Origin of the sequence: Candidatus Stoquefichus sp. SB1 (assembly GCF_001244545.1) — a bacterium.
GTDB lineage: Bacteria > Bacillota_I > Bacilli_A > Erysipelotrichales > Coprobacillaceae > Stoquefichus.
The window spans coordinates 403699-461369 of the sequence record NZ_LN852693.1 but is presented as its reverse complement, the minus strand read 5'-3'; the positions used below and the strand labels follow the sequence as shown (position 1 = coordinate 461369).

Annotated in this window: 55 protein-coding genes and 1 other annotated feature (2 of these 56 only partly in view); of the genes, 45 read left to right on the top strand and 10 right to left on the bottom strand. The window is 31.5% G+C overall.

Features of this window, described 5'->3' with window-relative positions:
• The 3 genes in view from BN1865_RS03390 to BN1865_RS03380 are tightly spaced (each overlapping or abutting the next) and all read left to right on the top strand, a layout consistent with a single transcriptional unit that may run on beyond the window.
• A protein-coding gene (locus tag BN1865_RS03390; RefSeq protein ID WP_050635855.1) for an AAA family ATPase crosses the window boundary here: on the top strand, nucleotides 1–326 show its 3' end. Its footprint begins 607 nt before the window's first position; the window shows 326 of its 933 coding nt (coding positions 608–933); its start codon lies beyond the left edge, outside the window; its stop codon occupies nucleotides 324–326.
• Nucleotides 323–1294, top strand: coding sequence for a DUF58 domain-containing protein (locus BN1865_RS03385; RefSeq protein ID WP_050635854.1), 972 nt, complete (start codon nucleotides 323–325; stop codon nucleotides 1292–1294). Before BN1865_RS03390 ends, BN1865_RS03385 begins: the two co-directional genes overlap by 4 nt.
• Nucleotides 1291–3417, top strand: coding sequence for a transglutaminase-like domain-containing protein (locus tag BN1865_RS03380; protein ID WP_050635853.1), 2127 nt, complete (start codon nucleotides 1291–1293; stop codon nucleotides 3415–3417). The genes BN1865_RS03385 and BN1865_RS03380 overlap by 4 nt, the downstream gene beginning before the upstream one ends.
• A gap of 718 nt (nucleotides 3418–4135) precedes the next feature.
• On the opposite strand, the gene BN1865_RS03375 is transcribed toward BN1865_RS03380, so the two are convergent.
• Entirely contained in the window at nucleotides 4136–5377 is a 1242-nt protein-coding gene (locus BN1865_RS03375) for a 6-phosphofructokinase (RefSeq protein ID WP_050635852.1), read from the bottom strand.
• Nucleotides 5378–5584: 207 nt separating this feature from the next.
• Between BN1865_RS03375 and nifJ the strand changes: the two genes are divergently transcribed.
• From nifJ to BN1865_RS03305, 14 genes are all read left to right on the top strand, one after another.
• Nucleotides 5585–9103, top strand: a complete 3519-nt coding sequence (nifJ, locus tag BN1865_RS03370) for a pyruvate:ferredoxin (flavodoxin) oxidoreductase (RefSeq protein ID WP_050635851.1) — start codon at nucleotides 5585–5587, stop codon at nucleotides 9101–9103.
• A 171-nt stretch (nucleotides 9104–9274) separates the two neighbouring features.
• Nucleotides 9275–9943: a hypothetical protein gene (locus BN1865_RS03365; protein ID WP_050635850.1), complete on the top strand. Its 669-nt coding sequence runs from the start codon at nucleotides 9275–9277 to the stop codon at nucleotides 9941–9943.
• Between the two features lie 93 nt (nucleotides 9944–10036).
• Nucleotides 10037–10474 (top strand): hypothetical protein, encoded by a 438-nt coding sequence (locus tag BN1865_RS03360; RefSeq protein ID WP_050635849.1) that lies wholly within the window; start codon nucleotides 10037–10039, stop codon nucleotides 10472–10474.
• Complete coding sequence (locus tag BN1865_RS03355; protein ID WP_050635848.1) at nucleotides 10471–10719, top strand: helix-hairpin-helix domain-containing protein; 249 nt, start codon at nucleotides 10471–10473, stop codon at nucleotides 10717–10719. Before BN1865_RS03360 ends, BN1865_RS03355 begins: the two co-directional genes overlap by 4 nt.
• Nucleotides 10720–10843: 124 nt before the next feature.
• Nucleotides 10844–11566: a hypothetical protein gene (locus BN1865_RS03350; protein WP_050635847.1), complete on the top strand. Its 723-nt coding sequence runs from the start codon at nucleotides 10844–10846 to the stop codon at nucleotides 11564–11566.
• The gene (sigK, locus tag BN1865_RS03345; protein WP_050635846.1) at nucleotides 11563–12255 is read left to right on the top strand and encodes an RNA polymerase sporulation sigma factor SigK; all 693 of its coding nucleotides are present in this window, start codon (nucleotides 11563–11565) and stop codon (nucleotides 12253–12255) included. Before BN1865_RS03350 ends, sigK begins: the two co-directional genes overlap by 4 nt.
• A 43-nt stretch (nucleotides 12256–12298) precedes the next feature.
• The gene (locus tag BN1865_RS03340; RefSeq protein WP_050635845.1) at nucleotides 12299–13078 is read left to right on the top strand and encodes a sigma-70 family RNA polymerase sigma factor; all 780 of its coding nucleotides are present in this window, start codon (nucleotides 12299–12301) and stop codon (nucleotides 13076–13078) included.
• Nucleotides 13079–13105: 27 nt separating this feature from the next.
• Nucleotides 13106–13351: a YlmC/YmxH family sporulation protein gene (locus BN1865_RS03335; RefSeq protein WP_050635844.1), complete on the top strand. Its 246-nt coding sequence runs from the start codon at nucleotides 13106–13108 to the stop codon at nucleotides 13349–13351.
• Nucleotides 13352–13485: 134 nt separating this feature from the next.
• Nucleotides 13486–13929 (top strand): cell division protein SepF, encoded by a 444-nt coding sequence (locus BN1865_RS03330; protein ID WP_050635843.1) that lies wholly within the window; start codon nucleotides 13486–13488, stop codon nucleotides 13927–13929.
• A 39-nt stretch (nucleotides 13930–13968) separates the two neighbouring features.
• Nucleotides 13969–14721, top strand: coding sequence for a YlmH family RNA-binding protein (locus tag BN1865_RS03325; protein ID WP_050635842.1), 753 nt, complete (start codon nucleotides 13969–13971; stop codon nucleotides 14719–14721).
• A gap of 10 nt (nucleotides 14722–14731) precedes the next feature.
• Nucleotides 14732–15184 carry a DivIVA domain-containing protein gene (locus tag BN1865_RS03320; RefSeq protein WP_050635841.1) on the top strand — a complete coding sequence of 151 codons (453 nt, stop codon included), beginning with the start codon at nucleotides 14732–14734 and terminating at the stop codon, nucleotides 15182–15184.
• Nucleotides 15156–15358: a binding site (T-box leader), on the top strand. (Overlaps the previous gene by 29 nt.)
• 36 nt (nucleotides 15359–15394) lie before the next feature.
• Entirely contained in the window at nucleotides 15395–18127 is a 2733-nt protein-coding gene (gene ileS / locus BN1865_RS03315; protein ID WP_050635840.1) for an isoleucine--tRNA ligase, read from the top strand.
• Nucleotides 18128–18172: 45 nt separating this feature from the next.
• A complete protein-coding gene (locus BN1865_RS03310; protein ID WP_050635839.1) occupies nucleotides 18173–19069 on the top strand; it encodes a DMT family transporter in 897 nt (298 codons plus the stop codon).
• The gene (locus BN1865_RS03305; protein WP_050635838.1) at nucleotides 19053–20267 is read left to right on the top strand and encodes a D-alanyl-D-alanine carboxypeptidase family protein; all 1215 of its coding nucleotides are present in this window, start codon (nucleotides 19053–19055) and stop codon (nucleotides 20265–20267) included. Before BN1865_RS03310 ends, BN1865_RS03305 begins: the two co-directional genes overlap by 17 nt.
• 117 nt (nucleotides 20268–20384) lie before the next feature.
• Here the strand turns inward: BN1865_RS03305 and BN1865_RS03300 are convergent, their stop codons facing one another.
• Complete coding sequence (locus tag BN1865_RS03300; RefSeq protein ID WP_232780305.1) at nucleotides 20385–20597, bottom strand: hypothetical protein; 213 nt, start codon at nucleotides 20595–20597, stop codon at nucleotides 20385–20387.
• A gap of 83 nt (nucleotides 20598–20680) precedes the next feature.
• Between BN1865_RS03300 and BN1865_RS03295 the strand changes: the two genes are divergently transcribed.
• The 5 genes from BN1865_RS03295 (at nucleotide 20681) to BN1865_RS03275 (ending at nucleotide 25103) form a co-directional block, all read left to right on the top strand.
• Nucleotides 20681–21334, top strand: a complete 654-nt coding sequence (locus tag BN1865_RS03295; protein WP_050635836.1) for an HAD family hydrolase — start codon at nucleotides 20681–20683, stop codon at nucleotides 21332–21334.
• Nucleotides 21321–21812, top strand: coding sequence for a 2-thiouracil desulfurase family protein (locus BN1865_RS03290; protein ID WP_050635835.1), 492 nt, complete (start codon nucleotides 21321–21323; stop codon nucleotides 21810–21812). The genes BN1865_RS03295 and BN1865_RS03290 overlap by 14 nt, the downstream gene beginning before the upstream one ends.
• Nucleotides 21778–22713, top strand: coding sequence for a type I phosphomannose isomerase catalytic subunit (locus BN1865_RS03285; RefSeq protein ID WP_050635834.1), 936 nt, complete (start codon nucleotides 21778–21780; stop codon nucleotides 22711–22713). The genes BN1865_RS03290 and BN1865_RS03285 overlap by 35 nt, the downstream gene beginning before the upstream one ends.
• A gap of 44 nt (nucleotides 22714–22757) precedes the next feature.
• Nucleotides 22758–23843, top strand: a complete 1086-nt coding sequence (locus tag BN1865_RS03280; RefSeq protein WP_050635833.1) for a DUF4261 domain-containing protein — start codon at nucleotides 22758–22760, stop codon at nucleotides 23841–23843.
• Nucleotides 23844–23927: 84 nt separating this feature from the next.
• Nucleotides 23928–25103, top strand: coding sequence for an NAD(P)-dependent malic enzyme (locus tag BN1865_RS03275; RefSeq protein WP_050635832.1), 1176 nt, complete (start codon nucleotides 23928–23930; stop codon nucleotides 25101–25103).
• Between the two features lie 27 nt (nucleotides 25104–25130).
• Here the strand turns inward: BN1865_RS03275 and groL are convergent, their stop codons facing one another.
• Both groL and BN1865_RS03265 read right to left on the bottom strand, forming a co-directional pair.
• On the bottom strand, nucleotides 25131–26750 hold the full coding sequence (groL, locus tag BN1865_RS03270; RefSeq protein WP_050635831.1) for a chaperonin GroEL: 1620 nt from the start codon (nucleotides 26748–26750) through the stop codon (nucleotides 25131–25133).
• Between the two features lie 12 nt (nucleotides 26751–26762).
• Nucleotides 26763–27023: a GroES family chaperonin gene (locus tag BN1865_RS03265; RefSeq protein WP_050635830.1), complete on the bottom strand. Its 261-nt coding sequence runs from the start codon at nucleotides 27021–27023 to the stop codon at nucleotides 26763–26765.
• A gap of 172 nt (nucleotides 27024–27195) precedes the next feature.
• On the opposite strand from BN1865_RS03265, the gene BN1865_RS03260 reads away from it, so the two are divergent.
• The 5 genes from BN1865_RS03260 to BN1865_RS03240 all read left to right on the top strand — a co-directional run bounded on the left by BN1865_RS03260 (nucleotide 27196) and on the right by BN1865_RS03240 (nucleotide 30746).
• Entirely contained in the window at nucleotides 27196–27552 is a 357-nt protein-coding gene (locus BN1865_RS03260) for an MmcQ/YjbR family DNA-binding protein (protein ID WP_050635887.1), read from the top strand.
• A 106-nt stretch (nucleotides 27553–27658) separates the two neighbouring features.
• On the top strand, nucleotides 27659–28030 hold the full coding sequence (locus tag BN1865_RS03255) for a VOC family protein (protein ID WP_050635829.1): 372 nt from the start codon (nucleotides 27659–27661) through the stop codon (nucleotides 28028–28030).
• A 96-nt stretch (nucleotides 28031–28126) separates the two neighbouring features.
• On the top strand, nucleotides 28127–28450 hold the full coding sequence (locus tag BN1865_RS03250) for a PadR family transcriptional regulator (RefSeq protein ID WP_050635828.1): 324 nt from the start codon (nucleotides 28127–28129) through the stop codon (nucleotides 28448–28450).
• Nucleotides 28440–29567 carry a DUF2812 domain-containing protein gene (locus BN1865_RS03245; RefSeq protein ID WP_050635827.1) on the top strand — a complete coding sequence of 376 codons (1128 nt, stop codon included), beginning with the start codon at nucleotides 28440–28442 and terminating at the stop codon, nucleotides 29565–29567. The genes BN1865_RS03250 and BN1865_RS03245 overlap by 11 nt, the downstream gene beginning before the upstream one ends.
• Before the next feature lie 42 nt (nucleotides 29568–29609).
• Nucleotides 29610–30746, top strand: a complete 1137-nt coding sequence (locus BN1865_RS03240) for a DUF2812 domain-containing protein (protein WP_050635826.1) — start codon at nucleotides 29610–29612, stop codon at nucleotides 30744–30746.
• A 13-nt stretch (nucleotides 30747–30759) separates the two neighbouring features.
• Here BN1865_RS03240 and BN1865_RS03235 read toward each other — a convergent pair whose 3' ends face one another.
• On the bottom strand, nucleotides 30760–31431 hold the full coding sequence (locus BN1865_RS03235; protein WP_050635825.1) for an MBL fold metallo-hydrolase: 672 nt from the start codon (nucleotides 31429–31431) through the stop codon (nucleotides 30760–30762).
• A gap of 26 nt (nucleotides 31432–31457) precedes the next feature.
• Nucleotides 31458–32198: a YebC/PmpR family DNA-binding transcriptional regulator gene (locus BN1865_RS03230; protein WP_050635824.1), complete on the bottom strand. Its 741-nt coding sequence runs from the start codon at nucleotides 32196–32198 to the stop codon at nucleotides 31458–31460.
• A gap of 115 nt (nucleotides 32199–32313) precedes the next feature.
• Here BN1865_RS03230 and BN1865_RS03225 point away from each other — a divergent pair, with 115 nt between their 5' ends.
• From BN1865_RS03225 to BN1865_RS03210, 4 genes are read left to right on the top strand one after another with little or no spacing between them, the layout of a single operon-like run.
• Nucleotides 32314–33480 carry an aminoacetone oxidase family FAD-binding enzyme gene (locus BN1865_RS03225; RefSeq protein ID WP_050635823.1) on the top strand — a complete coding sequence of 389 codons (1167 nt, stop codon included), beginning with the start codon at nucleotides 32314–32316 and terminating at the stop codon, nucleotides 33478–33480.
• Nucleotides 33464–35044, top strand: coding sequence for an NAD(P)/FAD-dependent oxidoreductase (locus BN1865_RS03220; protein WP_050635822.1), 1581 nt, complete (start codon nucleotides 33464–33466; stop codon nucleotides 35042–35044). The genes BN1865_RS03225 and BN1865_RS03220 overlap by 17 nt, the downstream gene beginning before the upstream one ends.
• Nucleotides 35031–36431, top strand: a complete 1401-nt coding sequence (locus BN1865_RS03215; protein ID WP_050635821.1) for a TrkH family potassium uptake protein — start codon at nucleotides 35031–35033, stop codon at nucleotides 36429–36431. The genes BN1865_RS03220 and BN1865_RS03215 overlap by 14 nt, the downstream gene beginning before the upstream one ends.
• Nucleotides 36432–36435: 4 nt before the next feature.
• The gene (locus tag BN1865_RS03210; RefSeq protein ID WP_050635820.1) at nucleotides 36436–37104 is read left to right on the top strand and encodes a potassium channel family protein; all 669 of its coding nucleotides are present in this window, start codon (nucleotides 36436–36438) and stop codon (nucleotides 37102–37104) included.
• A gap of 15 nt (nucleotides 37105–37119) precedes the next feature.
• Here the strand turns inward: BN1865_RS03210 and BN1865_RS03205 are convergent, their stop codons facing one another.
• On the bottom strand, nucleotides 37120–37632 hold the full coding sequence (locus BN1865_RS03205; RefSeq protein WP_050635819.1) for a metallophosphoesterase family protein: 513 nt from the start codon (nucleotides 37630–37632) through the stop codon (nucleotides 37120–37122).
• Nucleotides 37633–37714: 82 nt separating this feature from the next.
• On the opposite strand from BN1865_RS03205, the gene BN1865_RS03200 reads away from it, so the two are divergent.
• The 7 genes from BN1865_RS03200 (at nucleotide 37715) to BN1865_RS03170 (ending at nucleotide 46225) form a co-directional block, all read left to right on the top strand.
• The gene (locus tag BN1865_RS03200) at nucleotides 37715–38419 is read left to right on the top strand and encodes an ABC transporter ATP-binding protein (RefSeq protein ID WP_050635818.1); all 705 of its coding nucleotides are present in this window, start codon (nucleotides 37715–37717) and stop codon (nucleotides 38417–38419) included.
• Nucleotides 38413–41466: an ABC transporter permease gene (locus BN1865_RS03195; RefSeq protein WP_050635817.1), complete on the top strand. Its 3054-nt coding sequence runs from the start codon at nucleotides 38413–38415 to the stop codon at nucleotides 41464–41466. The genes BN1865_RS03200 and BN1865_RS03195 overlap by 7 nt, the downstream gene beginning before the upstream one ends.
• 245 nt (nucleotides 41467–41711) lie before the next feature.
• Nucleotides 41712–42863 (top strand): ABC transporter substrate-binding protein, encoded by a 1152-nt coding sequence (locus tag BN1865_RS03190; protein WP_050635816.1) that lies wholly within the window; start codon nucleotides 41712–41714, stop codon nucleotides 42861–42863.
• Between the two features lie 57 nt (nucleotides 42864–42920).
• Nucleotides 42921–43796, top strand: a complete 876-nt coding sequence (locus BN1865_RS03185; protein ID WP_050635815.1) for a branched-chain amino acid ABC transporter permease — start codon at nucleotides 42921–42923, stop codon at nucleotides 43794–43796.
• 9 nt (nucleotides 43797–43805) lie between these two features.
• Nucleotides 43806–44750 carry a branched-chain amino acid ABC transporter permease gene (locus tag BN1865_RS03180; RefSeq protein WP_050635814.1) on the top strand — a complete coding sequence of 315 codons (945 nt, stop codon included), beginning with the start codon at nucleotides 43806–43808 and terminating at the stop codon, nucleotides 44748–44750.
• A complete protein-coding gene (locus tag BN1865_RS03175; protein ID WP_050635813.1) occupies nucleotides 44747–45511 on the top strand; it encodes an ABC transporter ATP-binding protein in 765 nt (254 codons plus the stop codon). Before BN1865_RS03180 ends, BN1865_RS03175 begins: the two co-directional genes overlap by 4 nt.
• Nucleotides 45512–45523: 12 nt before the next feature.
• Nucleotides 45524–46225, top strand: a complete 702-nt coding sequence (locus tag BN1865_RS03170; protein WP_050635812.1) for an ABC transporter ATP-binding protein — start codon at nucleotides 45524–45526, stop codon at nucleotides 46223–46225.
• A 14-nt stretch (nucleotides 46226–46239) separates the two neighbouring features.
• Here BN1865_RS03170 and BN1865_RS03165 read toward each other — a convergent pair whose 3' ends face one another.
• Nucleotides 46240–46740, bottom strand: a complete 501-nt coding sequence (locus BN1865_RS03165; protein WP_050635811.1) for a putative ABC transporter permease — start codon at nucleotides 46738–46740, stop codon at nucleotides 46240–46242.
• Between the two features lie 257 nt (nucleotides 46741–46997).
• Between BN1865_RS03165 and BN1865_RS03160 the strand changes: the two genes are divergently transcribed.
• Nucleotides 46998–48458, top strand: a complete 1461-nt coding sequence (locus BN1865_RS03160; protein WP_050635810.1) for a C40 family peptidase — start codon at nucleotides 46998–47000, stop codon at nucleotides 48456–48458.
• A 96-nt stretch (nucleotides 48459–48554) separates the two neighbouring features.
• On the top strand, nucleotides 48555–50036 hold the full coding sequence (locus BN1865_RS03155) for a bifunctional ADP-dependent NAD(P)H-hydrate dehydratase/NAD(P)H-hydrate epimerase (RefSeq protein ID WP_050635809.1): 1482 nt from the start codon (nucleotides 48555–48557) through the stop codon (nucleotides 50034–50036).
• 41 nt (nucleotides 50037–50077) lie between these two features.
• On the opposite strand, the gene pgeF is transcribed toward BN1865_RS03155, so the two are convergent.
• On the bottom strand, nucleotides 50078–50851 hold the full coding sequence (gene pgeF, locus BN1865_RS03150) for a peptidoglycan editing factor PgeF (RefSeq protein ID WP_050635808.1): 774 nt from the start codon (nucleotides 50849–50851) through the stop codon (nucleotides 50078–50080).
• A gap of 70 nt (nucleotides 50852–50921) precedes the next feature.
• On the opposite strand from pgeF, the gene BN1865_RS03145 reads away from it, so the two are divergent.
• Nucleotides 50922–51236: a hypothetical protein gene (locus tag BN1865_RS03145; protein WP_050635807.1), complete on the top strand. Its 315-nt coding sequence runs from the start codon at nucleotides 50922–50924 to the stop codon at nucleotides 51234–51236.
• On the opposite strand, the gene BN1865_RS03140 is transcribed toward BN1865_RS03145, so the two are convergent.
• Nucleotides 51220–52857, bottom strand: coding sequence for an Rqc2 family fibronectin-binding protein (locus BN1865_RS03140; RefSeq protein ID WP_050635806.1), 1638 nt, complete (start codon nucleotides 52855–52857; stop codon nucleotides 51220–51222). The two genes, BN1865_RS03145 and BN1865_RS03140, sit on opposite strands and share 17 nt — an antisense overlap.
• 95 nt (nucleotides 52858–52952) lie before the next feature.
• On the opposite strand from BN1865_RS03140, the gene gmk reads away from it, so the two are divergent.
• The 4 genes from gmk to rlmN all read left to right on the top strand — a co-directional run.
• Nucleotides 52953–53513 carry a guanylate kinase gene (gene gmk / locus BN1865_RS03135; RefSeq protein ID WP_050635805.1) on the top strand — a complete coding sequence of 187 codons (561 nt, stop codon included), beginning with the start codon at nucleotides 52953–52955 and terminating at the stop codon, nucleotides 53511–53513.
• A 72-nt stretch (nucleotides 53514–53585) separates the two neighbouring features.
• Nucleotides 53586–55775 (top strand): replication restart helicase PriA, encoded by a 2190-nt coding sequence (priA, locus tag BN1865_RS03130; protein ID WP_050635804.1) that lies wholly within the window; start codon nucleotides 53586–53588, stop codon nucleotides 55773–55775.
• Nucleotides 55776–55779: 4 nt separating this feature from the next.
• Nucleotides 55780–57027 carry a 16S rRNA (cytosine(967)-C(5))-methyltransferase RsmB gene (gene rsmB, locus BN1865_RS03125; protein ID WP_050635886.1) on the top strand — a complete coding sequence of 416 codons (1248 nt, stop codon included), beginning with the start codon at nucleotides 55780–55782 and terminating at the stop codon, nucleotides 57025–57027.
• Nucleotides 57028–57031: 4 nt separating this feature from the next.
• Nucleotides 57032–57671, top strand: partial view of a dual-specificity RNA methyltransferase RlmN gene (gene rlmN / locus BN1865_RS03120; protein WP_050635803.1) — the 5' portion only. The gene runs 392 nt beyond the window's last position; 640 of the gene's 1032 nt are visible here — the first part of the coding sequence; it begins with the start codon at nucleotides 57032–57034; its stop codon lies off the right edge, out of view.

Sequence of the window (57671 nt, the reverse complement as noted above, 5' to 3'; positions counted from 1 at the left end):
AGTTTCAAAAAGAAATTGATCAAATATTTATAAGTGATGAAATATATTATTATATAGCTGCTTTGATAGATGCAACACGTCATCATGAACTGATTGCTCAAGGTGCTTCACCACGTGGTTCACTGGCTTTAATGAAATTGTCCAAAGCCAATGCTTTTATGCATGGAAGAGATTATGTTATTCCTGATGATGTCAAGGCTGTGGCAATCATGACCCTAGCTCATCGCCTTATCTTAAATTATGATGCCAAGATAAAAGAAACTTCTGCTGAAGCGATAATTACAGATATTTTAGAACGTATTCCTACCCCAGGTATCCATTTATGATGAAAACAATTTTCAAGTTATGTTTTGTTTCTTTATTTTTATTTGGTTTATGGAATTTGATGTTAGGATATTTTCCTTTTCTATTATTTTTCTTATTTGTTTTTCTTACCATCTTTTTGTCGTTAATGAGTTTAAAAGCAATGCGGCATACAGACGTGCTCGTCAGCACTGATAAACACTTTGTAGAACGACAAGATAATATCTATTTGACTTTTCAAAGACGGGATTCTTTATCTATTCATTGTGGACAAATTATAATTGAATATAAAGTCATTGATGTTTTTGAACAGTGTATTTCTCGTCGACAAGTGACAATCCTTGATGAGGTTGCAATGGATGTGATTACATTGCCACATTGTGGATTCTATACAATTCAAATTGAACAAATTCGTTGTTATGATCTTTTACAGTGTTTTTTTCATCGATGCGTATCACATCAAAATATTTCTCTTTATGTCTTACCTAAGTATAAAAAAACGAATTTACAGCTTCTTGATACTTTTCAGGAACATCCTGATGCTATTGATTATGCAACTCATCACGGAGGTGATGATTATTCAGAGATTTATGAAGTCCGTAAATATCATGAAAATGATTCATTAAGGCATATTCATTGGAAAGCTTCTTTGAAGAAAAATGAACTTCTTGTTAAAGTTGGAAGTCAACCTATTGTTAAAAGAATCGTTTTAGCAATGTTATATCATCAAAATGATGATTATTCTGATAAGCAATTTGATGTTTTCTTTTCGTTATGTAGCGATTTATTAAGAAAGCAAATTCCTTTTGAAATTCTGGTTCCACAGTGTCATGATGTTTTAAGTCATAATGAATATATTGAAAGTGTTGAACATTTACGAGAAGTATTACAGAAAATAATGAAAACACCGATTGAACGTTTTGATAATATTCCTAAAAATCAGATGATTTATATGATTAAGGGAGAAAATATAGAGGTGTATCAGTCATGAAAATAAGTCTTTCAGATAAAATGCAAGAAGTGATATTAAAATGTTTGGATTGTTTAATGATTATTTTAGGTATAGTAGGGGTTATGGGTGGATTTATTCATTCGCTTTTTTTCCCGACTCAATCACTTTTTGCTTTGGTGTTTTTAGCATTATTAGGTATATTTTTATATTTGAATTATACTAGAAAACAATTGATTTTAAAAAGTTTATTATTGGTATTGATTATAGCAATTATTATTTTATTTTTATTGTTTCCTATACAAATGGAGGGACTTTTCCATCAATTGGAAGTCATTGTTAGAAATGATTATTTCTTAGATTTTCAATATGTTTTTGAGAGCATCAATGAAGCTGTTGGTCTTTTACCTATTGTTCTTGTTATAATAGTAGGAATACCTATTGTTTATTTGATAGTTTCTCTGATTTGTCAGCATCGCCATTCATTATTAAAAATGATTCTATTAATTCTTCTGTTTTTTAGTCCTGTCTTTATTCGACATTCTTTAGAAAGCTATACAAGCTATTGTTTTGTTCTTTTTGCTCTTTATCAGTTTGTTTTTTCATGGTTATTACAATATCAGCATAATCAATTGCTTTTAAGATCAGTATTGATTATTTCATTAAGTCTATTGTTGGTTTTTTCAAGTATCTTTTTAGAACCAAATCCACTTTTTAATCAGAATACATCCTCAATATTAATGGAAGTTAAAAACTGGATAAATGGTGGAAGTTTAGATTCTTTATTCAATAGTCAAAATGTCACAGGGACAAGTTCTTATATTGATGGAAAGTTACCAACGAATGATGTGGAAACAAGCAGAGGAATTGCAATGAAAGTTCATGCTAAGGAACCATTTGATTCTTATTTGAGAGGATATTCATTAGCTCACTATAAAGATAATCAATGGCAACTTGGAGATGATTCATATGAATTATCAACTTCAACAACACAATATAGTCGTTATTTAAAAGCAAATCATACATATGAAGTTCAATCTGTTGAAATTGAAACAACAAAGCAAACAGAATATCAGTTTGTTCCTTATTTCCCTAATTTTGAAAGAGAAATCATAAATGACTCCTATTATCAAAAATTTGATCAGCCAATGGATATTTTAATGGCTTATCCACAAGAATATACATTTGCTCAATATTCTGCAAATCTAGATGTCAATTATCAAGAATATGTATATCAACAATATTTAGATGTTCCTTCATCATTAAAGGAGCGTTTAAATGAATTTTTGAGTCAGCATCAAATATATAATGATAATATCCAGTCACATGGTGATCTTATTAATCGATTAAAGAAAGTCTTATTTCAAACAACAAAGTATGATTTAAAAGCCGGAGCATTACCCAAAGATAAAGATTTTTTAGAATATTTTCTTTTTGAAAATCAAAAGGGGAGTTGTACACATTTTGCGACTGCTGGAGCATTACTGCTTAGATGTTTAGGCATACCAACACGTTATGTACGTGGATATATTTTAAAAGCAAGTGATTTTACTGATGAAACTGCGATTATTCGCAATTATCGTTCACATGCTTGGATTGAAGTTTATGAAAATGAAAAAGGCTGGATTCCATTTGAAATGACTCCAGGAGCAGGTGAGTCTACTTTAGAAGAAGTTGGTGCAATGCTTGATGATTTAGCTGAAACGAATACCCAACAAACAAATCCAAATGCACCAGCACAAACACAAACGCCTTCGACAACACCACAAACTTCACAGACACAACCGGTAGTCGATGAGAATCCATGGTATCAAGGACTTATTGAATATCAAGAAACAATTATGTTAATAGCTGCTGTATTAGTGGGGATGATCACTTATCGTATCATGACAAAACATCTTTTTACATTAAAAATGAGAAAATATGATAATAATCAGAAATTAATTTATTACTATCAAAGAATGTTAAGAATTTTACGATTTGGTGGTGAAATAGATGAGGAAGTTGTTGCACTTGCTAATAAAGCCCAATTTTCTCAACATTCTATTTCAGTTGAAGAACTTACTAGAATGCAGGAATTCTATAACGTATTTATTCAAGATGTATATCAGAATATATCTATTTTTCAAAAATTCATATTCCGTTATATCTATGGTTATAAATAATACTTATCTTTTTGATAGAGTTGTTTTATACTCAATTATTGCTTACAGTCTCTTATGATGATATTAAGGAGTTTAATGATTAATCAACTTAATTACTCTTTTTTCTCAATTAGATAATATATTTTACCAGCCAAGAAATTAAATAAATCTAAAAAATATTGATAATATCAATATAATTTCTATTTTTTGTAATCATTTGTAAATATTAATGTGACTTGGTAAAATAATGAAAAAACATTGAATTTATCAACCAAATTATAAATTTGTTATTTTGAAAATGTGCATTTTATCTAGGTTTAACATTAACACGGGTTGTTTTGAAATTTTTAATGCATTTAATGGTAGTGCAACAGGTACAGAGTTTAACATTAACACGGGTTGTTTTGAAATTTGGAAATAAATTTAAAATTTAATTTTAAAGGAAAGTTTAACATTAACACGGGTTGTTTTGAAATCCAATTTCTACAAATGCCATTTCATCTCCTTTTTAAGTTTAACATTAACACGGGTTGTCTTGAAATGTCATACACATTCTACCTATCTCAAAATAGTTTTTAGTTTAACATTAACACGATGTTTTAAACTTCAATTTTTAAATAATATGTTATGTAATTGCTTCAATTTAATAATAATTTAAAGTTTATTCTTATAGAAAATTCTTTTAACTGATAAAATATTTTTGATAAGTAAAATAAATAGACTGTCATTTGACAGTCTATTAGTCTTGTTTTAAGTGATTAATATTTGCATATTGCGGAATTCCATTTTCATAACGAATTGTGACTTCACCTTGAATGAGTGGGAAAAGATATTCATAGAGTTCTTGTGTGATGTCATTATGGGCATCGTTAATCCATTCAATAGGAATACGCTGCTCCTGATTAGCAATATCAACAACGTCTTGATGTTGGCATTCAATAGTGTAAGGATAATTATTAGTACGTTTAAAAACCATCATGACTCCTGTTTCATCAGCCATAGAAGTTTGAACAGCACAACGTCCAATTTCAAATGATTCATCTAAATCAACTTGTGAAGCAATGTGCATTGCACATCGTTGTAGTACGTTTAATTCAATGCTTCTGACTTTACACTTGAATTCTTGATATACCATTGTTTCAAGAACTTTTCCAGTTCCAGAATGGAGAATATGACCGAATGCATCACGTTTGGCATATTTTGAATCTGAGTCAAGAAATTGACCATCTTCATTTTTAATACCTTCACTCACAGCAATAATGACGCTACGTTTCTTTTTAAAGACCTCGCGAATATCGTTTAGAAAATTATCTTTATTAAAAGGAACTTCTGGCAAATAGATAAGATCAGGGGCATCGTTATACTGCGTTCTTGCAAGTGCACTTGAAGCTGTTAGCCAGCCAGCATTTCTGCCCATGATTTCTACAATTGTGACAGCATTCAATTTATAGATAGAACTATCATATGCAATTTCTAACATGGATGTTGCAACATATTTAGCAGCTGAACCAAAACCTGGTGTATGGTCTGTTCCCATTAAATCATTATCAATTGTTTTGGGAATTCCGATGAAACGAATTGATGAATGAATACTCTTGGCATAAACTGAAAGTTTGGCAACTGTGTCCATTGAATCGTTTCCACCAATATAATAAAAGTCAGTGATTTCTAATTCTTCAAAAGTATGAAATAAAAATTCATAAGTTTGAGGATCTTCTTGATATGTAGGTAGTTTATAGCGACAAGATCCTAAGTACATAGCAGGAGAATGCTTAAGATGCAAAATTTCTTCTTGAGTATTAAAGATTTCTAATAAGTCCATATACTTATGTTCTAATAAGCCTTTGATTCCATTAATCATTCCATAAACATGTTCAAATTGTTGAGTTTCAATACATTCAGCAATAATCCCTGCTAAAGAAGCATTGATTGCTGCTGTTGGACCTCCAGATTGTCCAATAAAACAGTTTCTTTTCTTCATGACTTGACTCCTTCACATAATTTCTTTCATATTCTAACATTTTTCTCTTCATAAAAAAAGACCATTATGAAAGGATTTTTTATAAATCCTTTCAATCTTTTGAGCTGTCTTGCTTTTCGACATATTTTTCCAAGCGAAAATCGTGATTAGATATGGAAATTTACAGTAAAGAAGAGTATACTATAGAGTATAGGAGGAAAGAAAATTATGTCTAAAAAGTATTTATCTATGGATGGAAATACTGCTGCAGCACATGTAGCCTATGCTTTTAGTGAAGTTGCAAGTATCTATCCAATTACCCCATCTTCTCCAATGGCTGAAAATGCCGAGACTTGGGCTGCCCAAGGGATGAAGAATATTTTTGGGTCTGCTGTAAATGTAATTGAAATGCAATCTGAAGCTGGGGCAGCTGGAGCTGTTCATGGAGCCTTACAAGGTGGCGCTTTAGCAACGACATTTACTGCATCACAAGGTTTGTTATTGATGATTCCAAACCTATATAAAATTCAAGGTGAATTGTTACCTGGTGTATTCCATGTGGCTGCAAGAGCACTTGCAACACGTGCGTTAAATATCTTTGGTGATCATCAAGACGTTTATGCTTGCCGTCAAGTTGGAGCACCTATGATTTGTTCTCATAGTGTTCAAGAAGTTATGGATTTAGGAGGAATTGCTCATTTAACTGCAATTAAAGCAAGTGTTCCTGTTATTCATTTCTTTGATGGATTTAGAACATCTCATGAAATTCAAAAAGTTGAAGTCATGGATTATGATGTTCTTGAAAGTTTGTTAGATAAAGAAGCATTAAAGAAATTTAAAGACAATGCTTTGAATCCACATACAAATCCTGTAGAACGTGGTGGAGCAGAAAATGATGATATCTACTTCCAAGGTAGAGAAGCACAAAATAAACATTATGAAGCTGTTGTTGAAATTGCTGCTGATTATATGAAGAAAGTTTCTGAAATTACTGGTAGAGAATATGCTCCATTTACATATTATGGTGCAACAGATGCAGATAGAGTTATTATTGCAATGGGTTCAGTTACTGAAACAATTAAAGAAACTATTGATGAAATGATGAAACATGGAGAAAAAGTTGGATTAGTTAAAGTTCATTTATATCGTCCATTCTCTCCAAAATATTTATTAAATGTATTACCTGAAACAGTTAAGAAAATTGCTGTTTTAGATCGTACAAAAGAAATGGGAGCAACTGGAGAACCATTATACTTAGATGTTGTTTCTGTATTAAAAGATAAAGATATTGAAGTTGTTGGTGGACGTTACGGTATGGGATCTAAGGATACAACACCACGTCAAATCAAAGCTGTTTATGATCATTTATTACAAGATAAACCATTTACTTCATTTACAATTGGTATTAATGATGATGTCACTCATTTATCATTAAAAGAAGATCCAGACTTTACTGTAGATGCTGATTATACATCATGCTTATTCTATGGTTTAGGATCTGATGGAACTGTATCAGCTAATAAATCTGCAATTAAGATTATTGGTGATCATACTGATTTATATTCACAAGCTTATTTTGCTTATGATAGTAAAAAAGCAGGTGGAGCTACACGTTCTAATTTAAGATTTGGACACACACCAATTCGTGCAACATATTATGTTAATAATGCTGATTTTATTTCATGTTCATTAGATAACTATGTTGTTAAATTTGATATGTTGAAGAATCTTAAAAAAGGTGGAACATTCTTATTAAATACTGAATTTGATGAAAAGGATATTGTTGACTATTTACCAAATCGTTTGAAAAAACAATTGGCTGATAAAAATGCAAAATTCTATATTATCAATGCAAATAAGATTGCAGCTGAAATTGGAATGGGAAGAAGAACAAATACAATTCTTCAATCTGCATTCTTTGCATTAAATCCACAAATTTTACCTATTGAAAAATCTGTTGAATACATGAAAGCAATGGCTAAGAAAACTTATGGTAAAAAAGGTGATGCAATTGTTGAATTAAACTATAAAGCAATTGATGCTGGAAAAGATGCAATTGTGGAAGTACCTGTAGATGCTTCATGGTCTAACTTAACTGTTAATGAAACACGTCAACGCACTGGTGATGATCATTTTGATAACTTTGTATCACCAATTAATTCATTAGATGGTTATGATTTACCAGTATCTGCTTTTATGGATAAGTTAGATGGTTCTATGCCTTCTGGTGTTGCTTTAAAAGAAAAACGTGCGATTGCAGTAGAAGTTCCTCGTTGGGAAAAAGAAAACTGTATCCAATGTAATAACTGTGTTATGGTTTGTCCTCATGCAACAATTCGTGCATTCTTATTAAATGATGAAGAAATGAACGCATTACCAGAAGATATCCATGATGATGTTTTAAAACCAATTGGTAAAAATGTTGACGGTTTAGTATATCGTATTCAAGTTTCACCAGATAACTGTGTTGGATGTGGTCTTTGTGTCACTGAATGTCCAGGTAAAGCAGGAAAGAAAGCTTTAACTATGGTACCAGTCAAAGAAGAATTAGATCATGCACCATTAGCAGATTACATGTATACAAAAGTTTCTTATAAAGCTGATCGTTATCCATTAACAACTGTTAAGGGTGTTGGATTTATGAGACCATACTTTGAAGTTTCTGGAGCTTGTGGTGGTTGTGGTGAAACTCCATACTATCGTTTGGTTTCTCAATTATTTGGACAAGATATGAGAATTGCTAATGCAACTGGATGTAGTTCAATCTATTCTGGTTCAACACCATCAACTCCATGTACAGTTGATGAAAATGGTCAAGGACCTGCATGGGCAAACTCATTATTTGAAGATAATGCTGAATATGGATATGGTATGAAATTAGCTGAAAATTATATGGCTAAACGTATCTTAGAAATTATTAGAGATAACAAAGCTGACTGTGAAGCTGAACTTCAAGATGTTTTAACACAATATGAAGCTGTTAAGGGTCAACGCGTTGAAGAAAGAAAACTTTATGATCAATTAGTATCATTGGTTGAAGCTTCAAAATGTGAAGGTATCAAAGAATTATTAAATATGAAAGGTGAATTAATCACAAAATCACAATGGATCATCGGTGGAGATGGTTGGGCATATGACATCGGATATGGTGGTGTTGACCATGTTTTAGCAAATGATCAAAATGTTAATATTTTAGTTCTTGATACTGAAGTTTATTCAAATACAGGTGGACAATCTTCTAAATCATCTCAAGCAGGATCTATCGCTAAGTTTACAGCTGGTGGTAAAGCTGCATCTAAGAAAGATTTAGCTCAGATTGCTATGGCATATGGACATGTATATGTAGCACAAGTTGCTATGGGAGCAAATCCAATGCAAACAATCAAAGCTATTAAAGAAGCAGAAGCTTATGATGGACCATCATTGATTATTGCTTATGCACCATGTATTGAACATGGTATTAAAGGTGGTTTAGCAAATCATCAACAAGAACAAAAACGTGCTGTTCAATGCGGATATTTCAATCTGTTCAGATATGATCCACGTTTAGAAGATGCTGGTAAAAATCCATTACAAGTTGATTCTAAAGAACCTGATTTCACTCAGTTTAAAGAATTCTTGTTAAACGAAAATAGATTTGCTATGTTATCAAAAGTGAACCCAGAACATGCTGAAGAATTAATGGATAAATGTGAAAAAGATGCTAAGAAGCGTCGTGCACGTTTAGATGTTATGGCAGCAGAATAACAATGATATTATTAAAAAACTTATTTTGATGTTTTCAATAAATTCATGAGAAACCTAATGAAAATTAGGTTTCTTTTTGCATTTTTATAACTTAAAAAGATTGGTAATCTTTATTGAATCCTGTATAATAACTATATACTCTTCAAATATAACTATTAAAGGAGATAATGGATGAAAGAAGTCAAATGGATACATTATTTAACAGTAAGTTTAATATCGTTTTTAGCTTTTATGCTGGAACTCTTTTCTATATTTGTATTAGAAAAAATGATATTTCATTTCGATATATGGAATTATACAGTTAATCAAAGAAGCTTACATTGTCTTATGACAGCAGGATTATGGGCAGTCTTTATTATAGCTGTTCTCGTTTATACACAAAAACGATATCATTTTCCTATACAAAAGGATAATTATCAAAAAATATTATCAAGAAATTGGATAAATGTATTGATATGTCTAATAGGATGTAAAATCATGACATTTATTGATTGGCATACTTTTAAAGTTATCGGTGAAATGCAAAATAAAACGATATATCAATTTTCAGCTCAATATATATATTATTTTTTTGAGGTTGCCCTTATTCTTATGATTATCATTTATGGACAAAAAGCTATTGAGACATATTTGCATAGAGAAAGTAGCATTCCATTTGGTGGTATTATTTTAGCGTTAACATGGGGTGTTTTCCATTTCGTTTCAAGGGGTGTAGGAATTGAAGTTTGGAATGGTATTTCATGTATGATTTTCTCGATTTTGGGTGGATTTATATATTTGAATTTAAAACGAAAATATGGATTAAGTTATTTAATTATTGCAATTGGATATTTACTATAAAAATAATTTCAAATTTCTTGAAAGGTGTTTTCAAAAATAAGAATGTGTCAGTTTTAAAAATTCAATAAAATAAATGGAAAGGATGATATAAGAATGTGTCAGGAATGTTATAGTGATAATGCAAGGATAACGCCCTTGCTACATCCTATAGAATGTTTAGAAAAGCATACTCAGTATATTTGTGGAACATGTGGACGTTGTATTTGTATTGAAAAAGATTCTCAACGCGGGTTACAAAGGTGGAATTTCCCATTTAGAACTTTGGAAATTGCTAAATTATACTTAAGAACTGCGGATTATACAATGAAAACAAATTGTGGGATTTATGAGTTGGAGAATAATCAAGGAAGAAAATCATATAAGATTTTTGCCGATAAAGATCAGTTATTGGATTATTTACAAAAAAACAAAAATAAAAAATGTCCATTAATGAAACCAGTATTTCAGCAAATTCAATATCAAGAATTCCCATATACACAAGTTAGAAAACTTACCAAGGATGAAATTGAAAGGTATATGGAAGAAAGATGAGTGATTTGTTAAAAATACCTGGAGTAGGACCAAGTATTGAAAAGGATCTTTTTGCTATAGGAATTCATTGTATAGAAGATTTAAAAGGTAAAAATCCTGAAACTATGTTTTTACAATCTTGTGATGTGAAAGGATATCAAGAAGATAGATGTTTATTATATGTTTATCGCTTAGCTGTTTATTATGCTCAAAATGAACAGTTAGATCCTAAAAAATTAAAATGGTGGTATTGGAAAGATAAGTAAGAAGAGAGAAGATTTGTATTGTGAATATAATACAGATTTTCTCTTTTTGATATTTGTTGAATTGAAACTTTTCTTTGACATAATTCTCTGTATGAATTTTCTATAATGAAAGAGGGGTGAAATCATGGAGGTCTATTTGGAGGTCACATATGTGATCAATGGATTAATGATATTATTAACATTTGAGTTACTATGCTTTTTACTAAATCAGCAGATGACCAAGAGGGAACTTTTAAAATATGTGCTTACCTATAACATATCGATTCTCTTTCTCTATATAGATTTCTTTGATGGTTTCCTCTTATTATATGACTTGCTCTTAACTCTTTTTTATTTTAGAAAATTGACTTATATCTACTATCCACTATTTTTATTTGTTTATGTTTCATTGTTATCTTTTTTAGAATTTATGCTTCCTTCATCAACAATTTTCCAATCTGTATTATTGGTTGAAGGATTTGATTTTGTATCAATGTTGATTGTTGGTGTTTTAGTACTTGCTATTTTTTATTTTTATATAGCTTTTTGTCATCAACAATTAAAAAAGGATGAAATGGTTGATGTATCCTTTTTTAATAAACATTGTTTAGGATTTATAGATAATGGTAATAAGGTTTTTTATAAAGGATATCCAGTTATATTTATTAGTCAGTATTTATTAGAGAGTTATGAAAAGATTGACAGTATAACAATAGAAACTGCAAATCAGGTTGAATTAGTTGACATTATGATGATGAATGAAATAGAAATTAATCATCAGGTACTGCATCATGTTTACGTGGGAGTGATGTCATCGAGCGAGTATGATTGTATTTTAAATTCTCAGTTATTAGGAGGCTTACTATGATTTTACAAAGATTAAAAGAGTTATTTTTAAAAAAGAAAGTTCTTTTTTATATTGGTAGACATGATGTACTCAAAGCACCTTTAAAAGGTAAAGAAGAAGAGGCAGCACTGATTAAATTACAAAATGGCGATGAACAGGCAAGAGATTTATTAATAGAGCATAATCTTAGATTAGTTGTATATGTTGCTAAAAAATATGATTCTGTACAAAATGGCAGTATAGAAGATTTAATTAGTATTGGTACGATTGGATTAGTGAAAGCTGTCAATACTTTTAATATGGATAAAAATATAAAATTAGCAACTTATGCTTCGCGTTGTATAGAAAATGAAATATTAATGTTTCTAAGAAAAAATAATAAATTACGTCAAGAGATATCTTTAGATGAGCCATTGAATGTTGATTATGACGGAAATGAATTATTACTTTCTGATATTATTGGGACAGATAAAGATATTATTCAAGATGAAATTGAACATAATGATCAAAAAGAGAAATTCTATCGTGCTCTTCATCATTTAAATAAACGTGAACAAGAAATATTAATGATGCGTTATGGATTAATAGGACATGAGGAATTAACGCAAAAAGATGTTGCAGAGGTTTTAGGAATTTCACAGTCCTATATTTCTAGATTAGAGAAAAAGATTATTAAAAAGTTAAGGAATAAATTGAATGATGATGAATAATGTCAAATAAATTGGTGAGACTTTATTTGAAGGAGTCGAAACTATGTCAAAGTACAAAGTTGAAATGAATGGTTTTCTTATTCAAAATTATGAGAAACTGTCCCATCAGCAAACAATGCAGCTGTTGGATGAATATCATCAATTACATGATGAAAAAATAAAAGAGAAACTGGTTTTATCAAATTTAAAATTAGTTCTTTCACTAGTTCAAAAATATCATCAACGTGTTTCTAACTTAGATGATTTATTTCAAGTAGGAGTAATTGGTTTAATCAAAGCAATCGATAATTTTGATACCTCTTTGGAGGTTCGTTTTTCTACTTATGCAGTTCCTTTGATTTTAGGAGAAATCAAGCGATATATACGTGATAATTCTCCTATGCGTATACCTCGTTCAATGCGAGATTTAGCTTATAAAGCTTTATTAGCTAATGAGGAATATATGAAGAAACATAATCGAGAAGCTACGCCTAAAGAACTTTCAAAAATATTAGATGTTGATGAGTATCAGTTAGTAGAAGCGTTATCATCTACAAATGGTGTGACTTCTTTATCGCAAGAAGTTCAAAACGATGGTAATGGACCTATTGACTTAGAAAGTCAGATTCCTGATAAGAAGAATCAAATGGAAAATATGCAAAATACAATTGATTTACAAGAAGCCATGAATCATCTTGATGAAAAAGAACTGCAAATTATACAAGAAAGATATTTTAAAGGACATACTCAAAGTGAAATTGCTCAAGAACTCTTTATTTCACAAGCCCAGGTTTCACGAATTGAAAAACAGGCATTATCACATTTAAAGAAATATATGAGTTAATCATGCATATAATGTATAGGTGATTCTATGCGTTTTGTAACTTTACAGAGTAAAGATGTTGTTAATGCGGCAACTGGTTCAAAAATAGGGTATGTAGTCGATGTTGAAATTGATCCATACTGTCGAACGATTCAGGCTTTAATTGTTGAAAGATTTTCGGCATTCAAATTGATTTGTGTTTTTAAAGGTCCACCTACTTTTCTCATTCCTATTGAAAATATTATGACAATAGGAGAGGATGTTATATTGGTTAATGTTGATTGTGAAACGTGATTTGATATGAAATGATGAAAGAAATATGATTTCTATCAAAAACGTGAATGAGTTTGAACAATGAGGATAATTTCCTCTTTTTTTCATAATCATGTTATGGTATAATAAGAAAAGAAATATAAGGAGGTTGCCTCATGGGATATGGACAAAAAGTAAAAAAGTGGTTTTTTGAAGAAGAAGATGACGATGATGACGTTTATGAAGATGTAGAAATAGATACAGAAGAAGAATCTGTGAAATCAACAAGTATGTTTGAAAAGGCAAAATCAACAAAAACAAGTGATGCTGTTAAAGCATTGAGTGCTAATAAAGATAGCCATCTGGTATTGTTTGAGCCAAGAGCATATAGTGAGACACAAGAAATTGCTATTTATTTAAAACAAAAAAGAGCAGCAGTTGTCAATTTGCATCGTTTACAAAAAGAACAGTCTAAACGTGTTATTGATTTCCTAAGTGGGGTCATCTTTGCGATTGAAGGAGATATTCAACAAATTGGACCTAAAATTTTCCTTTGTACACCTAAAAATATTGGTGTAACTGGAAATATTACGATGGATCCAACGGAATCGGAAGAATAATATGAGTATTAGCACATTGCTAATACTTTCTTTTTGATTATGTTAGAACACTTTAAAGGTGATGAGGTCTTTGTAAAAAAGATTTTAGATTATCAATTTCAAGCCCTCAATCATCAAAAATTAATTTTAACTCCTTTTTTCAATCCTCATGAACAAGAAATTGTAAGACAAGTAATAGGTCATGAATTAGTGATACATACATCAGGAGGATTACTTCATGCAGAGAATCAAAGAATGATTATTTGTCCTGATTTTTATGATATTATGCCTGAAGATTTTCAGATTATAGTGGTACAGGTTGATTATCATCAGCAGTTTGGGAAACTTTTACATAAAGATGTTTTAGGTGCTTTAATGAATTTAGGAATAAAAAGAGATTGTATAGGGGATATTTATGATGATTCATCATGCTTTTATTTTGCATGTACTCAGCAGACATATCCATATATTTATGATCATCTTAAACAAATCAAAAGAGCAAAAGTTCATTTAAGTGAAACGACAAAAATCGTTGAAATTATCCATCAATATCAGACAAAAACATTTATTTTATCAAGTTTGCGTTTGGATAGAGTTGTTTCTACATTGTTTAAGATTTCTCGACAAAATGCTAATGAAGCGATTCGTGCAGGAAATGTCAAAGTCAATCATAAAGATGTTGAAGAAGTCAGTTTTTTGTGTCATAATAATGATATAATTTCCTTTAAACGACATGGAAGAGTAAAAATTGTTGATGAGAATCGTCAAACAAGACAAGGAAACTATGTTGTCACTGGATATTTTTATAAGTGAGGTGGAAGATGTGGAACAATTTGATAAGCAATTTCGAGGGTACAACATTCTTGAAGTCGATGATCGTATTAATGAATTGAAAGAACAAATTCAACAACAAAAAGAAACTATTCAATCATTAGAAAATGATTTAGAAATGCTTAAAGAACAAAACACCCTGCTTACAAAACAAGTGACTGTTCATGAAAAAACAAATGAAGAAATTGCTCGATTGGCTTTAAAAGAGGCAAGTGAGTTAATTGAAAAAGCCAAAAAGAATGCCAATATGATTTTGAAAGAATCAATGGAATATGTTCGTGGTTTATCAAAAGATATGGATGCATTTAAGCAAGAAGCTATTGATTTTAGACAAAATGTTGTAAAAATGAGTGAAGATATGCTAGAAACTATTGACAAATCTGAAATTTTTAGTTTAATAAGAGAAGAAAAAGAAAATAAATACAATGATAGAGACAGTATATAAGGAAAACTTTTAGAGAGTTTGTGGTTGGTGAAAACAAATAGGTGGAACTTATATTGTATCACTCTTGAGTAGCTTCCTGAAATAACAGTAGGGAAAGACGTTAATCGCGTTAAGATATGAAGAGCATATTGAAAAATATGAATAAAGGTGGTACCGCGTCATCACGTCCTTTAAGAGGACGTTTTTTATTTGGAAAGGAAAGGGATAAAGATGAACTATAAAGATACGTTATTAATGCCAAAAACTGATTTTGAAATGCGAGGAAATTTACCTAAGAAAGAACCTGGATATGTAGAACGCTGGCAACAGGCAGATATGTATGAAAAGGTTTATCAACAAAATGAAGGTAAAAAACAATTTATTTTTCATGATGGTCCACCATATGCCAATGGAAATATGCATGTTGGACATATGTTAAATAAAATCATCAAGGATGTTATTTGTCGTTATAAAAATATGGAAGGCTTTTATACGCCATATATTCCTGGGTGGGATACACATGGATTACCAATTGAAAATGCTATTCAAAAACTAGGTGTCAATCGTAAAGCTATGACAACTGCTGAGTTTAGAAAAAAATGTTATGAATATGCTTTAGAACAAGTTGAAAAACAAAAAGAACAATGTATTCGTGTTGGAACTTTTGCAGATTACAAACATCCATATCTTACATTAAAGCCAGAATTTGAAGCTAATCAAATTGATGTTTTTGCAAAAATGGCAATGGATGGATTGATTTATAAAGGATTAAAACCTGTCTATTGGTCACCTTCAAGTGAATCAGCATTAGCTGAAGCTGAAGTTGAATATCATGATGTCAAGAGTCCAACAATCTTTGTGAAATTTGCTGTCAAAGACGGAAAGGGTATTTTAGATACTGATACAAGCTTTGTGATTTGGACAACAACACCTTGGACAATTCCAGCTAACTTAGCAATTTGTTTGAATGCTGATTATACTTATGCTCTTGTGCAAAGTGAAAAGGGAAAATTAATTGTTTTAGATGAACTTGTTGATTCATTATGGGAAAAATTTGGTTTAGAACAAAAAGAAGTATTGAAAAGATTCAAAGGTTCTGAATTAGAAATGATTACATGTTCTCATCCATTATATGACCGTGAATCATTAGTAATCTTAGGTGATCATGTCACTGCTGAAGCCGGAACTGGCTGTGTTCATACAGCACCTGGATTTGGTATGGATGACTTTATTGTTGGTCAAAAATATGGTCTAGATATTTATTGTAATGTTGATGCGCATGGGAAAATGATGGAAGATTGCGGTGAATGGTTAGCTGGTCAGTATGTAGATGATGCTAATAAGACTGTAACAATGAGACTTGATGAATTAGGGGTTTTATTAAAACTTGAATTCATTACACATAGTTATCCTCATGATTGGCGTACAAAAAAACCAATTATCTTTAGAGCGACTGATCAATGGTTCTGTTCTATTGATAAAATTAGAGAAAAGTTATTAAGTGAAATTGATAAAGTCAATTGGTTAAATGAATGGGGTCATGTTCGTATTTATAACATGATTAGAGATCGTGGTGACTGGTGTATTTCTCGACAAAGAAGTTGGGGAGTGCCAATTCCAATTATTTATTGTGAAGATGGAACACCTATTATGGAAAAAGAAGTTTTTGCACATATTTCTCAGTTATTTAGAGAATATGGTTCTAATATCTGGTTTGAAAAGGATGAGAAATTCTTATTACCTGAAGGATATACAAATGAACATTCACCAAATGGTATCTTTAGAAAAGAAAAAGATATTATGGATGTATGGTTTGATTCTGGTTCATCACATACGGGTTGTATGAAAGAAAGAGGATATCCTTATCCAGTTGATTTATATTTTGAAGGAAGTGACCAATATCGTGGTTGGTTTAACTCATCATTGATTATTGGAACTGCTGCTCATGGTGAAGCACCTTATAAGACTGTTTTATCACATGGATTTGTTTTAGATGGTAAAGGTAATAAAATGTCTAAATCTTTAGGGAATACTGTTGATCCAATTAAACTTGTAAATCAATATGGAGCAGATATTTTAAGATTATGGGCAACATCTGTTGCTTATCAGTCAGATGTACGTATCTCTGATGAAATTATGAAGCAAGTCGCAGAAAATTATCGTAAAATTAGAAATACAATGAGATTTGTACTTGGAAATTTATCTGATTTTCAATCTTGTGATGTTGTTGAAACATCTGCACTTGAAGGTGTAGATCAGTATATGCTTGTTGAATTGAATCTGTTAATGAAGGGATATCAAGAAGCATTTGAACGTTATGATTTTGCTGAAGCAAATCAATTAATCTTAAATTGCTTTACAAATACATTAAGTGCTTTTTATATGGATTTCACAAAAGATATTTTATATATTGAAAAAGCAGATGGTTTAAGAAGAAGACAAGTTCAAACAGTTTTATATCATTATGCGAAAACAATGATGAAATTGTTATCTCCAATTTTGGTATTCACAGCTGAAGAATTACACGATCATTTCCATTGTGATGATAAAAAACAAGAATCTGTATTCTTGGAAGCAAAACCTGAATTTATAAATGTTGCCAATGCTGAAGACTTAAAGCAATATTATGATCGTTTCCTAACACTTAGAAAAGATGTTATGAAAGCATTAGAAGATTTAAGAAATGAAAAAGTGATTAAATCTAATATGGAAGCAAAATTAACAATTTGTTTAAAAGATGCATATCAGGATATGGAACAATTATCTGATGATTTAAAACAATTGTTTATTGTTGCTAAGGTCAAACTTGTCAATCAAAATGATGGATTATCTGAATATGATACAGCTTATATCAAAGCTGAAAAGTTTAATGGTGTACAATGTCCAAGATGTTGGAATTATTTTGATGAAGATGAAATGGATGGCGAATTGTGCCATCGTTGTCACGAAGTTGTCAATCAATAAAAAGAATGGTACTCAGTACCATTCCTTTTTTAGAAAGGAGCGCATATGACGCAAAAAGTAAAAGGTGGATTATTATTACTAATCGCAGCTATGATTTGGGGAAGTTCTTTTATTGTTATGAAAAGTGCAGTGGATTTTCTCACACCTGCCGTGCTTTTATTTGTTCGATTTAGTTTGGCTGCATTATTTTTAGGTATCTTATTTTTCCCTAAAATAAAAGCTTTTCCACGTCAAAAAATGATTGGAGGATTATTAACAGGTTGTTGTTTGTTTGGTGCCTATTATGTTCAAACATGGGGACTTAATTTTACGACCCCAGGAAAAAATGCTTTTTTAACAGCAGTTTATTGTGCTATTGTTCCATTCCTTGTTTGGTTTCTTCATCATAAACGTCCTGATATTTATAATTTCGTAGCAGCATTTTTATGTGTGGTTGGGATTGGATTTGTTTCTCTAGATGGCAATCTATCAATGAATAAAGGAGATTTTTTAACATTGTGTGGTGGTTTCCTTTATGCTGTACACATACTAATGATTAAAAGGTTTTCTAAAGATGTTGATGGCGGTGCTTTTACAGCATTTCAGTTTATAGGTGGTGCCTGTGTGGCAGGGGTAATAGCTTTATTAAGTGAAGATATAAGATTAGTGACTATGATTGATTCTTCAATATTTTTACAAATCTTTTATTTGGCATTCTTTGCAACGGCTGTTACAATGGTTTGTCAAACGATTGGACAAAACTATACGAGTGAGTGTCAAGCTTCTTTGATCTTATCTCTAGAATCTGTTTTTGGTGTTGCTTTTTCTGTTTTATTTTATGGTGAAGTTTTGAGTTTTCAAGTGATATTAGGATTTGTTTTTATATTTGTTGCTATTATTATTTCTGAAACAAAACTTTCTTTTTTAAAGAAAGGGGTCATGATTGATGAAGAAAATTGTTAGTTTATTGACTGTTGTTTTTATCTGTTTGATGAGTTTTCAGCCAGTTTCTGCTTGGTCAATGGATATTTCTTTACATTCTCAATATGCTTATTTGTATGATCGAGAAACATCACTTGTCTATTTGGATAAAAAAAGTAATGAAAAAATATTTCCAGCCAGCATGACAAAAATACTGACAGTGAGCCTTGCGCTAGATAAAATTAAAAATTTACAGCAAACAGTTACCATTGTTGAAGCTGATTTAGCTGGGCTAAAAGAAATGCAAGCCACAGTTGCAGGATTTTATGCAGGTGAAAAAGTGACTTATGAGGATTTAATATATGGAGCATTATTACCTTCAGGAGCAGATGCCTGCAATGCTTTAGCACGTTTAACATATGGCTCATTAGAAAAGATGGTTAGTGCAATGAATCAAAAAGGACTTGCTTTAGGATTGAAAAACAGTCATTTTATGAATGTGACTGGACTTCATGATGAACAGCATTATACAACAACCCATGATATGGCGTTGATTTTAAATGATGCTTTAAAAAATCAGGCATTTGTCAAAGTTTTTGAGGCTAGAAAACATACAAGTTCAAAAGCCAATCATCAATGGATTTCTTCTTTACAAAGAGGAAAAGAATATAAAAATATTGATATCAGCCATATAGATGGTGGGAAAAGTGGTTTTACTGATGAGGCTCAGTTAACATTTGCGAGCACTATGACAATTGATGACCATCAGCTTATTTTAGTTACTGCGTATGCAAAAGGACAATACTCTCAAAATCATGTTCAAGATGCAGTGAGTGTTTATCAATATATGAATGAACATTTTCATAAAATTATTATTTATAAAAAAGATCAAGAAATTCAAAACTATTGGATTACTAAATCTTTATCATTTCAATATCATCAAAAAGCATTACAAGAAGTTTCATTTTTAGCTGAACAATCAATGACAGCTTCATCGTTAGATATTCAAATAGAAGCACCTTCCTTGCTGAAAGCACCAATTCAAAAAGGTGAACAATTAGGTCGTGTCATTGTACAGTATCAAGGACAGACACTTTATGAATATCAATTAACAGCAACTCAATCAATAGAGAGTTCATTTATGGGGATGCTCCTTTATTATTGTATTGTGTTTGTTTTACCGATGTTTGTTGTCATATTGATGGTATATTTGATTCTTCGTAGAAAGAAAAGAACTTAATAATCTTTAAAAATGAATTTTTCCACCAGAGTTATTCTCTAGTGGATTTTTTTGTATAAAAAAATATGATTCTCTTAAGTAAACACTGTTGTGTTTGCTTTAGAAAATCATAATGTCTTAAGCTTTCTTTTTTTCATCATTATATTCGATAACTCTGTCAATACCATAACCAATGGCACGTCCCAAAAAGATAACAATGACTCCGATAATTGGCAACAATCCATTACTACGTGTAATGATATACCAAATAATGATACCAAACCCAAGAATATAACCAAGATTAGTAAATATATTCATATATTTTGTTGTTTTTAATTTGTTCATTTCCATCACCTCATTTTACACATATTTTATTATAACATCTTTCATTATTTTTTCAATACTGTTATAATGATACATAGTAGGAGGAAGGTATGAAAAAAGGTTGTTTATTTGATTTGGATGGAACTTTGGTTGATTCATTAATGGATTTAGCCATTTGTGCTAATACGGTTTTGCAGGCACATCATCTTTCTACACATGAATTGTCAAAGTATAATCAGTTTGTTGGAAATGGTGTCAAGAAACTAATGGAAAGGGCGATTGGTAAAGATCATTTAGATATTTTAGATGAGTGTCTAGAAGAATTTTATCAAGTGTATGAGGAACATTGTTTAGATCATACAATACCATATCCTGGAATGTCTAAACTGATTCATGAATTAAATGATTCAGGAATTCGTTTAGGTGTTGTTACCAATAAACCACATTATTTAGCTTTGCAAATTGTTGAACATTGCTTTCCAGATTGTTTTGTAACCATTTTAGGACAACAGGATTTATATCCTGTGAAACCTAATCCTGAGTCAACCTGTATTGCTTTGATGAATATGAAATTAGGGCATCAGGATTGTTATTTTATTGGTGATAGTAATGTGGACATAGATACTGGCTATAATGCTGATATGGAGACTATTGGTGTGACATGGGGATTTAGAGGCCGAGCAGAGTTAGAAGCTGCACAAGCTACATATGTTGTTGATACACTACAGGAATTGAAGGAGATTATTTACAATGATAGGAGTTAGTTTCTGTTTGTTAGGTGAAAACTGCACTTATAATGGTAAAAATCATTTGATCAATGAATTAAAAATTCTTTATGATCAGGGTATCGTTGTGCCTGTATGTCCAGAAGTTTTAGGGGGATTATCTATTCCTAGAGATCCAGCCGAAATCATTTCAGATGATCCACTACTTATTCAAACAATCCATAATCAGGATGTCACAAATGAATATGTTTTAGGAGCACAAAAAGCTATAAAATTGTTTTTGGAAAACAATGTTAAGGTTGCTGTTTTGAAATTTAGAAGTCCTAGTTGTGGCTGTGATGGTATTTATGATGGAACATTTAGTCATATATTAGTTGAAGGACAGGGTGTTTTTGCAAAATTATGCCAACAAGAAGGCATTAAAGTATTTCATGAGAATCAAATTGAAGAATTCTTAAAATATATAAGAAAGGATGAGGAATATGGGACATATTTTAAAGATTCAACCAGTATTTAAAGAAATGATTTGGGGTGGTCATAAACTTAGAGATATCTATGGATATGATATACCAAGTGATCAGACAGGAGAATGTTGGGCTATTTCTGGTCATAAAAATGGCGATTGTGTTATTGCTGATGGTGAGTATCAAGGGAAAACTGTATCGTGGCTTTGGGAAAATCATAGAGAATTATTTGGAAATATAGAAGGTGATCAATTTCCGTTATTGGCAAAAATTATTGATGCCAAAAATGATTTATCAGTTCAGGTTCATCCTAATGATGAATATGCTGCAAAGCATGAAAACTCTTTAGGAAAAACAGAATGTTGGTATGTACTTCAAGCTGATGAAGGAACAAGAATGGTGATGGGACATCATGCTAAAACCAAAGACGATTTTATTAAGGCAATAGAGGATGATGATTATGATCATTTGTTGAATTCTTTTGAAATTAATAAGGGTGATTTCTTCTATATTCCATCAGGAACTTTACATGCAATTTGCAGTGGTTCATTAATTTATGAAGCACAGCAATCATCAGATATTACTTATCGTGTTTATGATTATCATCGTAAAGATAAAGATGGACATGAACGTCAGTTACATGTTCAACAATCTATCGATGTAACAACAATCCCTTCGAACAATGATTCAAACAAATTATTTACAAATACACATTTAGATCATGGTTCAAAAACACGTTATTTAGAGAGTGAATTCTTTACAGTAGATTGTTATAGAATGGATGGAGAAAATAGTGTTATTAATGACAAACCATTCCAAATGGTCAGTATTTTAGAAGGTGAAGGAACACTTGATGGACAGCCAGTTCAAAAAGGTGATCATTTTATTGTATGCAGTGATCAAAAAGAAGTTGTTTATGATGGTGTTATGACTGTCATGATAACAACATTATAAAATAAGCAGATTGATAAATCTGCTTTTCTTGTAGGAGGAAGTATATGGATCAAAGAGAGAATGCCACACAATGTATGATTGAATGGTTAAGTCATGAAAATGAGTTAGGGAAAAAGCCTTATCAAATACAAATTGCAGGTGAATTTGATTTACATGATTTGCATTATTATATATTTAAATTTAAAAAGTCTAGATTTTCTTCTTGGCTTGTTGGTGTATGTGGTGGTTATCATGAAGATGAAATTGGACACTGTGGACATATTTTTAGTCAATTAGAAGATTATCATGAAGAAACTGCTAAACAAAAGTGTATTGATATGGTAGAAATGATAAGAGAATATTGGATGAATAAAGCATCAGAAGTTAATGTTTTAGAACCACGCTCAACTTTTGTGAATTTTGTTTTATTGAAAGATGAGAATGTTCAGTTAAAAACGGTTTTTGAATATTTAAAAGAGCATTGTCATATACAGTGCCAAGATATTCAAGAAGATGAAGATAATATTTATATTGCGAATGTAGGAGAATCCTTGATTTCATTGTCATTAATGAATATGCCAGTGCCTGAAGGTGAGGCAGAATACTATGCTCAAGGGTGCTACATGTGGGAAGGGGCAGTTGAGCATGTTAAAGAACACCAGGCTCATATCATTGTGACAACAATTGCGAAAGGAATTGATTCAAGAGAGGCGCTGCTTTTACAATCCCAGTTAATTGATGCTTGTTTGAATTTTGAACAGTCAATTGCTGTATATGGTGATGAAATGGTTTGGCCTAAACATATTTACCAAGATGTTATGAATGATTATTATTGTAATCAAACGTTGCCTGTTCTTTTATGGGTTTATTTAGGAATAGTCACAAATCAGGATGGAAATCATATTTACACAATTGGATTAAAGAATTTTGGACATTATGAAATAGAAACATTACCAACAACTCTTCCACTGTCAGAACTTCATGAATTTATGTTTAATATTGTTTGTTATATTGTTGAACAGGAAGCTGTATTACATGATGGAGAAACAATTGGGTTGAGTGAAACTCAAAAATGTCAGATAACTTTAAGTCCAGGATTGTTCTTAGATGAAGAAACATTGAAAATTGATGTTGTTGAAGATACTCAGTAAGGATGAACATTAAAGTTCATTCTTTTTCTTTTCAACAATAGTCTTTTATGTCATAATAAGAAACGTGAAAAGGGGAGAAAAAGAATGTCAGATATATATCAGGATGCATTAAAAATGCATGAACAGGCAAAAGGAAAATTAGAAGTTCAATTAAAAGTACCATTAAATGAAAGTCATGATCTTTCATTAGCATATACACCAGGAGTTGCTCAACCATGTCGTGAGATAGCTAAAAATAAAGATGATGTTTATAAATATACATGGAAGCAAAACAGTGTGGCTGTTGTTAGTGATGGAACAGCTGTTTTGGGATTGGGTGATATTGGTCCAGAAGCAGCTATGCCAGTTATGGAAGGAAAATCAATATTATTTAAGAAATTTGGAAATATTGATGCTGTACCTATTTGTTTAGATACGAAAGATCCAAAAGAAATTATTCAAATTGTCAAAGCAATTGCACCTACTTTTGGTGGGATTAATTTAGAGGATATCAGTGCACCACGTTGTGTTGAAATAGAAAGAACTTTAATTAAAGAGTTAGATATTCCTGTTTTTCATGATGATCAACATGGCACAGCGATTGTTGTGACAGCGGGCTTATTAAATGCTTTAAAAGTCGTTGATAAAAATGTTGAAGATATAACTGTTGTAGTTAGTGGAACGGGTGCTGCTGGAAGTTCTATCATTAAAATGATTCATTCTTTGGGGGTTAAAGAAATTTATGGTTTTAATATTAATGGCATTGTGACAAAAGAAGATTATGATCAATATGATTTCTTAACACAAGAATTAACAGAAATAACCAATCGTCAAATGAAACGAATGTCAATGGCAGAAGCTTTAAAAGAAGCAGATGTTTTTATTGGTGTATCAGCACCAGATGTATTGACAAAAGAAATGATTAAAGGAATGAAAAAAGATCCGATTGTTTTTGCGATGGCTAATCCAGAACCTGAAATTAAATATGATGATGCTATTGAGGCAGGAGTCGCAGTGATGGGAACGGGCCGTTCTGATTATCCAAATCAAATTAATAATGTTTTGGCTTTTCCAGGTCTTTTTAGAGGTGCATTAGATGTTCGTGCCCGTCAGATTACAGAAGGTATGAAATTAGCTGCTTCCTATGGTTTAGCATCACTTGTCAGTGATGAAGAACTTTCATCAACATATGTTATTCCAGATGCTCTAGATCCACGAGTATCTGAAGCAGTAGCAAAAGCAGTATCACAAAAAGCAATTGAAGAAGGAGTCACAAAATAAAAAAACCAAACTTTCGTTTGGCTTTTTTTAATACATTCCTGGAGCACCCATTGGAGCAGGGGCTGGATTATCTTCTTTAATTGGTGCTACTCCTGCTTCTGTTGTAATGAACAAAGCAGAAATACTAGCTGCATTTAATAAAGCACTACGTGTAACTTTTGTAGGATCAATAATCCCTTTATCAAACATGTCAACCCAAACACCATCTTTTGCATCAAATCCTTGACCATCTTCTGACTTCATTTGTTGTTCAACGATTTCATCACTGTTATAACCAGCATTTTCAGCAATTTGACCCATTGGTGTCAATAAGGCATCTAAAACAACTTTAATACCTTTTTGTTTATCAACATTTTCATCTTTTAATTGATCTTTTAAAGCAACATAGGCATTAACAAGGGTTACACCACCACCCATAACAATACCTTCACTAACAGCAGCTTTTGTTGCATTTAAGGCATCTTCAATTCTTAATTTCTTTTCTTTTAACTCAGATTCAGTGGCACCACCAACTTTAATAATCGCAACACCATTACTTAATTTACCAAGTCTTTCAGCATAATTCTTTTTATCATAATCACTCTTTGCATTATTCATTTGTTGAGTAATTTCATGAACACGAGCATCAATATTAGCTTTTTCGCCAGCTCCACCAATCATTGTTGTATGATCTTTACTGATGTGTACTTTTTTAGCAGAACCAAGATCTTCTAATTGCATATCTTTTAAATTCATATTTAATTCTTTATTATAGAATTTAGCATTTGTTAAAATAGCAATATCCTGTAATATTTCTTTTTGATTATCACCAAATCCAGGAGCTTTTGTTGCAACAACATTAAATGTTCCTCTTAATTTATTAACGACTAATGTTGAAATCACTTCTTGTTCAAAATCATCAGCAATTAATAATAAAGGTTTATTTGATTGCATCACTTGTTCAAGAATTGGTAAAATTTCTTGAATTGTATTAATTTTTTGATCAGTGACCATAATATATGGATTATCTAAATCAACAGTCATTTTTTCTCTATCAGAAACCATATATGGAGAAACATATCCTTTATCATATTGCATACCTTCAGCAACTTCTAATTCAGTATCAAAACTATTAGATTCATCAACACTGATAACACCATCTCTACCAACTTTTTCCATAGCTTGTGCAATGATCTTTCCAATTTCATTATCACCAGCAGAAATTGTTGCTACACTTTCAATATCATTACTTGTTTCTACAATATGTGATTTATCTAAAATATATTTAGCAACTTCCTTACTTGCATAATCAATTCCTTCACGCATTAATACTGGATTAGCACCTTTTTCAACAGCTTTTAAACCATTTTGAATCATAGTCTGTGCAAGAATAGTTGCTGTTGTTGTTCCATCACCAGCAACATCATTTGTCTTATTAGCAACTTCATATACTAATTTTGCACCCATATTTTCAAAAGCATCTTCTAATTCAATTTCTTTTGCAATACTCACACCATCATTTGTAATTAATGGTGAACCATATCCTTTATCTAAAACAACATTACGTCCTTTAGGGCCGATTGTGACTTTTACTGCATCAGCTAAAGTATTAACACCAGCTAACATAGCATCTCTAACATCTTTAGAAAAACGAATTTCTTTACTCATGTTTTATTCCTCCTATTCAACAATTGCTAAAATATCTTCTTCTTCTAAGATCATATATTCAGTTTCATCATCTTTAAATTTTGTACCTGAATATTCTTTAAAAATAACAGTCATACCTTCCTTTAAATGATCATCACATTTTGGACCGACTGCGACAACAGTTGCTTGATTACTTGCTTGTTCTTTAGGGGCAGTCAAAATAATCCCACTAGCAGTTTGTTTTGCTGCTTCCTCTTTTTTTAAAATAACATAGTCATGTAATGGCTTTAACATTTTTATTCCTCCTTTGTTATTTAGCACTCATAACTATAGATTGCTAACACTGATAATTATAAACTGTAATATGAACTGAATATGAATTTTTAGCACATTCTTTTATCAAGTGCTAAAATTCTATTTTTCTTCTTAGAATTTTGTTGTATGATAGAGATAGGAAGGTGAAATGATGAAAACAAGACAAGATGCTATTCAATATTGTTTGAATTTTGAAAATGTATATGAAGATTATCCATTTTCAGATTTGAATTGGACATGTATGCGTCATTTGGAAAATCGTAAAGTTTATGCATGGATTTTTGAAAGACAAGGCAATATTTGGATTAATGTGAAAGGAACAAGAGGTTGGTTGGATTTTTTTAGAGAAAAATATGATTCAGTTATTCCAGGATATCATTTAAGTAAAGAGCATTGGAATTCCATTATCCTAGATGGGACAGTGTCATTAGAAGATATTCAAGCCATGATTCAGGAAAGCTATGATTTAACATTACCAAAGAGAAAACAAAAGAAACTTGTGGATTGATGAAATTATCGTTATAATATTTTTGTGACAAAACGTTTTATGCAATAGATAGACATAATCTATTGTCACAACGATTATGACAGATATTGGTAAGGAGGAAAAATAAATGAAAGCTATTTTTAATCATTGTAATATTAATGTGACGAATTTAGAAAAGAGTATTGCTTTTTATAAAGAGGCATTAGGATTAGAAGTTATTCGTGAAAAAGAAGCCAGTGATGGAAGTTTTAAACTTGTTTATTTGAGTGATGGAGTTTCACCATTTCAATTAGAATTAACTTGGTTAAAAGATCATCCTCAAAATTATGAGTTAGGAGAAAACGAAAGTCATATTTGTCTTACTGTTGATAATTATGATGAAGCTCATGCATTGCATCAAAAAATGGGTTGTATTTGTTTTGAAAATGAAGCGATGGGATTATATTTTATTCATGATCCTGATGATTATTGGTTCGAGATTGTTAGAGAGAAGTCATAGAGATATGATCTCTTTTTTTATTGACAATATCGTTTAACGATAATATACTAAAATTGAAGATAATATCGTTAAACGATATTAAGGAGTTGATCATGCATGCCAAGAGTCCAATTAAAAACTTTAACAGAGCAAATGTATTATGTTTTATTAGCATTAAAAAAAGAAAGATATGGAGTAGAAATATCACAATACATTGAACAACTCACCCATGGAAGAGTTGTTCTTGGACCAGGAACATTATATGCAATTCTTTCAAAATTTGAAGATGAAAAATGGATTCAGGAAAAAAAGTCAGAAGGGCGTAAGAGAAGTTATATCATAACAAATATTGGTCGTATAATGCTAGAAAAAGAATATCAGCATCTTTTAGAAATGATAGAAGATACAAAGCAGAGTGAGGATGATATTTATGAAACATGAATTAAAATATAATCAATTTCATTACTTTGAAAAACAACAATTAGAAGACTATTTAAATGAAATGGCCAAGAAAGGAAAATACTTGACAAAAATTCATTCTCAATATCTTGTCTTTAAGTCTGAACCCATTCATCAAATTTATTATTATATTGATGTCTATAGTCAAAAAGATGGTTTTGTTGATGTTCCTCAAAAAGAAGAATACTTTGAATATTTTCAAAATAATGGCTATGAATTATTAGATTATTGTGAACCTTTCTATATTTTTACTTCTCTTGAAAATAAGCCTATTCATACTGATGAAGATGTAGAAAAAGAGTTGATTCGTAAAACTTCTCATCGGCATTTATTGTCAGATTTGTTCTTTTGTACATGTTGGATGATTATTCTTTGGATGAAATTTTCAATTGATGTTTTCAGCGTTTCAAGTGATTATTGGCTCATGAATATTGTGCTTTGGCTGTTTGTATTACTTGGATATTTTGTGGCGAGTATTTATCCTTATCTGAAATATAAGTTAACAAAGAAAGTGGAATATTCTTATATTCATATTTTAAAACGTTCTTATCATACAGCTTTGATTTTTGCTTGTCTGTTGTCATTATTAGCAGTCATTATAGCTAAAACACCATATATTACATATGGCATCATTATTGGTGTTTATTTGTTACTTTGTCTTATTGGAAATTATTTGATTGGAAAAACAGAAAATATCTGGTTAGCAATGAAGATTCCTCTTATAACGTTTTGTTTTACTGCTATTATCTCATTTTTCTATCTCATATCAGGAGTAGGCTATCCTCAAATGAATATACCATTAACAGCTCAAAAGCCATATATTGTTTTTCAGCAATCAAGTTTAGCAGGATATGTCAATTATCAGGATACTGATGGAAATCGATTGGCATATTTTGAAAGTTACTGTGATCAGATTTACCCAATTGTTTTTAACAATATGTTAATAAATGAGCACTATAAGAAAACAACAGATCAGGGATATGATATCTATTATATCAATGAAGATGATGTGATTGTTTCTAAAGGGCATCGTTTTTTAAGGGGAAATCATCAGTTGTTGAATACAGATACAAAGCGGTATTTGGGATTTGGATGGTAAGAGGTATTTTGTATGATAGATTGATTTTATAGGAGGGGTATAATGAAAAGAGTATTGAATTTAAATGGCTTTTTTCCATTTGAAAGAACACAGTTTGAAGATTATTTAAATGGTATGGCCAGGAAAGGATATCATTTAAAAAAATTTAATAGTTATTTAAGTACGTATGAAAAAGATGAGAGTGAAATTTATTATCATGTTGCGATTCATGATAAAAACAGTATATTTATTCAGCCAGAAGTAGATGAAAAATATGTTCAGTTATTTGAAGAAAGTGGCTATCAGTATATTGATAGATATAGTATCTTTTATATCTTTGCATCACAAAATGCAAGAGCAATCTATACAGATGAAAATGTTGATAAAGAACTTATTTATCGGTATTCAAAACAATCTTTGTTGAAACAGTTTTTAATTATTCCTATACTTTTATGTTTTATGTATTTATTTGACTGTTTTTCACCTTCGTTTTACGATTTTGTTACGATTTCAAGCTTTATCGGAAGTTTCTTTTTCGTGATTTATTGGGTTGTATTAGGTTTGAATACTGGCTATTATATTTCATATTTCATCTTAAACAAAGCAAATTATCATTATCATGTTTGTTTATTGAGAAGTTATATTTTACAGTTTTTGTTTTTCTTAGTTGTCTTTGGAACATTACTTTTCAGTGATGAAACAATGTATTTGGTTTGTTTGTATATTTTGTTTTGTCCTTGTTTGGCATTGGTTATTTATTTTATAAAACGAAAAAAAGAAAATCCTTTCTTATTACAAGGGCTCTCACTTTTCACATATGGCATTGGTTTCGCTTTTATTCTTTTTTCACTTGGAAGTGCATGGATGACAACTTATACGCCACCACAACTTCCTAATGCGGCTATGAAATTCACTTTAAATGATGAAGAACATTCTCTGTTTTTAGATTATTATGCTTATGAAATAGGGGAATATGATTTTCTTGATTATGCAAAAAGTTTAAAAAGTGGTATGAGTGATTATTTGCTGCAAAAGTTTCTTGAAGAAACAGATGATATTTATGTTAAAAGTCAACAACAGGGATATGATATCTATCAATCAGATGATTTGGTTGTTATTTATAAAAATAATCAGATGATCAAAACAAAATTAACAGTTATAAAAAATATGTCTCTCTTTTTAGATGAATTGAATTGGTAAAAGAAAAGATCTCTTATGAGATCTCAATTTCAAATCTTTCATCTTGGTGATGTATATCTATGATTTGAGCTTGGTAAGAATTATCAAGCTTTTCTTTTTTTAATTGTTCACTTATTGTATAGTCACCAAAATAATGAATAGGGAAAATATACTGAGTGTTGACGTGGTTTAAAAAATACTGTAAGCCTAAAAGATAGTTATCTTCTTGTCTTTTGTCTACCACAACAAAAGCAATATCAAGAGGTTGCTGAATAGAATTGATTTCTTGTTTATAAGTGATTTCTTGATATTGATTATCTTCATCGGGTTCACCATCCCAGTGCCACCAATTTAAATCACCAGCAAAATAAATAGACTTGTTTTCAACTTCTACAATGAATGCACATCCTTCATCAGTCGATAACAAAGTTTTCACTTTCACATCATCAAATTGATATGTTTGATGAACATCAACATAATGACCATCATATTTATGTCTTAAATCATTAGAAAGAATATATGTGACTTGTGGATGTTCCAATTTAAAAATTTGTGGATTATAATGATCAAAATGTCTATGTGAGACAAATACATAAAGTGGTTTTTCTTGATTGATTTTTAAGTCCCCCTGATAATAATCAAAGAGTAAACTATGATGTTCTAATTCAACAAGACATCCACTATGAAATAAATGTGTAACGTACATATAAAAAAGATAACATGCCTTGCATGTTATTCTTCTTCTCCATCATCATAATTAGAAACATTATGGAAAACTTGATCGACATCATCACAATCATCTAATAAATCCATTAATCTTTCAAATAACATCATATCATCACCATCAAGTTCAACATAATCTTGAGGTGTTGTTGTGATTTCATAAATATCAAATTCAACATCAGAATTAGCTTCTTCAATAGCTGTTTTGATTTTATATAAATCAGTTGGTTCACCAGTTACCTTAATACGGCCATCTTCTAGTGTTGTAATATCTTTAGCATCTACTTCAGCCATAATTAATGCTTCTAATGCAGTTTCTTCATCCATACCCTTAAAGATAACAGTACTTTCGACATCATATAAATAAGAAACTGAACCTTCAGCACCTAATTTAGATTTAGATTTTGTAAATGCTGGACGTACTTGAGAAATAGTACGATTAATATTATCAGTTAAACATTTAACAATAATTGTTGAGTTATTAGGACCAAATCCTTCAAATTGAATTGGTTCATAGTCTTCAGTTACACCACTTTTGACTTTATCAATGGCACGTTTAATAACATCAGCAGGTACTTGATCTTTCTTTGCTTTTTCAATCAAACGTCTCAATGATAAGTTGGCATCAGGTTCAGGACCACCAGCTTTTGCTGCTAAATAAATTTCTTTTCCATAGCGAGAATAGACTTTTGCTTTTTTTGCTGCTGTTTTCGCCATAGCGACTTTACGCACTTCATGTGCTCTACCCATACGTGATTCCTCCTTTTAAAATTCCTTTTGTATTATAAACATTTTTTGATGATTTTTCAATAAAAAATGGTATAATCGTATTATTTCGTATAAAATAGTGTAAGAGGTGACAGAAATGAAGAAAATTGTGATTGTAGGTGCAGGAGCATCAGGTGTTTATTTGTCAATTCTTTTAAAGCAAAAATTAAGCAATACAGATGTTATTGTTGTGGAACAAAATGCCGTCTCTTTAAAAAAAGTTCTTGCCTCAGGCAATGGACGTTGTAATTTATCTAATCGATATATAACTCAGGAGTGTTATCATAGTGATAATAATGAATTGGTAGGAAAGATTGTCAAATCTTTTGATATGTTAAAAGAAATGGATAAATTAGGCTTGCATTGTCTTTATCAGGGACAATTACTCTATCCTAAAAGTGAACAAGCATTATCAGTGAAACAGATTTTTATGCATAGAGCTGAAGAATTAGGTGTTTGTTTTTTGTATAATCAAGAAGTTTTATCTATAGAATATCATCAGTCTTATATTGTCCATACTAATCAACAGCAAATTCATGCTGATGTTCTTATATGGGCTATGGGAAGTGAGGCAGGGAAACTTTCAGGAATCAATCAATCACGTTATGATGTGTTTAAAAAATTACATCTTAAAGTTGTACCACCACAGCCATCATTAGTTCAGATGTATACAAAACCAGTGATAAAACAATGGAAAGGTGTGAGAATAAAAGGAACTTTTTCATTGTTAGAAGATGGTCAATGTATTCATACTGAAAAGGGTGAGTTACTCTTCACTGATTATGGGATAAGTGGGATTGCTGTGATGCAATTATCAGCTTTTTATCAGCAAGGTCATGATTATCAGCTGGAGATTGATTTTTTTGATGAAGAAGATGAAAAGAATTTGACTGAATATATTGAACTTCGTAGCAATAAAGGCTATAATCATTTCTACGATGGATTACTTCATAGCAAAATTGCCTCTTATTTTGAGAAAATGTCTAATCAAAGTGTTTCTCATATTGTTCATCAGTTGAAGCATTTTCGTTTGAATGTGGCAGGTTTAAGGTCATATGAAACAGCTCAGGTGATGAAAGGAGGACTTTCTTTAAAGGAAGTCGATGAAAATTTATCAATAAAAAAATATCCACATATGTATGCAATCGGAGAAATTTTAAATGTTGCGGGCTTATGTGGTGGTTATAATTTGCATTTTGCTTTGGCAAGTGCATATCAGGTTGCAAAGGCAATAGAAAGGGAAGACCATGTTACGAATACATAATGTCAAAGTCAAATTAGGACAGACAAATTATAGTAAAATTCTTTCACAGGTTTTAAACATTAGAGAAAAGGAAATAAAAGAAGTTCATCTTTCAAAAAGGTCAGTTGATGCCAGACGTAAAGTTGTCCATTGGATTTGTAGTTTTGATTTTGAGGTCCAAGACGAAGATAAACTTCTTCAAAAACATCCTCAACTGCAAAGAGTCAAACCTTATCATTATCAATATTTATCAGCTCATCATAAACAAAATGTTGTAGTGGTAGGAAGTGGACCAGCTGGGTTATTTTGTGCTTATGTGCTTGCGCATTCAGGACAAAATATTACAGTAATTGAAAGAGGAAAAAAGGTTGAAGAACGTATTAAAGATGTTGATCGACTTTTATTGCAGGGAATTCTTAATCCAGATAGCAATATTGCTTTTGGTGAAGGTGGGGCAGGAACTTTCTCTGATGGAAAATTAACAACTGGTATTAAAAATGTACGACTTCAATATATTTTAGAGACTTTTGTAAAACATGGAGCTCCAGAAGATATTATGTATGATTCTAAACCACATATAGGGACTGATTATTTACGAAAAGTATTAATCAGTATGAGAGAAACAATGGAAAAGAAAGGTGTACACTTTTTGTTTGAAACACAAATGACTGATTTTCAATATCAAAATGATCAATATCAAATTCAAACATTACATGCACATCAACAACAAACAATCGTTGCTGATGCACTTGTTTTAGCCATTGGACATAGCGCAAGAGATACTTATGAAATGTTGTATCATAAAGGCTTGCCAATGCTTGCTAAACCTTTTGCGGTTGGTTTGCGTATTGAGCAGTCTCAAGCAAAGATCAATCAAATTCAGTATAAGCAAAGTGCCACTTCACCTTATTTAAAAGCTGCACCTTATAAACTTGCAGTGCAAACAAGCGAAGGACGAGGAGTATATACATTTTGTATGTGTCCTGGAGGCTATGTAGTTCCTTCTCAACATGAAGAAAAGACTTTATGTGTGAATGGAATGAGCTATTATGCTCGTGATGGTAAAAACGCCAATAGTGCTATTCTTGTCAATGTGACACCAGAAGATTTTAAAAGCAGTCATCCGCTTGCTGGAATTGAATTTCAGCGTCAATTAGAAAGAAAAGCATTCTTATTGGGTGGTGGCAATTATCAAGCTCCGGTGCAACGCGTTGCTGATTATCTGGATAATCAATTGGGAACACTTAATGAAATCATACCAAGTTTCCAATTTGGATATCATTTGGCTAATTTGAATGAACTTTTTCCTGAATTTATTAATCGAAATTTAAAAGAAGGATTGCAATTAATGAATCAGAAAATGCCAGGCTTTATTGATGAAGCAACCATCTTAACAGGTGTAGAGGCGAGAAGCAGTGCGCCTGTAAGAATCGTTCGTAATGAGTTGTTACAATCCGATTTTGCTACCCGACTCTATCCAATTGGGGAAGGTGCTGGTTATGCTGGTGGAATTATGTCGGCAGCAGTTGATGGCATAATGTGTGCTGAAATGATTTTGAGGGAGGATCAACATGGAAGCAATTGATATTCATAAAGATAAAAAGAAAAAGGTATTTTCGCCAACACGTCGTATTGCCTTTAGTTTCTTTATGGTTATTATTATAGGATCTTTATTATTATCGTTATCTATTTCTAATCAAGGAACAGTGATTCCTTATCTGGATCATTTGTTTATTGCGACATCAGCAACATGTGTGACTGGACTTGTGCCTATTGTTGTTGCTGAACAATATACTTTATTTGGTCAATTGGTGATTTTAGCATTAATTCAAATAGGTGGGTTAGGTTTTTTAACCCTTTTAAATATGATGCTTGTTGCTTTTAAAAAGAAATTGTCTTATACAAATAAAATTATTATGCAAGAGGCCTTGAATCAAAATTCAATGCGTGCGATGAGTATTTATATCAAAAGAGTTATCAAATATACAGTTGTCTTTGAATTGACAGGTGCACTATTTTTAAGTTTTGTTTTTATCCCTGAATTTGGGATTGTAAAAGGACTTTATTTTTCAATTTTTCATTCTATTTCAGCTTTCTGTAATGCTGGCTTTGATATCTTAGGAGCAAGTTCATTAATGGGATATTATAATAATGTCATTGTGAATTTAGTTGTTTCAGGATTAATTATCGCTGGTGGATTAGGATTTGTTGTCTGGGTTGATTTGAGAATGGCTTGGCAGCATTATAAAGATAATTTTAAAGTTTTTAAATTAAGAAAATTTATTACATCTTTATCTTTACATACAAAAATTGTTTTTTTAATTACCATCTTTTTATTGATTTCAGGAACACTTATTATTTTAGGTCTTGAATTTGATAATATGAAGACATTAGGAACAATGCCTTGGCCAGAAAAAATACTAGCCAGTTTCTTTCAATCAACAACTTTAAGAACAGCTGGCTTTGCTACTGTGGATATTGGTGCGTTGCATGTTTCAACAAAACTGATTATGGCAATGTTTATGTTTATTGGTGGTTCTCCTGCGGGAACTGCTGGTGGTATTAAAACAGTTACTTTTGCTATTATGTTGTTATATATTCATTCGCTTGTGAAAGGGAGTGATCGCATTAAATTAATGAAGCGTTCTATTTCTGATCAAGTTGTTAAGCGTTCATTAACTATCGCTATGGTAAGTTTCTTTATTTGTATCATTGGTTTGGTTGTTTTAGCTATTAGTGAAGAATGCTCATTTATTGATTTGGTTTTTGAAGTTTTCTCAGCATTTGCAACAGTTGGTTTAACGGCTGGAGTGACACCACTCTTGACAAGTGTAGGAAAAATTGTCATTATTATTTTAATGTATATTGGTCGTATTGGACCAATCACAATGGTATTAATATTTGCTAAAAGATATAATCAAATGAAAGGAAAAGACATTGTTTATCCTGAAGCCAATGTCTTAATAGGTTAGTTGTATGAAAAGCAGGCAATATGTTGTATTGGGTCTAGGTGTTTTTGGCTCTACAATTACAAAAACATTATCACAATTTGGATGTGAAGTTTTGGCAGTTGATAAAGACCCAGAATGTGTCCAAAGAGTTTCGGAATTTGCAACCAAAGCAGTTATCGGTGATATTACTGATCAACAATTTTTAATTGATTTGGGTGTAGAAGAATTTGATGTTGGAATTGTTGCGATTGGAAATCATTTAGAGGAAAGCTTATTGGGTGTTTTAAATCTTAAGGAAATAGGTGTTCCTTATATTATTGCAAAAGCTAAAAATAAACGCTTTAAAGTGGTTTTAGAAAAAATTGGTGCTGATCGTGTTTGCCGTCCTGAAAAGGAAATGGGCGAAAGAGTGGCTCGTTCATTATTAAGAAAGAATATTACTGATTTAATAGAATTAGATGATAATTATAGTGTTGTTGAAATGAAAGTTCCTCAGGCATGGGTAGGTCATTCTTTAACCGCTTTAAATTTACGAAAAAATTATGGAATCAATGTCTTAGGAATTAGAGATGAAGATACTCATAAATTGGATTTATCCATTGATCCACAATATGTTATTCGTATGGATGATCATTTTTTGATGATTGCAGAAACTGATCGTATAGAAAAATTTGATTATTTAGTAGAATCATAAAGAGAGATTGAATTGTCAATCTCTCTTTATTTGAATAAAAACTTCCTGATTGTCTTGAATGTCAAAGAAATGAACTTCGTCTGTTAGAGTATCATATAATGCATAAGTATTATGCCGTGGATAACTGCGTCCTAAAGATAAACTCCCTGGATTTATAATCATTAAGTCGTTTTCTTTATATAAAAATGGAATATGTGTATGACCAAAACAAATAATATCAGCGGGATAATCTTCTAATAATTCTTTTAAAGCAAGGGGATTGTATGCATATTGATACATGTTGCCATGGGTAATGACAAAACGCTTGCCATCAATTTCAAAATGAAGAATACGGGGTATATCAGCAAAATCATTATTTCCTTTACACATATATAAAGGACAATTGATAGATAGATCACCAGGTTGATAACCTATATAAATATCTCCACAATGAATAACAGCTTTTAAAGAATCGAATTGATTAATAAATTTTAATAATTTATTTTTGGGCATATAATGACTATCTGAAATAATTAATATTTGTCCCATAATTAACCTCCATTATGTCTTTTTTTATAAAAATGTGTTACTATTATTATAATAACAAATTAAACAAAGGATGGTAAGAGAAATGTGTGCTTTAATACAATTTAAAAATATTATGAAAAGCTATACAATGGGGGATATTACAATTCATGCCAGTGATGGCGTCAACTTTGAAGTGAATAAAGGGGAATTTGTTGTTATTGTAGGAGCTTCCGGCGCAGGGAAAACAACCATCTTAAATCTGTTGGGAGGAATGGATTCGCCAACGAGCGGTTCTATTTTAGTGGATGATGAAAACATTGCACTTTATGATGAAAAAAAATTAACAGAATATCGTCGTAATGATATAGGATTTGTCTTCCAGTTTTATAATCTGGTTCAAAATCTAACAGCTTTAGAAAATGTTGAATTAGCAACACAAATTTGTAAAAATCCATTAGATGCCAGAAATGTTTTGGAACGTGTTGGACTGGATAGTCGTTTGGATAATTTCCCGGCCCAATTATCTGGTGGAGAGCAACAGCGTGTAGCTATTGCTAGAGCAATTGCTAAAAATCCTAAATTACTTTTATGTGATGAACCAACAGGGGCTTTGGATTATCAAACAGGAAAGGCGATTTTAGGATTGCTGCGTGAAATGTGTGAAACATATCAGATGACTGTCATTGTTATTACGCATAATTCAGCCTTAGCACCAATGGCTGATCGTGTCATCCATTTACGTAACGGGAAAGTTTATGGAATTGAATTAAATGAGAATCCAAAACTAATTGAGGAAATAGAATGGTAAAACAAAAAAAATCAGTCTATTGGAAAAATTTATGGAAATCTATTTTTAAGTCTAAAGCAAGATTTCTTTCGATTTTTTCAATTGTATTTCTAGGTGCTGCCTTTTTTGCTGGGTTAAGAAATACACCAGGGACAATGATGAAAACAATGGATGCTTATTTGGATAAATATCATTTTGCTGATTTAACATATATGGCAACTTTAGGTTTTAATGATGAAGATATTCAGCAAATAGAAAATATTCAGGGTATTGCACGAATTGATTATGGTTACCAGTTTGATGCACTAACAATGATGAATGATAAATTATCTGGTGTTAAAGTCTACACTACGCAAACCTTTCATCAGGATATGATTAATCTTCCAGATTTAAAAGAAGGAAAATTTCCGACTCAAGATAACGAATGTTTAATAGATGTTGAAATTGCTAAAAGTGGAACTCAAATTGGAGATAAAATTGAAATTTCTAATCATCAAGGAGAAAAAACGTTCACAGTCGTAGGAATTGTAAATGATGTTAGATATATTGCCAAAACAGATCGTGGAACCAATACATTAGGTGATGGAACAAATTCTGGTTATATTGAAATCTTAAATCAAAATAATGCTTTTTTAGCAATGCCTAAAGATTTGTATGATTTGCGTGATGAAAAAACACTTTATAATCAGATTTCTGTTACGGTGAAAGGGGCAGACCAATATAATTTATTTAGTGAAGAATATGATGACTATATAGAAGATGTCAATACAAAAATAAAAAGTTACCTATCTTTAAAAATGAGTGATTTGTATGAACAATTGACATCTGATGCACAAAAAAAATTAGATGATGCACAAAAAGAATATGATAAAGGATATCAGACATATTCAGATTCTAAAAATACATTTGATACAAAAATATTAGAAGCTAAGATTCAATTAACCAATGCCAAAATGACTTTGGCTAATAAGGAAACTGAATATTTAAAAGCACAGTCTCAAGCAAGTGAAGAAACTCAAAAGATGATAGGAACAATTGAAGAAACGTCTAAAGAACTCAAAAAAGATTTGGATGAATTAGAAAAGCAATTAGAGCATTTTAAAGAAAATCCATCAATTGCAACAGTACCTGAAATTGATGAAGTCTTAAAAGATTTACAATCTATTCAAAAAACTTTAGCGTCTTCATCAACTGCAATAGAAGGCTTTTCACAATTAAATGAAGCTGGTTTACAAATTCAAAAGGCAAAATTAGAAATTCAGCAACAAGAAAACAAATTGACTTTAGAAGAATTAAAAACCAATCATCAATTAAGCGAAGCAAAATCAAAATTAGATGATGCCCATTTGCAAATTACAGATGCTAAGGAACAAGTGGATCAAATTCCAAAAGGGAAATTATATACATTAACGAGACATGAAAATGCTGGAATTGTCAATTATGATTCAAATGTGGATTCTATTTCTTCCATTGCCAATGTCTTTCCACTCATGTTCTTCCTTGTCTCAGCATTAGTCTCATTAACAACAATGACCAGAATGGTTGAAGAACAAAGAGGTCAAAGTGGAACGCTACGTGCCTTAGGCTATTCTAAGTGGGATGTTATTAAACAATATATTGTTTATGTAATTTTGGCAACATTTATTGCCTGTGCTTTAGGAATTGTAGCAGGGACACAGTTCTTCCCAAGAATCATTTATTATTTATATAGTTTAATGCTGTTTCAGGTACGAATGCCAACTTTAATCTCTTCTGATTATATCATTACTTTACAAACGATTTTTATTTCTGTTTTTGTAACAATGATAGCGACACTCTCTGTTTGTATAAGTGAATTGAATTTGATGCCGGCTGTTCTTATGCGTCCTAAGGCACCAAAATTAGGGAAAAGAATTGTTTTAGAGAAAATTGACTTGATTTGGAAACGCCTCTCATTTAATCAAAAAGTCACCATGCGTAATATATTTAGATATAAGAAACGTTTCTTTATGTCAATTATAGGAATTGCTGGGTGTACCGCATTAATCATTACAGGATTTGGTATTAAATATTCAGTATCTGAAGTTATTGATCGACAATATCAGAAAGTTTTGACTTATGATGCTCAAGTGCGCTTAGAAGATGAAGTCAGTGTCACTGATGCTAAGAAATATCAGGAAAACTTACTCAAGCGTGATGAAGTCACAAATGTTGAATATGTTTTAAATCAGAGTGTTAATGTTTTAAAAAACAAAGAAGATCTTTATGCAACACTAGTTGTTTATCAGTCAATGGAAAATATTCAGAATTTTATTAGTTTTCATGATATGCAGAACAATAAAAAAATAGCTTTAAATGATGATGGTGTTGTTTTATCAATCAAAACTGCAGAATTGCTAGGAGTAGGTGTCAATGATACAATTGATATTGAGATTGCAGGAACAAAGTATAATGTGAAAGTTGCAAGTATTATGGAAAATTATTTTATGAATTTTGTTTATATGTCTCAAACATTATATGAAAATACGACATCTCAGGATTTAAAAGTCAATCATGCATTTTTAAATATGAAAAAGCTTGATCAGTCTTATAAAACAAGTTTAGAAAACTATATGAATGAACATCATTATGGTCATTTGGCTTATCTAGATGGTAGTAGTAGTGAATTTTCTAATCAAGTTCAAAGTTTGGATATTGTTATTATAATCTTGATTTTGTGTGCTGGTGCTTTGAATTTTATCGTTCTTTATAATTTGACAAATATTAATATTCAAGAGCGTAAGAGTGAAATTGCAACAATTAAAGTGTTAGGCTTTAGGCGTAAGGAAGTTTATGATTATATATTTAGAGAAAATATCTTACTGTCTGTTATTGGTTCTTTAGTTGGCACAATCTTTGGTTTTGTTTTGCATCAGTTTATTATTAGAACAGTTGAGCTAGATTTAACAATGTTTGTAAGAGAACTGACTTTATCAAGTTATTTGATTGCTATTGCTATGACATTAGGATTTACTTTCTTAATTAATTTAACAATGCGACGTGTCTTAAATAAAGTCAATATGGTTGAATCATTAAAAAGTATAGAATAATCAGTTTTACTGATTGTTCTTTGTTTTTTTGTTTAAACAATTGATAAAATTTAAAATAAAACGATAGATACTGAAATAATTGTATTTTATACAATTGAAAAGAGGGACTATTTTGTTCTAAATCGAAAAAAAATTATGATTTTTAGAATAATGGAAAAAGTATGTGAAATTTTTGTTGACTTGTCTGAAATGTTCAGTATAATGAAATGTATACTATAAAAAGTGTTAAAAAGGGGAGAGAAAAAATGAATTTTAAGAAAGTTTTATCTGCAGTTGCAGCGGCAAGCATGCTTGTTGGATGTGGTAGTGGAAATGGTGGATCTAAAGGTGTTGAATTAAAAGATGGAGATACAATCAAGATTGGATTTGTTGGCCCTACTTCTGGTGAAACATCAACTTATGGTATTCCAGTTGCGCGTTCTATTGAATTAGCGATTGCTGATTATAATGCGTCAAAGGATGCTAAGTATAAAGTTGAATTGTTGAAAGAAGATTCTGCTGGTGATGCACAACAAGCAACAAGTGCTTATAAGAAATTAGTTGGAGAAGGTATTGTTGGAATTGTTGGACCAGTTATTACTGCTGAAGGTTTGGCTTTAGGTGAAGCTTCTAAGAATGATGGAACACCAATCGTATCTTCAAGTACTTCAGGAGATAGTGTGACTTTAAATAATGATGGTAGTACAAAAGCTAATTATTTTAGAACTTGTTCAAATGATTCAATGGGTGGAAAAACAATTGCTTCTGCTATTGGAAAAGGAACAATTAAAGCAAGTAAAGTTGCTATTTTAACAAATAGTGATAGTGATTATAGTGGTGGATGTACAGATTCATTTGTGAAACAGGCAAAAGAAGATGGAACACAAATTGTATTAGAAAAGAAATATCCACAAACACAAAAAGATTTTAAAACTTATATTCAACAAGTTATGAGTTCTGGTGCTGATGCAGTTTTCATTCCAGATTATTATGAAACAATTGCAACAATGGTGAAACAATTTAAAGATGCTGGGTTCAAAGGTACATTCTTAGGAACAGATGGTTGGGATGGCGTTTTATCAGTAAAAGATGTTGATAAATCTATTTTCAACGGAGCATATTATACAAATACATTTGATGATCGTGTTGAAGCAGTTCAAAAATATGTTGAAGCTTATAAAGCAAAATATAATGCAGAAACAAATATGTTTGGAACAATGGCTTATGATGCGACTTGGGTATTGATTAAAGCTGTTGAAGCGGCTGGAACAACTGATCCAGAAAAAGTTTGTGCTGCATTAGAAAAAACTGATTATACAGGTATTACAGGAACTTTCAAATTTGATAGTCAACATAATCCAACAAAAGAGTTGGTTGTTAAAACAATCAAAGATGGAGCATATACTTATTTAGATTAATGAAGAAAAATAAAGGAGATTCTTCTCCTTTATTTTTTTGAATAGGGAGGTTATATAATGGATTTTTTAACGCAAATCATTAATGGCTTAAGTACAGGTGGAATGTATGCCTTGGTAGCTATTGGATATACAATGGTTTATGGAATTGCTAAGATGATTAATTTTGCGCATGGTGAAATTATCATGGTAGGAGCATATATTGCTTATTTAATGACATCAATGTTAGGAATGCCAATGATTGTCAGTGTTCTGGCATCAATTATTGGCTGTGCTTTGTTAGGAGTAGTTACAGAAAAGGTGGCTTATAAACCATTAAGAAACAGTGGCAGTTTAGCGGTTTTAATTACGGCTATTGGTGTCAGTTATTTATTACAAAATTTATTTTTAATTTTATTTGGTTCAGCAGCAAGAACATTTCCAGCTTATATGCCAAGTGGATCATTAAATGTTTTTGGTGCACAAATTACATATGTTTCATTGCTGTCATTATGCTTAACAGGGATATGTACAGGATTGTTACTTTTATTTATTAACAAAACGAAATTAGGAAAAGCGATGCGTGCAGTTAGTGAAGATAAAGGTGCAGCAGAGTTGATGGGTATTAATGTCAATACAACGATTTCAATGACATTTGCGATTGGGTCTGGATTAGGTGCCGTTGCTGGAATTATTTATGGAATGAGTTATTCATTGATTAATCCTTATTTAGGTGCAATGCTTGGTATTAAGGCTTTTATAGCAGCTGTTTTAGGAGGGATTGGAAGTATTCCTGGTGCCATGGTCGGAGGTCTGATTATTGGCGTTGCAGAGGCTTTTACAATTTCATATATTTCTTCTGCATTTTCTGATGCTGTTGTTTTTGGAATCTTAATTTTTATTTTACTGGTTAAACCTGCTGGTTTGTTTGGTAAAAACATAAGAGAGAAAGTGTAGGTGGGCGGAATGAAGAAAAAGCAAATTCAACAATTTATTCTTTCATTTATAATAGCTCTTGTGATTTATGGTGCCATGATGTTTGCAATGAGTTCAGGAATACTTGATAACTATTGGTCAGGTATTATGATTATGGCTTGTATCAATATCGTTTTGGCAACGAGTTTGAATTTAGCAAGTGGTTATTTAGGTCAGTTAACATTAGGACACGCTGGTTTTATGTCAGTTGGTGCTTATGTTTCTGCTATTTGTAGTATTTATTTTGAACTTCCTTTCATTGTGAGTCTAATTTTAGGTGCGATTGCAGCATGTATTATTGGTATTTTGATTGGAATTCCAACATTGCGTTTAAAAGGTGACTATCTTTGTATTATCACTTTAGCATTTAATGAAATTATTCGTGTGATTATGTTAAATCTTAATATTACAAATGGTGCCAAAGGTTTGATGGGTATTCCTATGAATACAGATTTTACAACAGGCTTTATTAGTGTTTTAGTTACAATCTATGTGATTTATAGTATTGTTAAATCACGTCATGGACGTGCAATTATTTCTATTCGTGAAGATGAAACAGCTAGTGAATTGGCAGGAATACCTACATCTTATTATAAAATATTGGCATTTGCGATTTCAGCATTTTTTGCTGGTTTAGCTGGTGGCCTTTATGCTCATTATATGGGTATGCTTGTTCCTAAAACATTTGATTATAACAAATCTGTTGAAATCTTGGTTATGGTTGTTTTAGGTGGCTTAGGAAACTTAAAGGGATCAGTTATTGCAGCAATTGTTATGACTATATTACCTGAATATTTACGTGCGTTCTCTGAATATCGTATGTTGTTATATGCTGTTGTTTTAATTGCAGCTATGATTATGAAAGAAAAGAATTTAATGCCTCGCATTAAAGCAAAGTTTGCTAAAAAAACAAATGAGGAGGTGAGTGAACAATGAGTTTATTAAAAACAGAAGGTTTAGGAATTCAATTTGGTGGTTTAAAAGCTGTTGATGAATTCAATTTTGAAATTGATAAAAATCAATTATTTGGTTTGATTGGTCCTAATGGTGCTGGAAAAACAACTGTGTTCAATTTATTGACAGGTGTTTATAAACCAACTAGTGGTCAGATTATGTTTGATGGTAAATCATTATTAAAAATGTCACCAACTCAAATTACTCAGTTTGGTATCGCAAGAACATTTCAAAATATTCGTTTGTTTAAAGATATGACTGTATTAGATAATGTAAAAGTAGGGTTGCATCATTCACAAAATTATTCATTATTAAGTTCTATTGTTCATACACCAAAGTATTTTAAAGGTGAAGAAGCTATGGAGGAAATGGCTTTAAGCTTATTGCGTGTTTTTGATTTAGAACAATTTGCACATGTAAAGGCAAGTAATTTACCTTATGGAAAACAAAGAAAATTAGAAATTGCCAGAGCACTTGCAACATCACCTAAATTATTGCTTTTAGATGAGCCAGCAGCTGGGATGAATCCAACTGAAACTGCTGAGTTAATGGAAACAATTAAGATTGTAAGAGAAAAATTTGCGATTGCTATTTTATTGATTGAGCATGATATGAAGTTAGTAATGGGGATTTGTGAAAAAATCGCTGTATTAAATTTTGGGACTGTTTTGGCTTTTGGAACACCTGAAGAAATCAGAAATAATCCGGATGTTGTTGCTGCATATCTAGGAAATGATGAGTAGGAGGATTAACACATGTTAAAGGTAGAAAATTTAAATGTACATTATGGGGTTATTCATGCCATTAAAAATGTTTCCTTTGAAGTCAATGAAGGAGAAATTGTGGCTTTGATTGGTGCCAATGGAGCTGGAAAGACATCTGTTATGCATGCGATTAGTGGTCTCATTAAGGCAAGTGGAGGGGCTATTTCTTTTTTGCAAGAAGATATTACAAAAACACCAGCGCATAAAATAATTGCTAAAAAATTAGCTCAGGTTCCAGAAGGACGTCGTATTTTTTCTCAACTTTCTGTACAGGATAATTTAGAAATGGGTGCTTATTTGCGCACTGATCATAAAATCAATGAAGATCTTGATAAAGTTTATCAGCGTTTTCCGAGATTAAAGGAAAGAAAAAATCAGTTGGCTGGGACTTTATCAGGTGGTGAACAGCAGATGCTGGCAATGGGACGAGCATTAATGTCAAAACCTAAATTATTACTTCTTGATGAACCATCAATGGGATTGTCACCCATTCTTGTGAATGAAATCTTTTCAATTATTCAGGAAATTAATAAAGAAGATGGTGTCACTGTTTTACTTGTAGAACAAAATGCCAATAAGGCATTGTCAATTGCTCATCGTGCATATGTCTTAGAAACAGGAAATATTACTGTTTCAGGAGATGCTAAAGATGTGGCGAATAACCCTAAAGTAAGGGAAGCTTATTTAGGATAGAAAAATGGTCTTGATTAATGAATGTCAAGACCATTTATTTTATGAAATTGAAGACGATCAATAAATGCTTTTAAAATAAATCCAAGATAAATAAGACAAATCAATGAGACAGAGTCATTCATAATATTTAATGACATAAAAAATGGATGAATATATTGAATAAACAATAAACTTAAAAAGCACCAAATAATAAAATAGAACAAACAAATACGTCCATGTAATTGACAAGGATGTCGTGAATAATCCCAGCAGCGTGTATGAAATGCTTTCTCAATATAAACACTTGCAAAATATTCTAATATTGTCATAGCAATCCCACCAACAAAGAAACTCAGATAATACGAAGTGTGTAAATATGGAAATAAAAGAATGAGTAAAAGTGCACCTAAACCATAGAGTGGAATAAAGGGACCTTTTAATAAACCAGAAGAAATCCATTTTCTTTGTAAAATAGAAACATAGCAAGATTCAAGCAAATAACCTAAAAAACAATAAATAGCAAAATAGATAATCATACAACTCTCCTTTTTTATATCATGTTATGAAAAGAAAGGAAAATTATGTCTAAAAAGCATGATTTTGGCTACAATAATGTATAGAAATCACCATTTTTTTCATATTTCTTAAGAAATCTCAAAAAAAGTTATGCGAAAAAACATTGAATGCATCAATATAATTTCAATTTCTTAAGAATTTCTTAAGAAAGTTGTGGACTTTTTGTGAACGTTGGTCTATAATTCTAAGTGGGTATATTATTGAAAGGAGGCAACGAATGGATAGTAATATTAAGACGAATTTATTAGAAAATCTGCAAGAACAGATTATTAAGCGTAAAGCGATGTTTATCCCAATGTTATTTGTAACAACATTTGGGTTGGTTGGTTATGCCGCTGTTGACAAGGAAAAACCTGTCATCGATGCCAACAAAATCGAAGTTCTTTATGGAACAAAACTTGATAAAAGTATGTTTGCTATTTCTGATAATCAAGATTCCCTAGATGCGATTGATGTTCAAATTAATGATAACGCATATGATGCTTATCAATTGGGTATATATAACGTTGAAGTTACAGCTACTGATTTGTTCTCAAATTCACGAAATAAGGTTGTCCAAGTAGAGGTTGTTGATAAGACAGCTCCTGAATTGAAACCAGTTGGAAAGAGCAATGGATATGTTATTGATGTCCCTGTCAATGGAAGTAATGATATTACAAAATATGTTCAGGCAACTGATAATGTTGATGGTGATGTCACACCGTTCATTGAAGCAAGTCAAAAACTTGATACTTCAAAATTAGGAACACAAACAATTGAGCTTAATGTTTCTGATACTGTAGGTAACGTTACAAAACAAACGTATGAATTCTATGTATCTGATTCAGAAGCACCTAATATAAGTTATAAAAAAGGTTCTACAGTGACTGTAGACTATGGGTCAAAATTTAGTTATTCAGATTATGTTAATATAACTGATAACTTCGATAAGAAAGTAGCATCAATTAAAGTAGATGGTAATGTTGATACTAAGAAGATTGGTTCAACAACATTGAAATTAACAGCTACTGATTCATCTGGTAACGAATCAAGTAAAACATTGACAGTTGATGTTAAAGATATTAGTGCACCAAGCATTAATTTGTCTAAGACATCTTTAACAATGACAACTGGAAAAAGTTTTAACGCTAAGAGTTATTTAAATAGTGCTATTGATAACAAAGATGGAAATGTCACTTCAAAAGTGAAAATAAGTGGTTCAGTTAATACTAGCAAAGCTGGTAAGTATTCAGTTAAATATACCGTCACTGATGCGGCTGGAAATACTGCTTCTAAAACTTTGAGTGTCAAAGTTGAAAGTCCAATCCCTACAAATGCAGGTGCTGCGGCAAGTGCATTAAGTCGTGTTGGAAGCCGTTATGTAGCAGGTGGAAGTGGTCCAAATGCATTTGACTGCTCTGGATTAACACAATGGGCTTATAGACAAAATGGAGTTTCATTACCAAGAACAGCTGCTGGTCAATATAGCGCGACAAGCAGAGTGTCTAAGTCTAATTTAAAAGCAGGAGATCTTGTGTTCTTTAAAGGAACAACAGGAAAAGGTGGAATTACTCATGTTGGTATTTATATCGGCGGAGGACGTTTCGTTCATGCTGGTTCATCAAGAACTGGTGTTTCAACTGCGAATTTAAATAGTTCTTACTGGGTTAGCCATTGGGCTGGCGGAGGAAGAAAATAGCAAGCCATTAAAGCAGATAGATGTCTATCTGCTTTTTTTCTTGCTTCCTTGAATAGAAAAAGATTATAATAAAGATAAGTAAGAGTAGGTGAGAATATGTATATAGGTAGTCAAAAATTAATGATGGATTATGATCAGTGCTTAATAAATAATGGATATTCTATAATTGAATTGGTTGATAAGGCAAGTGATTGCTTATTAAAGCATATGAATTATAGTTCTTATAGTTTATTATGTGGTCCTGGAAATAATGGTGCTGATGGTTTGTCATTGGCTTTAAAATTAATGAAACAGGGGAAAAAAGTCAATGTTTATATCTTTGAAGATCAAAATCATTTATCAAAAGCCAATCGTTATTATCTAGATTGTTGTTATGAAGAGGGGATGCATATTGTTTTATTGCATGCTGATGTCATAGATGTTGTTATGTCAGAAATAGCAAAAAGTGATGTTGTTATTGATGCAATGTTTGGAAATGGCTTGAATAGTTCTCCACGAGGTATTTATCAGATTGTGATTGAGGAACTCAATCATCTTTATGATAAAGAGATTATTGCTATAGATATTCCAACGGGCTTAGATTGTGATAGTGGAAATCCTTATCAAAGTGTTATTTGTGCTACACAGACAATCACTTTAACGGCTTTAAAAAATGGTTTTTTAAATCCAGATAGTCTTTTTTTTACAGGAAAAGTGATTGTTGAACAATTAGATGTAGATGATGTTTATGATGAAGTTGGATTGTATCAATTGGTTGATGAAGAATTTATTTTACCAATCTTAAAAGATAGACAGTTTTACGGACATAAGGGAACTTATGGAAGAGTTGGCTTAATTACTGGCTGTCAAGACTATAAGGGGGCAGCCTTGCTTAGTGGAAAGAGTGCTGTCTATAGTGGCAGTGGTATTGTCAATGTGATTACAGAGCAACAAGTTATTGATTCTTTGACTGTTTTTTGTCCTGAAGCAACAACACAGTTGAGACCGCCTATATTTCAAAAAGAAGATTTTATAAAATATCAGGCATTATTGATTGGTTGTGGTTTAGGACAAAGTCTAGATAGTTATCGTTATGTTATGGATGTTTTCACATTATCTACACAACCGCTTGTTATTGATGCTGATGCTTTAACGATTTTAGCAACACGTTTAGATTTATTGAAAAATCAGGAACGTGATATTATCTTAACACCACATATGGGTGAATTTAAGCGTTTATGCGACTTTTGTGAAGAAGATGATATTTTATTGGTTGCTAAAGATTTTGCGCGTCAGCATAATGTCATACTTGTTTTAAAAGGACCTTATACAATGATTACTGATGGTCAGGAGGCTTATCGTATTGCAACTGGAAATAAAGCAATGGCAAGTGGAGGTATGGGAGATGTGCTGGCTGGCATGATTGTTAGTTTTTTAGGGCAAGGTTATTCTGGTATACAAGCAGCTATGTTAGGGGTTTATATTCATGGCTATGCTGGAGATCAGATTGCTCGTGATGCTTATACTGTCATTCCTTCACAGTTGATTCAATATATTCCTCGTGCAATGAAAGAACTTATTCAAAAACGCGAATTATAAAACGACCTTTGTATAAAGGTCGTTTTATAATGAATCTTACATCATGAATCAGAAATGGATTTTAACTGAATCATTGTGATATTGCGATGGGGTGTCTTATTGCGACGATAAGAGAAGAATAACTCTTCATTTTCAATTGTACAATAAGGTGAAACTGTTATATGCTCAGATATAACATTCAAATTGATAAGCTGTTGTCGAATTAAGCCTTTGCTATCAAGTAAATAATTGCCATCTTCTTTTTCTGTATAAAAAGCATGTGTATCAAATGACATATCTTTTACTAAATCAATAATATCATCTTTTGCTTCAAAATTTCTTTGTTCTATTGATGGACCTATATAAGCATAAATATACTCGGGATGACAATTTTCATGTTCAATAAGATACTTTGTTACTTTTCCAACAATTTCACCAACTGTTCCTTTCCAGCCGGAATGAATGGCTGCTACTATCTTTTGATCACGACAATATAGTAAAACAGGACAGCAATCAGCGTGAAAAGTCCATAACCATAAATGAGGATCTTTTGTATACATAGCATCATATCCAATAAAAGCATCATCACGACTCAACATTCCACGTCCTCCATCCTGATTAGAAACTTTTAAAAAGCGAGTGGTATGTTGCTGATAGGTTGCTACCATATGATTTAAGTCTGTATGAAGTTGTTGAGCAAGTGCTTGTCGATTTTTTAAGACTTGCTGATCATTAAAGCCATTATAGCTCATATCAATAAGTTGATGATTTTCATCATAGGCACATGTTGTATAAGCTTCAATTTCATTAAAAAGACACCAAGGTATTAATTTCATAAAAACTCCTTTCATTTGCCCTTACACTTCTTTTGAATTTTCATAGTATATATCGAAGGAGGGAAAAAATATGTATAATCAATCTTGTGGTTGTCATGGACAACAAGCACGTCCATGTGGATGTGCAGGTACAAACCAAGGATGTGGGTGTTCAATGAACAATATGCCACAAATGGGTGGCTGCTCATGCATGAATGGATGTCCTAGACCTCAACCAATTGTTGCACCTAAAAAAGTATGTGTGACAAATCAGGTTACACCAGTTCCACAACCAGTTATTTGTCCAGTTGAATGTCGTCGTGTTAATCATTGCATGTATTACCCAGTTTATTATCCTCAGTATGAACAAACATTTGTCAATGCACCATTTAATCAATCTTTTTAACTTCTTTTAAGAAAGTCTCATCAGGATCAATATAAATTGTTGAGTAATGAGAAAGAATGACTTTTCCTGGCTTGCTTCCTTGTGGTTTTTTCAAAGTTCGAATCTTTGTATAATTAACAGGGACTGATGAACTGTGTTTTCCTTTGGAAAAATAAGCTGCCATTTGACTTGCCAGTCTTATTGTATATTCGTCTAATTCTTCACTATGCACAATCACATGGCTTCCAGGCATGTCTTTGACATGAAACCACATATCATTTTTAGAAGCCATTTTAAAGGTAAGATAATCGTTTTGCAGGTTATTCTTACCTACATATATCATAATATTATCTTTAGTCTGATAAGTTTCATAATGCATTTTTAAAGTTCGATGAACTTGTTTGGTTTTTTTCTTTTTTAAATAACCAAGATTTTCTAGTTCTTCTTTTATTTCTAAAGCATCATAATAATTTGCATTTTCCATTAGTGTTATCAAAGTATCAAAATAATTAATTTCTTCTTTTGTTAAAGCTATTTGTTCTTCTAAATGATGTAAAGCATTTTTAGCTTTTTGATATTTTGCATAATACTTATTGGCATTTGTTTTCCCATCATACTTTTCATTTAATTCAATTGTCATCATCGTACCATCATAATAATTTTCTACAGTCACACTTGTTTGTCCTTTTTGAATCAAATGTAAATTTGCAAATAATAAATCACCCATAATACGATATTCATCACTATTTTGTGAATCAAAAAGAGTTTTTTCTAATTTATGAAGTTTATTGATATTTCTTTGATATTCATTTTGAATATATTTAGCTAAATCAGATGTTTGTTGTTTAATACGATCTTTTTGATCAATTAAATGATAATGTGTATCTAAGCCCTCAAAGAGTGGATAAACTTCATAATCGCATTGTAAATGTGTTAAAGGAATGAGATGAAAATATTCTTTTGCATCTAATTTATGAATATAAATTTGATTTGATTTTTGTAAATTTTTCATAACTTCACCAAAATCTTCTCCATGATCCATTCGATACAAAATCTCACGAGAGAGTTCAGGTGAAATCCCCTGATATATTTTCGTTAAATTATCAGTTGGTATAAATTCACTTGTCATTGGATTTTTCTTTTCAATTAAAGGCGGGAATTCATAAATTGCACCTGGTTGCATAATTCGTGCACTCATTGAAGGAGAAACACGTTTTAAGCAATCGATAATTTTATGATTGTTGTATGCAACAATCACATTAGAATGTTTACCCATAATTTCCATATAAAGATGTAATTCAACAGTATCTTTAAACTCATTTGTTCCTACAAAATGGATATCAATAATACGATCTAATTGAAGCTGTACAATTGATTCAATATAAGCGCCTTCTAAATGCTTTCTTAGTAACATTGTAAAAGCATTAGGTGTAGCTGGAGTAGGATAAGTAAGAGATGTTAATTGAATTCGAGCATACATAGGATGTATTGACATCAATAATTTTTGATTTGTGCCTTGAGCACGTACATGAAACAAAAGTTCATATTGAGATATTTGATATATCTTGTTAATTCTGCCTCCAGTCAGTTGTGATTGTAGATTTTCAACAACCCGAGACAACATAATTCCATCATAAGCCATATTTTATCACCGTTATTTAGTATAACATATTTGAAAAAGAATTGACATTAAAGTTGTGTTCATGTAACATTGTTTCATAAAGGATGGTGGATGTTGTGAAAAAAGGGCTATTAATTATATTAAGTGGACCAAGTGGAGTGGGTAAAGGAACTGTACGACAAGAACTTTTTAAGGATCAGTCTTTAAATTTGGCATATTCTATTTCAATGACAACAAGGAAGCCACGCCCTACAGAACAAGAGGGTGTTGATTATTTCTTTGTCAGTGAAACTGAGTTTTTAAATAAGATTGAAAATGATGAGTTGCTAGAATATGCGAAATTTGTAGGTAACTATTATGGAACACCAAGATTTTATGTTGAACAATTATTAAATGAAGGAAAAAATGTTGTTTTAGAGATTGAAGTACAAGGAGCATTACAGGTTATGCGTAAATGTCCTCAAGCCTTAACAATTTTCTTGGTTCCACCTTCATTTGAAGAATTGGAAAGACGTATTCGTGGTCGTCGTACAGAAGCGGAAGATGTTGTCAAAGAACGTTTGGATAAAGCGAGAAAAGAAATTGCGACAAAAGATGAATATAAATATGTAGTTGAAAATGATGATGTATTGGCTGCAAAGGAACAAATATCAAGAATTATTAGAGAAAATGCATAGGGATACGTTTGTATCCTTTTTCTATTCAAGAAAGTGATTTTATGATAAAATAAAGCGACAGGTGGTGAAAATATGTACATTGTTAAAGTGCTGGTAGAACATCCAGTTCATTCTTTAGATACAACATTTGATTATTTATGTGATCAACAATTAAAAGTAGGAATCCGGGTTTTTATTCCTTTTGGTTATCAAAAATTAGTTGGTTATGTTGAATCTATTGAAAAGACTCCGTTATCTCAAGAACAATTAGAAGCAGAGGCTGGTTTTCAATATCAGTATATTATTGATGTTATTGATGAAGAACCACTTTTAAATGATGAACTTCAATCATTAGCATATCAAATGTCTAAAATGACTCTTTCACCCCGTATTGCATGTTTACAGGCTATGTTGCCTGCACAATTAAAACCGAGTACAAACCATTCTGTAGGATTGAAATTAAGACGTGCTGTTCAGGTGATTGCTGATGGAAAAGCACAAACAGTTAAACAACAAGAATGTTTAGATTATTTAAAAGAACATCCAGATGCTTTGATTCAAGATATTCCTTATACAAAAGGTTTATTAGATCGATTAGTGAAACAAGGTTTCATAAGATATGTTCAAAAAGAAATTTATCGTCAGCCTTTGAGCCTTTATCAAAAAGAATCATCTCAAATAGAATTAACTGCAGATCAAAAAAAGGTAGTCAAAGGAATTATTGAACATCCTCAACGTGTTTCCTTATTACATGGAGTTACAGGCTCAGGTAAGACAGAAGTTTATCTAGCATTAGCGGCTTACTACATAGAAAATAAAAGGACAGTGATGATGCTGGTACCAGAAATATCACTGACACCAATGATGGTAGAGGTTTTTAAACAGCGTTTTGGAGATCAGGTGGCAATTTTGCATTCACGTTTATCACAAGGTGAAAAATATGATGAATACCGACGTATTAAAAAACAAGAAGTTCAAATTGTTGTAGGAGCACGCTCCGCTGTCTTTGCACCTTTGGAAAATATTGGATTGATTATTCTTGATGAAGAACATGATGCCAGTTATAAACAGGAGTCTAAGCCTCGATATCTGACTTCACAGATTGCTAAGATGCGTGCACAATATCATCACGGTGCTGTTGTATTAGGAAGTGCTACACCTTCATTAGAAAGTTATTCACGGGCTTTAAAAGGGGTCTATGATTTATATGAACTTAAAAACAGAATAAACCAAAAACCACTTCCAAAAGTAGAAATCGTAGATATGATAGAAGAAACAAGACAACGTAACTACTCTATGTTTTCTAGAAAAATGAAAACACGAATACAAGAAACGTTAAATCGTAATGAACAGGTGATTTTATTATTAAACAAACGTGGGTATGCAACTTATATTCAATGTGCTGATTGTGGAGAAGTCGTAAAATGTCCACATTGTGATGTGACTTTAACTTATCATAAAAATGAGCATGTGTTAAAGTGTCATTATTGTGAATATGTTCAAAGTTATCCACAGAGTTGTGCACATTGTGGCTCAACTCATTTCAAAAGTGTTGGATTTGGAACACAACGTGTTGAAGAGGAACTCGCAAAGACATTTGAAAATGCAAAAGTGATTCGTTATGATGTAGATACGACTAAAAATAAAAATGGACATATGAAACTTTTGGAACGTTTTCGTCGTAAAGAAGGAAATATTTTATTAGGAACACAGATGATTGCTAAAGGATTAGATTTTGAAGATGTGACATTTGTAGGTGTCCTCAATGCTGATATGAGTTTGAATATTCCTGATTTTCGTGCGAGTGAACGAACTTTTCAACTATTATGTCAAGTCTCAGGACGAAGTGGACGTGGTGTTAAGCAAGGAACTGTGATTATTCAGACGTATAATCCTGATCATTATGCAATTACTTGTGCTGCCCAACATAACTACTTAGCATTTTATCAGCAGGAGATGTTATATCGCCAAAAAGCAAAATATCCACCTTATTGCCATCTGGTCAGCATTCTTATTCAATCTTCCCAGCAACAACGTGTTCAAATTGCTGCTAAGGATATAAAAAAATATTTAACTGATCATCTTCATCATTGTGCCATCTTAGGTCCGGCCAAAAGTATGATTTATAAGTTACAAGATCAATATCGTGAACGTATATTGATTAAGTTTATTCAAAGTGATGAGGTCTTTGAAGCATTACAGACAATGAATGATTATTACAATAAAAAACAAAAAGGAAAGGTAAATGTGATATGTGATTTTAATCCATATTCACAAATTTAAGATAATGGATCGACAAATTGCTTTAGAAATATTATTAAAATATAAACAAGATAACAGTTATCTCAATTTGACATTAAATTCTTATTTGCAAAATGATGATCTGACACGAAGACAAAAAGATTTTATTACACGTGTTGTATATGGAACTGTTCAAAATCTTATTTTTTTAGAATATATTTTGAAACCACATCTTCAAGGGAGAGTCAAATCGTTTGAAAAGATGCTTTTATTAATGAGTCTATATCAACATTTTATGATGGATGCGATTCCTGATTATGCAATTATTAATGAAGCAGTCAATTTAGCAAAAAAGAAAAAAGGTATGAGAACAGCACAATTTATTAATGCCGTTTTAAAAAAGGCTTTTGCCTGTTCTTATTCACTTGAGCATTTAGAGTTACAAGAGCGTTTATCAATTGAAACAAGTCACCCCTTATGGATGGTTAAAATGTTTGTCAAACAGTATGGTTTTGAAACAGCTAAAAAAATCTGTTATGCCAATAATGAAACGCCTTATAAATGTGCTCGCGTCAATACACTTATGACAACGCGAGATGCTTTGTTAGAAGATCCGGCATGGGAAAAAGGTCAACTTTCAAAAGAGGGTGTTTATTATAATAAAGGCAATATTGCTAATAGTGAAGCATTTCAAAAAGGACTTGTCACGATTCAAGATGAATCGAGTCAACTGGTGGCACCTTTATTGAATCCATTGCCTGGTGAGTATGTTTTAGATATGTGTTGTGCACCAGGTACAAAAACATCTCATTTGGCTGCGCTTATGAAGAATCAAGGCTGTATTAAGGCTTTTGATCTCTATCCACATAAAATACCATTAGTAGAAAAACAGATGGAACGTTTAGGAATAACCATTGTTGAATTAGAGGCTGCTGATTCCACTCAGTTAGCTCATCGTTATCCTGATAATAGTTTTGATAAAATTCTTTTAGACGCTCCATGTAGTGGATTAGGTGTATTAGCAAGAAAACCTGAAATTAAGTATCATCCGGCTGATGCAATGGATGAAATTATTCAAATTCAGGAAAAATTATTAGAAAATGCATACCCATTATTGAAAAATGGTGGTAATATTGTATATAGCACTTGTACCATCAATAAAAAAGAAAACGAAAAACAAATTGCAGCATTTATAAAAAAACATCCTGATATGTTAATGATCAAAGAATTAACAATATTACCATATCAATATCATAGTGATGGTTTTTATATGTGCCTGCTAGAAAAGGAATGAAACAATGAAATCAATATATGATTATACACAAGAACAATTAATTGATGAATTTATTGCTTTAGGAGAAAAAAAGTTTAGGGCGACTCAAGTGTTTGAATGGTTATATCGTCAAAATATTCAAGACTTTCATCAAATGAGTAATTTGTCATTAGAATTAAGAGAAAAACTCATTTCTCATTTCCAAGTCGGACCATTAGAAATTATTGAAAAGCAGGTTTCTCAAGATGGAACAATTAAATATCTTTTAGAATTGGAAGATGGGGGCCTCATTGAAACTGTTTTGATGGTTCATGATTATGGACGTAGTCTTTGTGTGACAAGTCAACTTGGCTGCAATATGGGCTGTACTTTTTGTGCCAGCGGTCTGTTAAAAAAACAAAGAGATTTAACAGCTGGAGAAATGGTTAATCAGGTTTTAACAGTTATGAATGATACAGGTGAGCGAATTTCACATGTTGTGGTTATGGGAACGGGTGAACCGTTTGATAATTATCAGCAGGTAATGAACTTTATATATATTATTAATCATCCTAAAGGATTAGCAATTGGTGCACGTCACTTAACGATTTCAACATGTGGCTTGTGCGATAAAATTGAAGAATATGCGCAAGAAGGAATTCAAACAAACTTAGCAGTTTCTTTAC

Bases quoted from the DNA above. Each gene is read 5' to 3' on its own strand.
- BN1865_RS03265 (WP_050635830.1), bottom strand. From the start codon at position 27,023: ATGTTAAAGCCATTACATGACTATGTTATTTTAAAAAAAGAGGAAGCA.
- BN1865_RS03225 (WP_050635823.1), top strand. From the start codon at position 32,314: ATGAAGAAAATTGTGATTGTAGGTGCAGGAGCATCAGGTGTTTATTTG.
- sigK (WP_050635846.1), top strand. From the start codon at position 11,563: ATGATTTTACAAAGATTAAAAGAGTTATTTTTAAAAAAGAAAGTTCTT.
- priA (WP_050635804.1), top strand. From the start codon at position 53,586: ATGTACATTGTTAAAGTGCTGGTAGAACATCCAGTTCATTCTTTAGAT.
- BN1865_RS03175 (WP_050635813.1), top strand. From the start codon at position 44,747: ATGAGTTTATTAAAAACAGAAGGTTTAGGAATTCAATTTGGTGGTTTA.
- BN1865_RS03215 (WP_050635821.1), top strand. From the start codon at position 35,031: ATGGAAGCAATTGATATTCATAAAGATAAAAAGAAAAAGGTATTTTCG.
- BN1865_RS03250 (WP_050635828.1), top strand. From the start codon at position 28,127: ATGCCAAGAGTCCAATTAAAAACTTTAACAGAGCAAATGTATTATGTT.
- BN1865_RS03310 (WP_050635839.1), top strand. From the start codon at position 18,173: ATGACGCAAAAAGTAAAAGGTGGATTATTATTACTAATCGCAGCTATG.
- BN1865_RS03145 (WP_050635807.1), top strand. From the start codon at position 50,922: ATGTATAATCAATCTTGTGGTTGTCATGGACAACAAGCACGTCCATGT.
- BN1865_RS03185 (WP_050635815.1), top strand. From the start codon at position 42,921: ATGGATTTTTTAACGCAAATCATTAATGGCTTAAGTACAGGTGGAATG.
- BN1865_RS03350 (WP_050635847.1), top strand. From the start codon at position 10,844: ATGGAGGTCTATTTGGAGGTCACATATGTGATCAATGGATTAATGATA.
- BN1865_RS03170 (WP_050635812.1), top strand. From the start codon at position 45,524: ATGTTAAAGGTAGAAAATTTAAATGTACATTATGGGGTTATTCATGCC.
- BN1865_RS03275 (WP_050635832.1), top strand. From the start codon at position 23,928: ATGTCAGATATATATCAGGATGCATTAAAAATGCATGAACAGGCAAAA.
- BN1865_RS03240 (WP_050635826.1), top strand. From the start codon at position 29,610: ATGAAAAGAGTATTGAATTTAAATGGCTTTTTTCCATTTGAAAGAACA.
- BN1865_RS03285 (WP_050635834.1), top strand. From the start codon at position 21,778: ATGGGACATATTTTAAAGATTCAACCAGTATTTAAAGAAATGATTTGG.
- BN1865_RS03245 (WP_050635827.1), top strand. From the start codon at position 28,440: ATGAAACATGAATTAAAATATAATCAATTTCATTACTTTGAAAAACAA.
- BN1865_RS03380 (WP_050635853.1), top strand. From the start codon at position 1,291: ATGAAAATAAGTCTTTCAGATAAAATGCAAGAAGTGATATTAAAATGT.
- BN1865_RS03155 (WP_050635809.1), top strand. From the start codon at position 48,555: ATGTATATAGGTAGTCAAAAATTAATGATGGATTATGATCAGTGCTTA.
- BN1865_RS03305 (WP_050635838.1), top strand. From the start codon at position 19,053: ATGAAGAAAATTGTTAGTTTATTGACTGTTGTTTTTATCTGTTTGATG.
- BN1865_RS03160 (WP_050635810.1), top strand. From the start codon at position 46,998: ATGGATAGTAATATTAAGACGAATTTATTAGAAAATCTGCAAGAACAG.
- BN1865_RS03220 (WP_050635822.1), top strand. From the start codon at position 33,464: ATGTTACGAATACATAATGTCAAAGTCAAATTAGGACAGACAAATTAT.
- BN1865_RS03190 (WP_050635816.1), top strand. From the start codon at position 41,712: ATGAATTTTAAGAAAGTTTTATCTGCAGTTGCAGCGGCAAGCATGCTT.
- BN1865_RS03355 (WP_050635848.1), top strand. From the start codon at position 10,471: ATGAGTGATTTGTTAAAAATACCTGGAGTAGGACCAAGTATTGAAAAG.
- BN1865_RS03385 (WP_050635854.1), top strand. From the start codon at position 323: ATGATGAAAACAATTTTCAAGTTATGTTTTGTTTCTTTATTTTTATTT.
- BN1865_RS03295 (WP_050635836.1), top strand. From the start codon at position 20,681: ATGAAAAAAGGTTGTTTATTTGATTTGGATGGAACTTTGGTTGATTCA.
- BN1865_RS03205 (WP_050635819.1), bottom strand. From the start codon at position 37,632: ATGGGACAAATATTAATTATTTCAGATAGTCATTATATGCCCAAAAAT.
- pgeF (WP_050635808.1), bottom strand. From the start codon at position 50,851: ATGAAATTAATACCTTGGTGTCTTTTTAATGAAATTGAAGCTTATACA.
- BN1865_RS03290 (WP_050635835.1), top strand. From the start codon at position 21,321: ATGATAGGAGTTAGTTTCTGTTTGTTAGGTGAAAACTGCACTTATAAT.
- nifJ (WP_050635851.1), top strand. From the start codon at position 5,585: ATGTCTAAAAAGTATTTATCTATGGATGGAAATACTGCTGCAGCACAT.
- BN1865_RS03330 (WP_050635843.1), top strand. From the start codon at position 13,486: ATGGGATATGGACAAAAAGTAAAAAAGTGGTTTTTTGAAGAAGAAGAT.
- BN1865_RS03325 (WP_050635842.1), top strand. From the start codon at position 13,969: ATGTTAGAACACTTTAAAGGTGATGAGGTCTTTGTAAAAAAGATTTTA.
- BN1865_RS03210 (WP_050635820.1), top strand. From the start codon at position 36,436: ATGAAAAGCAGGCAATATGTTGTATTGGGTCTAGGTGTTTTTGGCTCT.
- ileS (WP_050635840.1), top strand. From the start codon at position 15,395: ATGAACTATAAAGATACGTTATTAATGCCAAAAACTGATTTTGAAATG.
- groL (WP_050635831.1), bottom strand. From the start codon at position 26,750: ATGAGTAAAGAAATTCGTTTTTCTAAAGATGTTAGAGATGCTATGTTA.
- BN1865_RS03335 (WP_050635844.1), top strand. From the start codon at position 13,106: ATGCGTTTTGTAACTTTACAGAGTAAAGATGTTGTTAATGCGGCAACT.
- BN1865_RS03360 (WP_050635849.1), top strand. From the start codon at position 10,037: ATGTGTCAGGAATGTTATAGTGATAATGCAAGGATAACGCCCTTGCTA.
- BN1865_RS03255 (WP_050635829.1), top strand. From the start codon at position 27,659: ATGAAAGCTATTTTTAATCATTGTAATATTAATGTGACGAATTTAGAA.
- BN1865_RS03260 (WP_050635887.1), top strand. From the start codon at position 27,196: ATGAAAACAAGACAAGATGCTATTCAATATTGTTTGAATTTTGAAAAT.
- BN1865_RS03180 (WP_050635814.1), top strand. From the start codon at position 43,806: ATGAAGAAAAAGCAAATTCAACAATTTATTCTTTCATTTATAATAGCT.
- BN1865_RS03375 (WP_050635852.1), bottom strand. From the start codon at position 5,377: ATGAAGAAAAGAAACTGTTTTATTGGACAATCTGGAGGTCCAACAGCA.
- BN1865_RS03230 (WP_050635824.1), bottom strand. From the start codon at position 32,198: ATGGGTAGAGCACATGAAGTGCGTAAAGTCGCTATGGCGAAAACAGCA.
- BN1865_RS03365 (WP_050635850.1), top strand. From the start codon at position 9,275: ATGAAAGAAGTCAAATGGATACATTATTTAACAGTAAGTTTAATATCG.
- BN1865_RS03340 (WP_050635845.1), top strand. From the start codon at position 12,299: ATGTCAAAGTACAAAGTTGAAATGAATGGTTTTCTTATTCAAAATTAT.
- BN1865_RS03235 (WP_050635825.1), bottom strand. From the start codon at position 31,431: ATGTACGTTACACATTTATTTCATAGTGGATGTCTTGTTGAATTAGAA.
- BN1865_RS03165 (WP_050635811.1), bottom strand. From the start codon at position 46,740: ATGATTATCTATTTTGCTATTTATTGTTTTTTAGGTTATTTGCTTGAA.
- BN1865_RS03300 (WP_232780305.1), bottom strand. From the start codon at position 20,597: ATGGAAATGAACAAATTAAAAACAACAAAATATATGAATATATTTACT.
- BN1865_RS03280 (WP_050635833.1), top strand. From the start codon at position 22,758: ATGGATCAAAGAGAGAATGCCACACAATGTATGATTGAATGGTTAAGT.
- BN1865_RS03195 (WP_050635817.1), top strand. From the start codon at position 38,413: ATGGTAAAACAAAAAAAATCAGTCTATTGGAAAAATTTATGGAAATCT.
- BN1865_RS03140 (WP_050635806.1), bottom strand. From the start codon at position 52,857: ATGGCTTATGATGGAATTATGTTGTCTCGGGTTGTTGAAAATCTACAA.
- rsmB (WP_050635886.1), top strand. From the start codon at position 55,780: ATGGATCGACAAATTGCTTTAGAAATATTATTAAAATATAAACAAGAT.
- BN1865_RS03200 (WP_050635818.1), top strand. From the start codon at position 37,715: ATGTGTGCTTTAATACAATTTAAAAATATTATGAAAAGCTATACAATG.